The 57,671-nt window shown below is 57.4% G+C and carries 37 protein-coding genes; 24 read left to right on the forward strand and 13 right to left on the reverse strand.

Annotated features, from left to right (window positions below; translation table 11 throughout):
* Positions 1–267: 267 nt before the first annotated feature.
* Positions 268–2,181, reverse strand: coding sequence for a polyprenol phosphomannose-dependent alpha 1,6 mannosyltransferase MptB (gene mptB, locus HMPREF3044_RS00760; RefSeq protein WP_070738938.1), 1,914 nt, complete (start codon positions 2,179–2,181; stop codon positions 268–270).
* A 700-nt stretch (positions 2,182–2,881) separates the two neighbouring features.
* Between mptB and HMPREF3044_RS00765 the strand changes: the two genes are divergently transcribed.
* The 8 genes from HMPREF3044_RS00765 to hutH all read left to right on the forward strand — a co-directional run bounded on the left by HMPREF3044_RS00765 (position 2,882) and on the right by hutH (position 11,846).
* Positions 2,882–3,544, forward strand: a complete 663-nt coding sequence (locus HMPREF3044_RS00765; RefSeq protein WP_081446514.1) for a helix-turn-helix transcriptional regulator — start codon at positions 2,882–2,884, stop codon at positions 3,542–3,544.
* A gap of 20 nt (positions 3,545–3,564) precedes the next feature.
* Positions 3,565–4,974: a Fe-S cluster assembly protein SufB gene (gene sufB / locus HMPREF3044_RS00770; RefSeq protein WP_070738954.1), complete on the forward strand. Its 1,410-nt coding sequence runs from the start codon at positions 3,565–3,567 to the stop codon at positions 4,972–4,974.
* 3 nt (positions 4,975–4,977) lie between these two features.
* Complete coding sequence (sufD, locus tag HMPREF3044_RS00775) at positions 4,978–6,147, forward strand: Fe-S cluster assembly protein SufD (protein WP_005389993.1); 1,170 nt, start codon at positions 4,978–4,980, stop codon at positions 6,145–6,147.
* Positions 6,148–6,371: 224 nt separating this feature from the next.
* On the forward strand, positions 6,372–7,130 hold the full coding sequence (gene sufC / locus HMPREF3044_RS00780) for a Fe-S cluster assembly ATPase SufC (RefSeq protein WP_070738939.1): 759 nt from the start codon (positions 6,372–6,374) through the stop codon (positions 7,128–7,130).
* Positions 7,131–7,242: 112 nt separating this feature from the next.
* Positions 7,243–8,505, forward strand: a complete 1,263-nt coding sequence (locus HMPREF3044_RS00785; protein WP_005389997.1) for a cysteine desulfurase — start codon at positions 7,243–7,245, stop codon at positions 8,503–8,505.
* Positions 8,506–8,509: 4 nt separating this feature from the next.
* Positions 8,510–8,944, forward strand: coding sequence for a Fe-S cluster assembly sulfur transfer protein SufU (sufU, locus tag HMPREF3044_RS00790; protein WP_005389999.1), 435 nt, complete (start codon positions 8,510–8,512; stop codon positions 8,942–8,944).
* A gap of 278 nt (positions 8,945–9,222) precedes the next feature.
* Entirely contained in the window at positions 9,223–9,666 is a 444-nt protein-coding gene (locus HMPREF3044_RS00795; RefSeq protein ID WP_005390000.1) for a metal-sulfur cluster assembly factor, read from the forward strand.
* Between the two features lie 641 nt (positions 9,667–10,307).
* Positions 10,308–11,846 carry a histidine ammonia-lyase gene (hutH, locus tag HMPREF3044_RS00800; RefSeq protein ID WP_005390002.1) on the forward strand — a complete coding sequence of 513 codons (1,539 nt, stop codon included), beginning with the start codon at positions 10,308–10,310 and terminating at the stop codon, positions 11,844–11,846.
* Between the two features lie 361 nt (positions 11,847–12,207).
* Here the strand turns inward: hutH and hutG are convergent, their stop codons facing one another.
* A complete protein-coding gene (gene hutG, locus HMPREF3044_RS00805) occupies positions 12,208–13,170 on the reverse strand; it encodes a formimidoylglutamase (RefSeq protein ID WP_070738940.1) in 963 nt (320 codons plus the stop codon).
* A 19-nt stretch (positions 13,171–13,189) separates the two neighbouring features.
* Between hutG and HMPREF3044_RS00810 the strand changes: the two genes are divergently transcribed.
* From HMPREF3044_RS00810 to HMPREF3044_RS00830, 5 genes are all read left to right on the forward strand, one after another.
* Entirely contained in the window at positions 13,190–13,921 is a 732-nt protein-coding gene (locus tag HMPREF3044_RS00810; protein ID WP_005394004.1) for an IclR family transcriptional regulator, read from the forward strand.
* A 508-nt stretch (positions 13,922–14,429) separates the two neighbouring features.
* A complete protein-coding gene (gene hutU, locus HMPREF3044_RS00815) occupies positions 14,430–16,136 on the forward strand; it encodes a urocanate hydratase (protein WP_210400507.1) in 1,707 nt (568 codons plus the stop codon).
* 54 nt (positions 16,137–16,190) lie between these two features.
* A complete protein-coding gene (hutI, locus tag HMPREF3044_RS00820; RefSeq protein WP_070738942.1) occupies positions 16,191–17,384 on the forward strand; it encodes an imidazolonepropionase in 1,194 nt (397 codons plus the stop codon).
* A gap of 462 nt (positions 17,385–17,846) precedes the next feature.
* A complete protein-coding gene (locus HMPREF3044_RS00825) occupies positions 17,847–19,868 on the forward strand; it encodes a cation:proton antiporter (protein ID WP_070738943.1) in 2,022 nt (673 codons plus the stop codon).
* 430 nt (positions 19,869–20,298) lie between these two features.
* The gene (locus HMPREF3044_RS00830; RefSeq protein WP_070738944.1) at positions 20,299–21,912 is read left to right on the forward strand and encodes a metallophosphoesterase family protein; all 1,614 of its coding nucleotides are present in this window, start codon (positions 20,299–20,301) and stop codon (positions 21,910–21,912) included.
* 926 nt (positions 21,913–22,838) lie between these two features.
* On the opposite strand, the gene pepN is transcribed toward HMPREF3044_RS00830, so the two are convergent.
* Together pepN and HMPREF3044_RS00840 are read right to left on the reverse strand one after the other, a co-directional pair.
* Positions 22,839–25,457, reverse strand: a complete 2,619-nt coding sequence (gene pepN, locus HMPREF3044_RS00835; RefSeq protein ID WP_070738945.1) for an aminopeptidase N — start codon at positions 25,455–25,457, stop codon at positions 22,839–22,841.
* Between the two features lie 68 nt (positions 25,458–25,525).
* Complete coding sequence (locus HMPREF3044_RS00840) at positions 25,526–26,662, reverse strand: lycopene cyclase family protein (RefSeq protein WP_070738946.1); 1,137 nt, start codon at positions 26,660–26,662, stop codon at positions 25,526–25,528.
* A 380-nt stretch (positions 26,663–27,042) separates the two neighbouring features.
* On the opposite strand from HMPREF3044_RS00840, the gene HMPREF3044_RS00845 reads away from it, so the two are divergent.
* Positions 27,043–28,674: an ABC-F family ATP-binding cassette domain-containing protein gene (locus tag HMPREF3044_RS00845; protein ID WP_005390019.1), complete on the forward strand. Its 1,632-nt coding sequence runs from the start codon at positions 27,043–27,045 to the stop codon at positions 28,672–28,674.
* Between the two features lie 153 nt (positions 28,675–28,827).
* Here the strand turns inward: HMPREF3044_RS00845 and HMPREF3044_RS00850 are convergent, their stop codons facing one another.
* Positions 28,828–30,213 (reverse strand): PFL family protein, encoded by a 1,386-nt coding sequence (locus HMPREF3044_RS00850; protein WP_005390020.1) that lies wholly within the window; start codon positions 30,211–30,213, stop codon positions 28,828–28,830.
* 10 nt (positions 30,214–30,223) lie between these two features.
* Positions 30,224–30,490 (reverse strand): ACT domain-containing protein, encoded by a 267-nt coding sequence (locus tag HMPREF3044_RS00855; protein WP_005390022.1) that lies wholly within the window; start codon positions 30,488–30,490, stop codon positions 30,224–30,226.
* Positions 30,491–30,713: 223 nt separating this feature from the next.
* Between HMPREF3044_RS00855 and HMPREF3044_RS00860 the strand changes: the two genes are divergently transcribed.
* Positions 30,714–31,229: a DUF4112 domain-containing protein gene (locus tag HMPREF3044_RS00860; RefSeq protein ID WP_141759612.1), complete on the forward strand. Its 516-nt coding sequence runs from the start codon at positions 30,714–30,716 to the stop codon at positions 31,227–31,229.
* A 144-nt stretch (positions 31,230–31,373) separates the two neighbouring features.
* Here HMPREF3044_RS00860 and HMPREF3044_RS00865 read toward each other — a convergent pair whose 3' ends face one another.
* From HMPREF3044_RS00865 to can, 4 genes are all read right to left on the reverse strand, one after another.
* Positions 31,374–32,825 carry an amino acid permease gene (locus HMPREF3044_RS00865; protein WP_005390025.1) on the reverse strand — a complete coding sequence of 484 codons (1,452 nt, stop codon included), beginning with the start codon at positions 32,823–32,825 and terminating at the stop codon, positions 31,374–31,376.
* A 129-nt stretch (positions 32,826–32,954) separates the two neighbouring features.
* Positions 32,955–33,665 carry a glutamine amidotransferase gene (locus HMPREF3044_RS00870; RefSeq protein ID WP_005390026.1) on the reverse strand — a complete coding sequence of 237 codons (711 nt, stop codon included), beginning with the start codon at positions 33,663–33,665 and terminating at the stop codon, positions 32,955–32,957.
* Between the two features lie 47 nt (positions 33,666–33,712).
* Positions 33,713–34,273, reverse strand: a complete 561-nt coding sequence (locus HMPREF3044_RS00875; RefSeq protein ID WP_081446516.1) for a TetR/AcrR family transcriptional regulator — start codon at positions 34,271–34,273, stop codon at positions 33,713–33,715.
* A gap of 368 nt (positions 34,274–34,641) precedes the next feature.
* On the reverse strand, positions 34,642–37,458 hold the full coding sequence (gene can, locus HMPREF3044_RS00880; protein ID WP_005393986.1) for an aconitate hydratase: 2,817 nt from the start codon (positions 37,456–37,458) through the stop codon (positions 34,642–34,644).
* Between the two features lie 905 nt (positions 37,459–38,363).
* Between can and HMPREF3044_RS00885 the strand changes: the two genes are divergently transcribed.
* The 3 genes from HMPREF3044_RS00885 to HMPREF3044_RS00895 all read left to right on the forward strand — a co-directional run bounded on the left by HMPREF3044_RS00885 (position 38,364) and on the right by HMPREF3044_RS00895 (position 44,021).
* Positions 38,364–38,849, forward strand: a complete 486-nt coding sequence (locus HMPREF3044_RS00885) for an Rv1476 family membrane protein (RefSeq protein ID WP_232621843.1) — start codon at positions 38,364–38,366, stop codon at positions 38,847–38,849.
* A 1,460-nt stretch (positions 38,850–40,309) separates the two neighbouring features.
* On the forward strand, positions 40,310–42,136 hold the full coding sequence (locus HMPREF3044_RS00890; RefSeq protein WP_070738947.1) for a DIP1281 family NlpC/P60 protein: 1,827 nt from the start codon (positions 40,310–40,312) through the stop codon (positions 42,134–42,136).
* Between the two features lie 682 nt (positions 42,137–42,818).
* The gene (locus HMPREF3044_RS00895; RefSeq protein ID WP_070738948.1) at positions 42,819–44,021 is read left to right on the forward strand and encodes a ferrochelatase; all 1,203 of its coding nucleotides are present in this window, start codon (positions 42,819–42,821) and stop codon (positions 44,019–44,021) included.
* A 226-nt stretch (positions 44,022–44,247) separates the two neighbouring features.
* Here HMPREF3044_RS00895 and HMPREF3044_RS00900 read toward each other — a convergent pair whose 3' ends face one another.
* Positions 44,248–44,979 carry a hypothetical protein gene (locus tag HMPREF3044_RS00900; RefSeq protein WP_070738949.1) on the reverse strand — a complete coding sequence of 244 codons (732 nt, stop codon included), beginning with the start codon at positions 44,977–44,979 and terminating at the stop codon, positions 44,248–44,250.
* A gap of 230 nt (positions 44,980–45,209) precedes the next feature.
* On the opposite strand from HMPREF3044_RS00900, the gene HMPREF3044_RS00905 reads away from it, so the two are divergent.
* The 3 genes from HMPREF3044_RS00905 to HMPREF3044_RS00915 all read left to right on the forward strand — a co-directional run bounded on the left by HMPREF3044_RS00905 (position 45,210) and on the right by HMPREF3044_RS00915 (position 48,233).
* Positions 45,210–46,043 carry a DUF3097 domain-containing protein gene (locus tag HMPREF3044_RS00905; RefSeq protein ID WP_005390036.1) on the forward strand — a complete coding sequence of 278 codons (834 nt, stop codon included), beginning with the start codon at positions 45,210–45,212 and terminating at the stop codon, positions 46,041–46,043.
* A gap of 253 nt (positions 46,044–46,296) precedes the next feature.
* Complete coding sequence (locus HMPREF3044_RS00910) at positions 46,297–46,731, forward strand: NfeD family protein (protein ID WP_005390039.1); 435 nt, start codon at positions 46,297–46,299, stop codon at positions 46,729–46,731.
* A gap of 182 nt (positions 46,732–46,913) precedes the next feature.
* Positions 46,914–48,233 (forward strand): SPFH domain-containing protein, encoded by a 1,320-nt coding sequence (locus tag HMPREF3044_RS00915; RefSeq protein ID WP_005393971.1) that lies wholly within the window; start codon positions 46,914–46,916, stop codon positions 48,231–48,233.
* A 407-nt stretch (positions 48,234–48,640) separates the two neighbouring features.
* Here the strand turns inward: HMPREF3044_RS00915 and HMPREF3044_RS00920 are convergent, their stop codons facing one another.
* On the reverse strand, positions 48,641–49,201 hold the full coding sequence (locus HMPREF3044_RS00920) for a hypothetical protein (RefSeq protein WP_034989047.1): 561 nt from the start codon (positions 49,199–49,201) through the stop codon (positions 48,641–48,643).
* A 351-nt stretch (positions 49,202–49,552) separates the two neighbouring features.
* A complete protein-coding gene (locus HMPREF3044_RS00925; RefSeq protein WP_040428831.1) occupies positions 49,553–50,326 on the reverse strand; it encodes a TVP38/TMEM64 family protein in 774 nt (257 codons plus the stop codon).
* Positions 50,327–51,026: 700 nt separating this feature from the next.
* Here HMPREF3044_RS00925 and HMPREF3044_RS00930 point away from each other — a divergent pair.
* The 3 genes from HMPREF3044_RS00930 (at position 51,027) to meaB (ending at position 56,841) form a co-directional block, all read left to right on the forward strand.
* A complete protein-coding gene (locus HMPREF3044_RS00930) occupies positions 51,027–52,886 on the forward strand; it encodes a methylmalonyl-CoA mutase family protein (protein ID WP_005393966.1) in 1,860 nt (619 codons plus the stop codon).
* Between the two features lie 17 nt (positions 52,887–52,903).
* Entirely contained in the window at positions 52,904–55,132 is a 2,229-nt protein-coding gene (gene scpA / locus HMPREF3044_RS00935) for a methylmalonyl-CoA mutase (RefSeq protein WP_005390050.1), read from the forward strand.
* A 602-nt stretch (positions 55,133–55,734) separates the two neighbouring features.
* A complete protein-coding gene (gene meaB / locus HMPREF3044_RS00940) occupies positions 55,735–56,841 on the forward strand; it encodes a methylmalonyl Co-A mutase-associated GTPase MeaB (RefSeq protein ID WP_005390052.1) in 1,107 nt (368 codons plus the stop codon).
* The last annotated feature ends 830 nt before the right edge of the window (positions 56,842–57,671 follow it).

A 57,671-nucleotide genomic window follows, 5' to 3' on the forward strand; every position in this document is an offset into this window, starting at 1 on the left:
GAAAACGGGGGTAGGAGCATCTGCAGACCGATTCGTAACGACAGTCCGCGCGGGGAGTCGTCGACAAGCCTGTGGAAACCAAACGGTGCACTCTGGCAACATCTCGAGGGTTCCTTCGGCCCACCTTTAAATTTCGCGCTGGCGACAGGAAGCATGGGGCCGCGCTGGTGGCTGGAAGCGTAGGGCCGCGCTGGTGGCTGGAAACGTAGGGCCGCGCTGGCGACAGCGAGAGGAAACATTCCTCCCTCGAGCAATGCCCAGTGAGTGCTACATGTGTGGACCGTAGAGCTTGTTGCGGGCAAAGAGAAGCACCCCGATGACAGTGATGAACGCGATGAGCGATGCCACATAGATGCTAAAGATAGTTCCGGGTGGCAGCGCGAGCCCGCGGGGAAGCACGAAGAAGCACATGATCGCGGAATAGCCGATAGCCGCGTAGCGGAAGATGTTCTGGTTGGCCCAGGCTGCCAGGGGCAAGATCGCCCAGAGCATGTACCAGGGGTGAACAACGGGGAAGAGGACAACGAGGAGGAAAGTGCTCACCCCAAAACCACCCACCGGGCTAATTGTGCCGCGGAAAGTAGCGATGAGCATGCGGACCATAAACGCCAGCGAGATTGCTATACCGATGCCACGGGTGATGACGAGGATCATCTCTGTATGATCCCCCAGTCCGAGGAGCATGCCCGCCCATCCGCTAATCACCCCCAGGTCCGTTGTGATAGACATCCACGAACGAATGGTCGCAGCACCACCTTGGCCGGTGACCCATCCAAAGCCGATGCCCGTCACCGCACCCACGAGAATTGCCGTGAGAACGAGGACCGTCGCCTGCACCGCGATGGCACGGGCAATATGGAACCAGTGACTCAGGCTCCACTTGTTATTGGGACGGGAGCGTTCAGCCTGGCTTAACCCCTCTGGATTGACAGCATCGGAAGATAGGTGGCGGGTGTCGAGGCGGAGCCGATCCGCTTCCGTGCGGTACGTCATCCGGGCGAGCGCCATACCCACAAAGCCCAACGCAATAAAGCCTGTCACCTTGACCATGCCCGACATGGAAATGAGGACACCAGAAGCGACGATGAGGCCCCAGCCGTGACGGGCAATCGACGGATGTGTGACTCGTGTCGGAACACTCGGTTGCCGCGGTCCTTTTAGCTGGGCAGTGGGCTGCGCAGTGGCATCCGTGCCTTCCCTGCTATCTGTCACTGTGGTGCTTAGCGAGGGTAATCCTTGCTGCATCGCTGACGCGGATGCTCTCCCGATACGCACTTCGCGGATGGCATCAACACCACGCAGGCCGAGCTCCATTCCCACCAAAGAAAGACCGAGCATGATGGACTCGTTATGGATGCCTCCGATAAGGTGAAGGAGTGCCAGGGGGTTGAGGATCCCGAGCCACACCGCTGTCTGAGAGCGCACGTCACATCGTCGAGCAAGCTTGGTAATTGCCCAGCCTGCAGCCATCAGTCCGATGACAGCGACGAGTCGGTGAGCAAGCACACCGAAGAAAATGGATTCCCGGGTAACGACGTTGATGGCAGCCGCGATCCCCAAGGCAATTGGCCCATATGGTGAAGGGGAGTTAGCCCAGATAAAGGGAACAGATCGCGCGAGGTGGTGTTCCGGACCCAAGATCTGTACGGGACCGGCTGCATAGGGATCGAGTCCGTAACTTACGATCGCCCCCTGAGCCAAGTAAGAGTAGATATCTTGGGTAAAAAGCGGTGCAGTCAACACAATCGGAAGTACCCAGGCAACCCACGTCCTCCGAAGCGTCGAAAGCGTGATGAGAGGCGCGCCAGTGATGTTTTTGTCCTTAGACGCTCCTACATAGGGAGCCATGAGCACCCAGGCAAGAACGAGCAAGCCGACGCCAACGAGGACGATGACGGATGACGTCTGAAGCATCCGGCTCATGAGGCGTCCGAATGGGAGGTGCGCGTAGGGATTATGGATCACGGGCAGCGCGCCCGCTCCAAGCCCGCCCAAAGAGATCAGCAACGTTCCCAGGGTGCCGAGCCAGCGCAGCTGGCCGAAGCGCGTGAGGTCGAGGTACGACAGTCGTGGGCGGTCGGGAATGCGGGTGTTTCCCGTCCCGTGGAGGAGCGTTGAGCGGCTACCCGGCTCGCCCATGCGGGGCATCAGGCCGGAAAAAACGCCGGGCCTCTTCGCCATCGACTCCTCCGTTTCCGATTGTTCTGGTTCGGTACCGCTGTGGATTTGTTCTTCTCCCGTACCGGTGTGGATCCTATTTTTGGAGATCCTTCTTCTGTTTGTTACGCCCGCTACGTCACCTACATCGCGGGTGCGATGCTCCACAGTGGGTAGTGATCCCTTTCAGTCTAGTGTTCCGCTTCCGATGACCGGCCGTGCCACCTGGTGTGCCCACGTGGCGTGCACATGGGGTGCCCACCCGACTCGCCACCGGCTATGCCAATCAGGATGGCGTTGTGCAACCGCTGGACCTGGGGTCCGCACGTTTCGACATACGTCAACATCTTTCGACATACGTCAACATCTTTCGACCTACATCAACACATGTCGGCATGTTTACACCTGCTTCGGCATAGTCTGCTTCGGAATAGTGCCGGACGAGCCTTTAAAAGAGCCTCAAGAACAACCCGTGAGGTGCCGGAGAAATATCGCGGTGTCTCGGTTAGCAGCCCGCCATGGCTTGGCATCTGGTGCGTGGGGGAGAGGGTCTTACCGACGTGTTATAGAGCCAAACCTGGAAACGGTGAAGATTGAAAGGCTTTTCGAGTTTCTTGTTGGAAACACGAGAGGAAGAATGTACATTGGTACGTGCCAAGAATTTAGAAAACACAACTGTTGCTAAATTGTATGTTGGCCGCCGATTCGGTTGGAAGGAGGAACTGTGGACACAAGGGAAACAATCCTAAACATGTTGTTGAAGGACGGTCCACTTGCCGCCACGGATCTTGCCACCCGACTTTCGATGTCCGCCGCCGGTGTTCGGAGACAGCTCGACCTCCTAGAAGAGGAAGGGCTCGTTACGACAGCTCCGGAACGGATTAAGAAAGCGCGTGGTAGGGGTCGTCCTGCAAAGAAGTTTATCCTCACCGCAAAAGGGCGGGAACAGTTCGGTCACGGATACGACGAACTTGCAGTTCATGCCCTGCGGGCGTTGCGTCAGACGGGTGGTGAGGATGCGATCATGATGTTCGCGCGGCAACGAATTGAAGATATCCTCCAGTCCGTTGAGGAACAGACATCCCCAAAGAGTGGGCTTTCTGCTGCTGAGGTGGAAGAACTGGCTCGCCGTTTGGCGGATCAGCTCACAGAACACGGCTACGCCGCCGAAGTGCAAGAAAATGGGGCGGGGGTACAGCTGTGTACCCATCACTGCCCGATTTCGGAAGTAGCCTCAGAGTTTCCCGAACTGTGCGCCGCCGAGAGGGAGATCGTCTCCCGCATTCTCGGGCAACATGTGCAGCCTTTAGCTACGATTGCCGACGGCAACGGGATCTGTACGACCAACATACCGATAACACCGATTGATAGAAGGAGCAACGCGTGACGGCACCAACCGATAAAAAGATGTCGGATGACGAAATCATCCAGTCCATGTCGTCGAAGTACAGCTACGGCTGGCACGACTCAGATGACGCTGGACAGGCCGCCAAGAAGGGCCTTGACGAGGAGGTTGTCCGCACCATCTCGGCCACGAAGAATGAGCCGGAATGGATGCTCGAGCAGCGCCTCAAGGCGCTCGAGATCTTTGAAAAGAAGCCCATTCCCAAGTGGGGACCGGATCTATCCTTTATCGATTTCGATGAATTTAAGTACTTCGTTCGTTCGACTGAGAAGCCGGCTGCAAGCTGGGAAGATCTCCCGGATGACATCCGCAATACCTACGACAAACTCGGCATTCCCGAGGCGGAGAAACAGCGCCTGGTAGCGGGTGTCGCCGCCCAGTACGAGTCTGAGGTTGTGTACCACCAGATCCGCGAGGACCTGGAAGAAAAGGGCGTTATCTTCCTCGATATGGATTCTGGTCTGCGCGAGCACCCGGATCTGTTTAAGGAATACTTCGGCACCGTAGTCCCCGTCGGCGACAACAAGTTCTCCGCTCTCAATGCGGCTGTGTGGTCGGGCGGGTCCTTCATTTACGTCCCGAAGGGTGTCCATGTGGAGATCCCACTGCAGGCATACTTCCGCATTAATACGGAATCGATGGGTCAGTTCGAGCGCACCCTCATTATCGTCGACGAAGGTGCTTACGTGCACTACGTTGAGGGCTGCACGGCTCCGATTTACAAGGCCGATGCTCTTCACGCAGCAGTCGTGGAGATCATTGTGAAGGAAAACGCGCGGTGCCGCTACACGACGATTCAGAACTGGTCCAACAACGTCCTCAACCTGGTCACCCAGCGCTCCCGTTGTGAGGCAGGAGGAACGATGGAGTGGGTCGACGGCAACATCGGCTCCAAGATTTGCATGAAGTACCCCGCCGTGTGGCTTGCCGGCGAATACGCCAGCGGCTCCGTTCTGTCTGCGGCTTTCGCAGGTGAAGGACAGATCCAGGACACGGGTGCCAAGATGGTTCACCTCGCTCCGCACACGTCTTCCAACATCGTGAGCAAATCCGTAGCCCGCTCCGGCGGCCGGGCAGCTTACCGCGGACTGGTACAGATTAACGCTAACGCCCACCACTCGACGTCGAACGTGGAGTGTGACGCGCTGCTTGTTGACGAAATTTCCCGTTCAGACACCTACCCGTACAACGACATTCGAAACGACCACGTCTCGTTGGGGCACGAGGCCACTGTGTCGCAGGTCAGCGAGGATCAGTTGTTCTACCTCATGGCCCGAGGCCTCGCTGAAGACGAGGCAATGGCGATGATCGTGCGTGGCTTCGTCGAGCCCATTGCAAAGGAGCTCCCGATGGAATATGCACTGGAGCTGAACCGTCTCATCGAACTGCAAATGGAAGGATCTGTGGGTTAACCAATGGCTGAACTAGCATCAACAGTGCACGACAACAAGGGTGATCTCTTCGCATCCTTCAACGTCGATGATTTCCCGGTGCCCCACGTTAAGGACGAGGTGTGGCGTTATGTTCCGCTGCGCCGCCTCCGCGGGCTGCACGACGGCACGTTCAGCACTGCCGTTCCCGCCCAGGTGAGTGTGGAGATTCCGGCGGGCGCCGATGGCGTGACCTACGAAAAGGTTGCCCGTGATGACGCGCGCATCGGTCGCACCGGTGGCGGCGTGGACCGTGTCGCCGCGCAGGCGTGGACCTCCTCAACCGAGGGGCACATCGTTACCTTCGCCAAGAATTCGACGACGACCGAGCCGGTCATCATCACTATTACGGGTTCTGGACCGGATGTCACCGCCTTTGGCAACCTCGTCGTCGAGGTCGAGGACGGCGCTACAGCATCCGTCCAGATCCACACGGTGGGAACAGGAACGCTTGCTGATAACCACGAGTATCTCGTTGGCGACAACGCCCGCCTTTCGGTTGTTGTCCATGAAGACTGGGATGACGATGCCGTCCACTTGGGCGCAGAGGTTGCTGAACTCGGACGCGATGCCGTCCTTCGCCATAACGTGGCGTTGTTCGGTGGTTCGGTCGTCCGCCTACAGCCACGGGTCAAATATCTCGCTCCAGGCGGCGATGCAGAGCTGCTCGGTGTCTACTTTGCCGATGATGGCCAGTTCTTCGAGCAGCGCATGCTCGTCGATCACAGCCAGCCCAACTGCCGTTCCAACGTGCTCTACAAGGGAGCGCTGCAGGGGGACAAGACCACCCGCACACCTGATGCGCGCACGGCGTGGATCGGCGATGTGCTCATTCGAGCCAACGCGCAGGGGACGGACACGTACGAAGCTAACCGCAACCTTGTGCTGACGGAAGGTGCACGTGCAGATGCCGTGCCGAACCTTGAGATCGAGACCGGCAGCATCGTCGGTGCAGGTCACGCCGCCACCGTCGGCCGTTTCGATGATGAACAGCTGTTTTATCTTCTGTCCCGCGGTATCCCCGAGGCAGAGGCAAGAAAGCTCATTGTCCACGGCTTCTTCTCCGAAGTGATTGCTCGAATCCCCGTCGAGGGTTTGCGCGAGACGCTGGAGGCGAAGATCACCGAGGAGCTGGAAGGCCTCAGCTTTAACTGAACGTTCCGCGCACTGTTCCGCAACTCGGATTAATCCGCTATTCGGACTGAGTCGCCATCGCACTGATTTTGCCCCTCGGGCTCACGCGCCCAATCAGGCGCAGGTGGTTGGAGAGGGGCTAGGCATGACGGCTTTTCAGGAACAAACGAAGAGTTCCAGCGGTTTAGGCTGAAACGATAAAACCGAAAACGCACAATACTAGCTAAAACGAAAAGGTAGATGTAATGAGCACGTTGGAAATCAAGGATCTCCACGCCGTTGTTAACTCCACGGACGGCAAAACCGAGCCCAAAGAGATTCTTAAGGGTGTCAACCTCACGCTGTCCTCCGGCGAAACCCACGCCATCATGGGGCCGAACGGATCGGGTAAATCCACTCTGGCTTACACGCTGGCTGGCCACCCCCGCTACGAGGTAACCAGCGGTGAGGTGCTTCTCGACGGGCGCGATGTCCTCGAGATGACGGTAGACGAGCGCGCCCGCGCCGGTCTGTTCCTCGCCATGCAGTACCCGGTGGAGGTTCCGGGTGTCTCGACCTCCAACTTCCTCCGCTCCTCCGTGTCCGCCGTTCGCGGCGAGGCACCGAAGCTGCGCGATTGGATGAAGGAAGTCAGGACAGCGCAGGAAGAGCTGAAGATTGACAAGTCCTTTAACGAGCGCTCGATTAATGAGGGCTTCTCCGGTGGTGAGAAGAAGCGTCACGAGATCCTCCAGCTGGGGCTTTTGGCTCCAAAGTTCGCGATCTTGGATGAGACGGACTCTGGCCTGGATGTGGATGCACTGCGTATCGTGAGTGAAGGCATTAACCGCTACCAGGAGCGCACCGGTGGCGGAATCCTCATGATCACCCACTACAAGCGCATCCTGGACTACGTCAAGCCGCAGCACATTCACGTATTCGCGGATGGCCAGATCGTTCACTCCGGTGGACCCGAGCTCGCCGATGAACTCGAGGCCGAGGGCTACGAGAAGTACGTCAAGTAATCCACACGTCACCGGCGCTGCGCTGGTATCCACACCGATGAAACTGCGCACGCGGTGGTGCACGCCGTGTTTTTGGCTCAAAGATTGACAGACTAGAAAGAATGCGAAACTAATGAGCGAATTCCTAACCCCGGACGGGAAGCTGGACGTAGAAAAGGTACGCAAGGAGTTTCCCATCCTGTCCCGCACGGTTCGCGACGGTAAACCGCTTGTGTACCTCGATTCCGGTGCTACGTCACAGCGCCCCGAGCGCGTGTGGCGGGCGGAAGAGGAATTCGTCCTGCACAACTTCGCCCCGGTCCACCGTGGTGCCTATGCGCTGGGCGAAGATGCCACCGACACCTACGAGACAGCCCGCAACAACATCGCTGCGTTCGTGGGAGCCGACGGTGAAGAGATTGCGTTCACAAAGAACGCTACTGAGGCGCTCAACGAAATTGCCTTTATTCTTTCAGACAAGCGCGCAGGCGATCTGTACGTGGGGGAAGGCGACACCGTCGTCGTCACGGAACTGGAACACCATGCGAACCTCGTTCCGTGGCAGGAGCTGTGCCTGCGTACCGGCGCGACCCTGAAGTGGTACACATCCACTCCGGATGGGCGCATTGACCTGAATTCTCTGGAACTGGATGACTCGGTCAAGGTCGTTGCCTTTACCCATCAGTCAAATGTGACGGGAGCTGTGGCGGACGTGGCAGAGATCGTTCGGCGTGCGAAGGACGTCGGAGCCATGACTGTCCTCGACGCGTGCCAGTCCGTGCCTCACATGCCGGTTAACTTCCATGAGCTCGATGTTGACTTCGCCGGCTTCTCCGGGCATAAGATGTGTGGCCCCTCGGGCGTGGGCGTCATGTATGGCCGCAAGAAATTGCTGGAAAAGCTTCCACCATTCCTCACCGGAGGGTCGATGATCGAGGTGGTGACGATGGAAAAGACCACCTTCACCGATATCCCCACGCGCTTTGAGGCGGGCACGCAGATGACGAGCCAGGTTGTTGGTCTCGGCGCTGCCATTGAGTTCTTGCAAGAAATCGGGATGGATGCGATCCACGCCCACGAGCAGGAATTGACGGCCTACGCCCTTAAGAAGCTGCAGGAAATCGACGGGCTGACGATTCTTGGGCCGACGACACCTGCAAACCGCGGTGGGGCCATCAGCTTCGCCCTTGAAGGGGTGCATCCGCACGACATGGGGCAAGTTCTCGATGACTCGGGAATTTCTATCAGAGTCGGTCACCACTGCGCCTGGCCCATCCACCGCCAGGCCGGTGTCAACTCGACCGGGCGCGCTTCCTTCTACCTGTACAACACATTCGATGAAGTCGACCAGTTGGTAGCTGGGCTTCACCGGGTCAAGAATTTCTTCGGAGTGTAAGAGTATGCAACTTGAGCAGATGTACCAGGAAGTTATCCTGGACCACTACAAGCATCCGCAGCACGCCGGGCTTCGTGAGCCCTTCGATGCGGAAGTCCACCATGTCAACACCTCCTGTGGCGATGAGCTGACGCTGCGCGTGAAGCTCAGTGAGGATAAGAAGACGGTTGAGGATGTCTCCTACGATGCCGAGGGATGTTCTATTTCGCAGGCAGCTGTCGACGTGCTCACCGAGGAGGTGATCGGGCAACCACTGGATACAGCGTTGGCCAAGCTTGCGGAATTTGAGAAGATGGTGACCTCCCGCGGGGAGCACGAGGGTGACGAGGACCTTATCGGCGACGGTGTTGCTTTCGCCGGTGTCTCCCGCTACCCAGCTCGTGTCAAGTGTGCGCTCCTAGGATGGAAGGCTTTTGAGGCAGCTGTAGGGGAGGTATAGAGCATCCTGGGCCGTGAGCGGGGAGACAACCGCCCCGCTTTCTGCCACCGCGTCCCCACCTTGTGTGAGGGCTGGGGTGCTCTCCCCGGAACGGTTTTCTCACGGTGCTTTTCGACGATCACCAGCAGCGAAACTACGAGCATTGACGATCACCCGACGATCAGCAAAGGAAACTTCTAACTGTGACCACTGACAACAATGAAACAACGGCAACGAACGACGTTGTCGATTCGCCGTCCCACACTGCGACTTCACCTGCACCGGAACCAGCACAGGATGTGCAGCAACCGGACGACAGGTCGTCGGAAAGCGAAAGCCAGGACACCGCAGCTGCCCCTGCTCCGGCAAACGGCAGCTCCGATTCGCTCAGCGGGCCGGCCCAGAAGCCCCCGCAAAGCGAGGAGGATTTTGAGCTTGCGTCCGATGTAGAGGAGTACCTTCGCGATGTCATCGACCCGGAGCTCGGCATCAACGTTGTTGACCTCGGACTCGTCTATGACATTTGGATCGAAAACGGCAACACTGCCGTCGTGAACATGACGCTGACCTCACCTGCGTGCCCTCTTACTGACATGATCGAGGAGCAGGCTGCCGCCGCAGTGATGACCCACGATCTTGTGGAAAAACTGACTATCAACTGGGTGTGGATGCCGCCGTGGGGGCCGCAGATGATCACGGAGGAGGGGCGCGAGCAGCTTCGCGCTCTTGGCTTCTCCGTGTAGTCCGTGTGCTTGCAGTAGTCGGTGTAGTGGGCTCGGATGTGTCCTCCTGACGGTAGATAGCCTCGTGCAAAAACCCGATCACGAAACGCACCTGCGAAAGCCCTCTTCCAGGACCACACTCAGTCCGGATCGCCCTCAACCGGGATTGTCCTCAGCCCGGATCACCTTCATCCAGAATCCACCCGCCCCTGATCAGAAACAGCAGTGGCCTGCGGAGGACTGGGGAGCAGACAAGTAGGTGGATCGACTGAAAGCCGAGCTGGAATCTAGGAATCTGGTGAGGGAAGGAGATTGGGAGTTTCCAGAAAACAGTAAACGCAAGCATTAGGGATAAGGCGTCATAAAAGGCCACACGAAAAGGCGTCATAAAAAGGTCGCATAAAAGGACGGCAAAGGTGGACTCGCTACAAGCGGATCCACCTTAGTTTTTGATTTTTCGCTTGGGGCGTGGGGGATCGAAATGCGACAGGTGAGACAGAGGGGGGGGAGTACTACCTTCAGTGTCCAACCCCCGTCGGGGGTGAGAACAAAAAGTCTTGAATATGAGAATGTGGAGCGATGAGGGGAGAAGGTGGCACAGACAGAGTTCACGAGTGGCTAATATCGGACAAAGAATAGTCAACCTACCAGGAAGGTGAACCATGGATTGCGTTTCTGTCGGAGTAGGTGCCCTGAGCATCGACGATGTCGTTAATGTAGCCCGCTATGATGCCCCCATCGAGATTTCCGAGGACGCCATGAAGACTATGGCATCCACGCGAAGTCGCGTTGAAGACCTTGCCAAGGATCCCACCCCCGTCTACGGCATTTCTACAGGCTTTGGTGCACTCGCGAAACGCCACATCCCGGAAGACATGCGTGCGCAACTGCAGAAGTCGCTTGTGCGATCTCACGCTGCGGGGTCTGGCCCTGAAGTAGAGCGGGAAGTCATCCGCGCTCTCAATCTTCTTCGTATCAGTACGCTGTGCACTGGACGTACAGGCGTCCGTCCGGAGGTCGCTCAGTGCTACGCCAAGCTCCTCAACGCAGGCATCACACCGATCGTCCACGAATTCGGTTCCCTAGGCTGCTCAGGTGACCTGGCACCCTTGGCACACAGCGCGTTAGTTCTTCTTGGTGAGGGGCGAGCCCGCACGAAGGACGGAAAGGAAATTACCGGTGCCGAGGCTTGCTCCCTTGCGGGGTTTGAGCCGATCGAGCTCAAGGAAAAGGAGGGACTCGCCCTCATCAACGGCACTGATGGCATGCTCGGCCAACTGTGCCTGGCGATCGATGACATCCGACGCCTTGTCACCACGGTGGACATCGCGACCGCCATGTCACTCGAAGGACTCAACGGAACTGCGACGGTCTTCGCAGCAGATTTGCAGGAGCTTCGACCCCATCCAGGCCAAGCCGTCGCAGCAGCCAATGTTCTCAAGGTCGTGGAGGGCTCGGGCATTCTTGAGGCTGCAGCAGAGGACTTCGCCATTAACCAGGTTCAGGATGCGTACTCAGTGCGGTGCAGTCCGCAAGTAGCCGGAGGCGTGCGAGACACTCTTAGCCACGCGATTTTCGTTGCCAACAACGAGCTTGCTGCTGCTGTTGATAACCCCGTGGTGGCAAAGGACGGACGGGTCACCTCGAACGGAAACTTCCATGGCGCACCGTTGGCGTATGTCCTCGATTTCCTGGCTATCGTGACCGCGGATCTCGCATCCATTTCGGAACGGCGAACGGATCGGTTCCTCGACCCTGCCCGTAATAGAGGGCTGAACGCTTTCCTCGCTGATGATCCGGGTGTGGATTCAGGTCACATGATCGCTCAGTACACGCAGGCTGCGATTGTCAGTGAGATGAAACGAAACGCTGTCCCTGCCAGCGTCGACTCCATTCCCTCCTCTGCTATGCAAGAGGATCACGTATCGATGGGGTGGTCGGCAGCCCGGAAGCTGCGTCGCAACGTGGATGGCCTGACACGAGTTCTCGCAGTGGAGATTTTGACCGCAGCACGCGCCATCGACATGCGTGGCGGCGAGCCTGGTGTTGGAACCAAGGCCGTTATTGACGTGCTTCGGCGCACCGTCGATGGCCCGGGGCCCGACCGCTTCCTCGCTCCCGATATTCAGCACACCGTCGATCTTGTTGCCTCTGGTGACATCGTCAGGGCCGCAGCCGACGCTGCAGGTGAGCTGGGCTAGTAGCTAATCTAAAACCAGTAGGTGTGGCAATCCGGTAGGAATGCCCAGCCGATGGATGCACAGTCGAGGATTCGGCAATATGAGGCAGCCGGGTAGATACCCGGCTGCCTTTCGCGTCGTGCAAAGAATCCACTGCAGTCCCTCGTCCTCCTTCTGCAGTCCCGCTTACCAGACACAGAAGGAATGGAGAGTTTGCCTGGAACGTTCGCCAGGTACGTTTGCCTGGAACGTTCGCCTGCGAACCTTAGCTTGCCAACGTTTTTCTGTGAACGTTCGTGTGCGGATGTTCGTGTGCGGGAGTAATCTTGTGGACCATCCGCTTCATCGGTTGTAGGACCTGGAAGGGAAGCGCGCGGGAGTGCTACATGAGCGCCGTTGCGTCGCTGATCAGTCGAGCTGCCACCTTCGCGGTGCGATTGTCGATGTCATAGGTTGGGTTCAGCTCGACTATATCGATGAGCCGAACCTTTCCAGTCTGCATGCACGCTGCTAGGCCATCCCTGATCGTGTTCAGATCCACACCTACGGCGGCAGGTGCGCTTACTCCGGGCGCCACTCCCGCTGGAAGAACATCAAGGTCAATGGATACGTGGAGGATATCAACATCGCGAGCGGCCGTGGAGATAATTTCGGCGATATCTGCATGCCGTAGCTCGTCCTCAGTGACGTACGTGACACCAAGGGCATCCGCCTCGTCGAAAAGCACTTTCGTGTTGTTGGGGCGAGAGATACCAATCACCGTGTAGTGAAATGGGTCTACTTCCTGGGAAATCTGTTTGAAGGGAGTACCTGATGTCGGCCTGTCCGCAGTGCGTAGGTCGAAGTGGGCATCAAAGTTAATGATTCCGATAGAGGCCGAATCGCTACTGCGAACGAGGCCCATGTGGGTGCCGTAGGCCGTCTCGTGCCCACCACCGACGACAATGCAGGTCGTGTCTGTGCTGGTGATAGCGGCGACTGCCGTGGACAGTGCTTTATGCCCTCCTTCAAGATCTGCGTCGGTCACGGAAATGATGCCGGCATCATAGGCGCGGGTTTCTGCGGGGGCTGCGAGACTGCCCAGTGCCGTGAACGCGGAATTCGGCCCCTCCGCGGCTCCGACTCGACCGTGGTTGCGGCGCACTCCTTCATCCGAGGCGAAACCGAGGATTGTCACGGAGTGGGAGAGTTCCTTTGCGGTGGCTTCATCTAACGAGGAGTTTTCCTCGAGGGGGTTGAAGGGAAGTGGCTTGATCGTGTTGAACCAGCGGGCATGCTCGGGGCCTTCGCCGTCGTTGCGGCCTGTCCATGAAAATGTGGGGGAATAGCTCATAGTGTCAAGCATATTAGGTAATCTAACTATTATGTCCCACGTACCCGCCGCAGCAAATACTCTTCGTATTTTGACGTTGCTTTCCACCCTGGATTCCCCAGTGAGCGCAGCTCGAATTCAACAAGAGCTCGGTCTTCCTCGGTCGACCACGTATCACCTGCTCAACGTCATGATCGAGTACGGTTACGTGATGTACGTCCCTGAACGGCGTGCTTACGGTTTAGGGATTGCCGCTTATGGCATGTCCGGTGCCTACGCCACACAGCAACCGCTCGTTCGAGCAGCCACTAGGCCGGCTAAACACTTAGCTGAACTAGTCTCCGGCACCTGTCACGTTTCTCGCATCGTCGGTGACGAGGTGGTCTACATTCTAGAGCTGCCCTCGCCTGGTGCGCCCAGACTCGTAACAGGCGTGGGAGTGAGACTGCCCGCGATGCATACTGCGTCGGGGAAAGCAATGCTTTCGATGATGGACACAACCCGTATCAACGCTGTTTTGGGAAGTGTCCCGGAGGAATTGTTGGAAATCCGGGTCCAGGGGTATGCGGAGGAGATCGAAGTTGTCGCCCCGGGGCAGGAATCGATTGCGGTGCCGATTCTCAATCATCTGCAAGAGCCTGCTGCCGCACTTGCCGTCACTTTTGCGACCGGTTCCATCGGTGATACTGCCCGCATGTCTGTGATAGAGGATTTGCAAATGAAGGCTGCAGGACTGGAGAAACGCGTGTTCGGGTCGGCTTCTAAACGCCACCTGCTCGAGTAAGCATGTCCCGGCAGTAGAGCGCGGGGAGGAAAGGTTTTCACGCCACTTTTCTGCTTCTCGCACTGTTCGCTGTTCAGCAATCCGGATCTGCTTAGGCAATCGTCTTGTGATGCGTGGTGGTGAGCCATCGGCTCGGGTTAGGGATGCACCCTGCCGAACGATAAGCCTGTGGCTTGGAGGAGGGGGAAAGGAAGGGAGGTAGACGGGGGTGAAGATGAAAGTATCGGAGGCGGTGGGGAGGTCTGGGGGAGTTTAGCGAATCCTCGTCCGGATCCAGTTTCTTCCTGCGTGTGGGGCGAAACAGTAGGGTGTGCTGCTATTTAGCGCGGAGAGCACACTCTTTTGTCTGATACTAAAGACATTCCATCGTTCGTAAACTACTCCGAAATTGGCCAACGCTACCTAAAGTGGGTGGAGAAATACAGATATAGTTCATTTGTGATGTTGGGTTCTATCTCGGCGCTCCCGCTGGGATCGGAATCCCAACGAATGTAGGAAAGGTTGCGCCTTGAATCCGAACCTGTCAACCCCCGGTCATGGTCCTCGCGAAGTTCACGCCCCCCGCGGCACGAAGCTCAACGCCAAGAGCTGGCAAACAGAAGCTCCTTTGCGGATGCTTATGAATAACCTCGATCCAGAAGTCGCTGAAAAACCGGATGAACTCGTTATCTACGGTGGTACGGGGCGCGCTGCTCGATCGTGGGAAGCATTTGACATGATCGTCGAAACGCTCAAGGAACTCGAAGATGACGAGACCCTCCTCGTCCAGTCCGGGAAACCCGTTGGCGTGTTGAAAACGAACGAGTGGGCTCCGCGCGTGCTCATCGCCAACTCCAACCTGGTCGGCGACTGGGCCACATGGGAGGAATTCCGTCGCCTCGAGGATGAGGGCCTCATCATGTACGGCCAGATGACTGCAGGTTCCTGGATTTACATCGCTACGCAGGGCATTCTGCAGGGAACCTTCGAGACGTTCGCGGCCATTGCGCGAAAGCGTTTCAATGGCACCCTAGCAGGAACTATCTCCCTCACCGGTGGGTGCGGTGGCATGGGTGGTGCCCAGCCTCTTGCCGTCACACTGAACGGTGGCGTGGTCATCATCGCAGATGTTGACCGCGGTAGGCTCGAGCGTCGCATGTCCAAGCGGTACCTCGATACCATCGCTGACAGCATCGATGACGCGGTGGCACAGGCAAATCAGGCCAAGGAAGAAAAGCGAGCGCTGTCGATCGGTTTGGAAATCAACGCCTCCGAGCTGTTCCCCGAGATGCTCAAACGTCACCGGACGGGCGAAATCCACATCGATATCGTGACTGACCAAACTTCAGCACACGATCCCCTCAGCTACCTTCCGCAGGAAATCCCCTTCGATAGGTGGCACACCGAGGCAGCAGACGACCCGCAGACGTTCACGAAGAAGGCACGCGAGTCGATGGCCGCTCAGGTACAGGCAATGGTGGAGTTCCAGGATGAGGGTGCCGAGGTATTTGACTACGGCAACTCGATCCGCGACGAAGCTCGTAAGGCGGGATACAACAGGGCCTTCGAGTTCCCAGGCTTCGTTCCGGCTTATATCCGCCCGCTGTTCTGCGAAGGTAACGGACCCTTCCGGTGGGCTGCGCTATCTGGCGACCCCAACGACATCAAGGTAACCGACGATGCTCTGCGCGAACTCTTCCCCGAGAACGAGCATCTCATCCGCTGGCTCGATGCAGCAGAAGAGTACGTAGAGTTCGAGGGTCTTCCCGCACGTATCTGTTGGTTGAGCTACGGTGAGCGCCACAAGGCCGGGTTGAAGTTTAACGAGCTAGTTAAGGAGGGTAAGATCAGCGCCCCGATTGTCATCGGACGTGACCATCTCGATTCCGGCTCCGTCGCCAGCCCGTACCGCGAGACAGAAGGCATGATTGATGGTTCCGATGCGATCGCTGATTGGCCAATCCTCAACGCGCTTGTGAACACTGCCTCCGGCGCGACGTGGGTGTCCTTCCACCACGGTGGTGGTGTCGGCATCGGCCGCTCCCTGCACGCAGGACAGGTAACCGTCGCAGACGGTACAGACCTGGCAGCTAAGAGGCTGGAGCGAGTGCTGACGAATGATCCTGCGATGGGTGTCATCCGGCACTTTGATGCAGGGTACAATCGCGCACATGAGGTCGCAGAGGAACGGGGCGTGCGGATCCCCATGGAATTCCACAGCCGTGAGGAGCAGTAAGCACTGCTACCTCTGAAACATTCGTTTGCCCATCCTAGCCGGAAGGAGCCACTCGTGGCAGCCAACTCAGTACTATTTACCGGAATCTCCGAACTCCGCACCGTGTCCAACGGAACCCTCGAGAATGCCGCTCTTGCAGCAGAAAACGGGCAGATCACGTGGGTCGGTGAGGCTGCGGAGGCACCGGAGGCCGCCGAAGTCATTGACCTCGGAGGACGGGCGGTGATTCCTGGCTGGGTGGACTCGCATACGCACATGGTCTTCGATGGCGACAGGTCAGCCGAGTTTGAAGCGCGGATGGCTGGTCAATCCTACGAAGCCGGTGGCATCCGCACGACGATGGAGGCTACCCGACAAGCGTCCGAGGAGCGTCTCCGCAAGTTGGTGTGTGGGCGGCTGGCCGCCTGTCATGCTGGAGGTACGACCACCGTCGAGACGAAGACCGGCTATGGGCTGACGATTCCGACGGAGGTCTTGGCGGCAGAAATTGGCGCAGAACTCTGCGACGAGGTGACCTTCCTCGGTGCGCATGTGTGCCCTCCCGAAATGGACCAGTCAGACTATGTCGAATTGGTAGCAGGGGAGATGCTGGAAGCTGTCGCCCCTCACGTGGGCTGGATTGACGTCTTTTGTGAGGAGGGAGCCTTCACTTACGAGGAGTGCAAAAAGATTCTTGAAGCCGGCAGGAAGAAGGGCCTCGTGCCCCGTGTGCACGGTAATCAGCTCGGTGAGGGCCCCGGCATCGCGCTCGCTGTCGAGGTAGGGGCTGCATCGGTCGACCATGTGACATTCCCCTCAGATCAGGATGTGGAGCTGCTTGCCGGATCGGATACCGTAGCAACGATTCTCCCTGGTGCGGATATCTGCACTCGTCATCCACTGGCCCCTGCGAGGAAGCTTCTCGACGCCGGCGTAACCCTGGCTATCGCTTCAGACCTCAACCCGGGAACATCCAACACCAGCTCTATGAACTGGTGTGTGGGCACCGCCGTTTTGCAGGGCTACCTCTCGTTTGATGAGGCCCTTGCTGCTGGAACCCTCGGCGGTGCGAAAGCTCTGCACCGCAACGAGGTCGCTGGTGGCCTGGATGCATCCGGGCGGCCAGCGGTAGGCACCCTCTCTGTCGGTTGCGCGGCTAACCTTCACATCCTCAACACGTCTCACGCGGTTGATCTGGCGTACAGGCCAGGTATGCACTTGGATTACGCAACGTACATCGGTGGTATGTGCGTGTATTCCGCCGAGTAGGGATCGTTCTTAGGAGCCACGCTTCAGGCTCGCTCCTCGGGATCGCTCTTACAAACCGCGCTCGTTTCCTCGGAACATGCAGCGAGCGCGGATGCTGTGTGCACCCATGATCTGCGGCTCATCGTGCTTCTGATCTGCGGCACCACCGTGCATCCACTTCCTGTTGATCGCTGTAGCCGCTGTCAATCATGGTGCACAGACCCGACGGCTGTGCTGCGAGATCCAAAACAAATGCTGCAGCATGTTTGGTGGGTGGCTGCGGCATGCCGCCTGCACGCAGTCGCTGTGGCAGCATAATCCACGCAGCTATGGGAAAAGACGAGTAGTTTTGGGGGCCGGAGGCAGGAGTGCAGGTCTCCTGGCCCCGGAAAGAGACAGAAAAACCATGCGTGGCTGCTGGGCAGCTGTAATCGGGAGTAGTACTCTAGACTAGGTACACGTGCCGAACGTAAGGCGGAATTCATGCAAGCTCTCGAACTGATCCTCGCCCTGTTCACAATCATTCTGGTCTCGTCAGTTCTTGATCAGGTAATGACGCGGTTATCCCTGCCTCTTGTACAGATTGCCATGGGCATTGTCGGCGCGCTCATCATTGGGGAACCCTTTAAGTTGACCTTTGATTCCGAGCTCTTCCTCGTCCTTTTCATCGGTCCATTGCTTTACGACGAGTCGCAGCACGTGGTTAAGCGGGCGCTCATGAAAAACGCGGGAGCCATTCTCTCCCTCGCCATCGGACTCGTCGTAGCTAGCGTTTTCGTCGTCGGCTTCACCCTCCAATGGATTGTCCCGACGATCCCCTTAGCAGCAGGTCTCGCGCTCGGAGCCGCGCTCGGCCCGACGGATGGTGTGGCTGTATCTGCGTTGTCGAAATCAACGAAACTCAGTGGTCGTCAGCAGGCTCTCCTTTCTGGAGAATCCCTCATTAACGATGCTTCTGGTATCGTGAGTTTCCAGTTCGCAGTCGGCCTCGCCGTGACAGGCATCTTTTCCATCAAAGATGCGGCCACCACCTTTGCAGTTTCCTTCGGTGGAGGACTGCTCTTCGGCATCGCCATGGGCATCGTGGTGGTTCTCATCCAAAGGGCGGTACGCGGAATTGGTATGGAATCCACGGTGTTCCACGTCACCTTCGAGATCCTTACTCCGCTGTTTATCAACTTGCTGGCGGAGAAGCTTGGCTTCAGCGGAATCCTTGCAGTTGTGGCTGCTGGCCTCTTTATCGCCCTCATTCCCACGCGGAGTACGGTCTACGCGGCTCGTGTATCCCTCGTCTCCCAAGGAGTGTGGGAGGTCATGTCGTTTGTCCTCAACGGCATCGTGTTCGTGTTTCTGGGGTCACGCCTACCAAGCATTTTCACCCACTCGTGGGAGGCGACCACGAAGCCGTTGTCGCTGCTTACGGCAGTGTTCGTACTCACGGCAATGATTACGCTGCTGCGATTCGTGTGGATCGTGGTCCTTGACCTTAACGCCCGGCGCCGAACCCCTGGCTCCGTGCCTGCCTCGCTGACAGACCTCATTGTCGCCTCGCTAGCCACAACGTTGGGCGGTCCCAAGGGAGCAGTCACGTTGTCCATCGCGTTGACGCTTCCACACTCACTTGTCGGCATCGATGGATTGCACATCAGGGATGAACTACTCTTTCTGGCATCCGGAATCATTCTTTGCACGCTGCTGCTCGCGAACTTTGTTCTCCCAGTCCTTGCTCCCGCCGAAGGGACAGGAGATAACGAGCGGGACACTGAGGTTCGGGTGAAGGTGAAGGAACGCCTCATTTCCGCGATAAGCGAAGAACTTGGTCCCAAGCATCCTCACGCCGTCTCCTTCCTCATAGCGCGTTATAACCGGGAGATCGCCGAGTTGACGATGGGTGAGGAACTTGAGGAAGCTGTCGGCGAGCAGCGTGCAGATCTCCTCGTGCAACAACTTGATTATCTCGATAATCTCTTTGCGGAGGGTGAGCTTACTGAGGCCATTTACACTCCCATGAAGCAGGCAAATGAGCGCATGCTCCGGGCTCTCAAGGAGCGTCAAAAGCGCCATGGACGGCGTAAGAGGGTTCTCCTTAGGCTTGCTCGTGGCTTCAGGGATCGTTTTGGCAAGCGAGGTGTGGAGAAGCGCCAGGCTGTGCCGACGGATATTCGTGCAGCCCGCCAGGAACTGGCACGCTTTTCCCTCGCTTACTTGTCTCACCTCGACCCGAAGACGGACGCGGCGCAAAACGCCATTCACTATCTCATTGCTGAGAACCAACGTTTCCTTCTGCTTGCAGACCAGCTTCAGGCCCGTAGAGAAGAAGGAAGCTCTCGCGTGATGTCTTTGGCTGAAGAACAGGATTTGCTCGAGGTCGAGGCACTTCGGTTGGAGCTCGGATGTATCCAGGAGCTTCGTGAGGCCGGCGAAATTACTACCGCTGAGGCTGCGACACTTCGTGACGAGGTTTACCTTTTGCAGATGAACCTCTCCGACTACGGCGCGCATTAGTGCTTCGACAACATGGTATCAACAAAGACCTGCAGATACTGCAAGGTCTGCAGGGCCTGCAAGGTTCGAGTTTTTGAGCAGGTCCTGCAAGGGTTGAGTTTTTGAGCAGGCCACAACACTAGGACAGCTTGTTCTCGCTGTTTGTCCTGGCGGCCGGATTATCCAGCAGTAGCATGTCTTCGGCTTCTGGAGGAGTTCGGCGCTACCCGCGTGGCCAGCGGGCAGTGAAAAGCGTGCTCCGTGGCCGGACAGAGAGTGCATATTGGTTTCTGCGGGGGGATCCCAAATGAGCCCAGTGCCAAGAAGTGCGGTCTTTTGGTTTCACCTCAATGCCATGCGGCGTTTTTCTTCCTGTAACCGGCTGGTCACCTCGGCAGATTAGGCTATCAACGTTTTGATCCAATAGCTTTGTCGGAAAAGAAAGAATCGCATGCGCACATCCTTCCTTTCAGCTGTCGTAGCCCTCTGCCTGCTCGCATCTCCCGTGTCGGCACAAAATCTCTCCTCGGGCCGGGTGGACGGGCTTTTGAGCTCACTGTCCTGGGAAAACTCCTCATCTGCTCCCAGCCAATCCAACGGTTCGTCGGGTGCGGCTGGCTCTGCCGATGCCGCAGCAAACCCCGACGCATCGACACCAATCACCGATCCTGTTACCGGCGGCACTTGGATGGAAGACTTCGAAGATCGCACGGGTTGGACTGTCCATACCAATGTTCTTCACTCCGGGGAAAAACGCTGGGAAGGGTGGAACTTCGCCACGATCCGTGACTGGACGTGGGCCGTGGGCACAGACAAGCGTCACTACTTCACGCGCGGTGACGGAAAGGTGGCAATAGCTGAGAGTAAGCACCACCGTTTGAAAGCGGGGGAACAGATGACGACGGAACTGACCTCCCCATCAGTCCCTGTCACTCCTGGTGTGGCCTACCAGCTTGAGTTCGATTCGCATTACCGTCAGGGATCGAGCGACAACACAGCAAAGGTAGTTCTGACGTTTGATACGGGCGAATCCAAGACGGTTCGGGAGTTTACGAAGGATTCCTTCTCCACCCACGAACAAGTCGGGTTTACTGCTCCCAGCGGTGCACAATCTGTTAGCGCGACGTTCGTTTACGGGAATGCGCAGGACGATTGGTTCTGGGCGATCGATAACGTCACCGTCACCACACCACTACCTGCGGATCCGGGTACGCCTACCGCAGTCGTCGATATTATCTCCGACACGCATAACGAGAAGAAGTACGGCGATGTGATTGACTTCCTCAACCGGCAGCCAGACCCTGCTGGCGCGATGGTAGTCAATGGGGACTATGTCGATATGGGCTACGCGGAAAACTATGCCAACTTTGCTGCTGATAGAGCTGCGCATCCGCATGCTTCAGGCAGGGAATACTTTACGATCGGTAACCATGAGATGCTTGGCACGGACGGATCGGATACGTTCCTCCACCGTTACTTGGATATGACCAAGCAGGATCACGTATGGCGTGAAGAAGTTGTCGATGGTCAACCGCTGCTCATGATCTCGACCGAGTTTTACGATGATGTCGCCCGCGACGGAAAAGAGCCCTATGTGGTGCTGTCCGATGCGCAGCTAAATTGGCTCAAGCAGCGTCTCGATTATTGGGAAGGGAAAGGAAAGACGGTCTTTCTCTTCAGTCACCTCGTCCTTCCATACACGGTGACGAGCACGCATTCGCCTTGGTACGGAAATGATTTCGCGGAATTGGGCAAGCTGAATAAAGTCCTCCAAGGGCACGACAACATTGTTATGTTCACTAGCCATACGCATGCTTCACTGACTGCAGGGGATTGGTGGGGTGTCTACCGTGGAGCGGACAAGCACGGTTTCCCGGTTGTAAATACTGGCGCCGTAAAAAACGCAAATCTTCCGGATGGTGACTATGATGAGGAGGTCGATCCCGCACTACCGCAGACAACGGGGCTCCGCGTCAAAACCTATCCTGACCGTGTCCGTGTTGAGGCATGGGACTTTGAAAAGCAGGAAATGATTCGGTTCCATGATTTCCCGATCCACTCGTAGACTCTTGCTGGAGGGATCATTTTCCAACGTGTAGTTTTCGCCCGCTGCACGGTTAGAAAAGGTGATTAGTGAAGGTTGAGAATCTGGTTCGGTTTTTCGCTTTACTTACGTCTGTGCAGTAGCCAGTTTCTACTAGCGTGTATTTGTTGAGGCTTCACATTTTGAGATGTCACAATCTGGCTAGCAGATCGGAGCTGGTAAATCTGAGCTGGTAGCGGACACCCGGGCGGGGCCCGGGCGGGTACGCATGGGATCTCACATCCCTTTCTAGTCCACTTTGTATGCTTGAAAGTAGCTTGTCGACGCCCTGTGGTCTCCGTTTCTTCAACAGTTTCAGGGCTCATTAGCACCTCGAAAGCTGCTGCTGTTCGCGCCTCGTGCGGACTCTAAGAAGTGAAGAAGCACCGATCACTAGTGGCGAGGGGCGCGTGCCACAGACAGCAGCCACTTTTTGGCCGCTTGAAGCAGTGACTAAAGTGTCCGCAATAGAATACTGGTAGCCGGAGACGAAGCGCATGGAAGTTCACCGCTACCAAGGCGTGCACAGAGGAGAATCTCTGCACGAAGGTCTTTTTATGCTGCCGAGAAGTTGGGGTGTCTTCGGACGAGCCAGGTGCGGATCCTGGGCGGGGGAAAGGGAAGTCGATGGAAAGGGAGAGTGAAAGTAAACGGCAGGGAGGTAGACGAAGGAGGAAAAATTACGGAAAAGGCGTACCCAGACTATCTGAGTACGCCTTTGATGACCGGATTCGTGCAGTGGCCGAAAGCAAGGAACGTTGTCGCTTTTAACCCGTGCGAAAACGGCGTGCGCTTAGGTTAAGAATCCACGATGTTCCTGCTATGCCCGCCGGAACCAACAAATAGCGCTGGGACGACCATCGCTGGCAACATGACTGGGCCAGCAGGAACTCTCGTTTTCAGCGCTGCTATTTATCAGCTTCGCGGTTGCGCAGCGCGCGCTGGAGCCGATCCTGGCCTTCGGCGATAACGCGGTGGAGTGCTGCAGGGTGCTCGGAATCGAGGACAACCTGTGCCGTGTCGACTGTCTCCTGTGACGTGGCGTAGTAGGGGAAGAGGCCTTCGACCATTTGCAGCGCGGTCTCCGAGCTGAAGTTCTTCCACATGCGTGGAGCCAGTGCGAAGTAGTCCTTGGCAAACGGTTCGAGGAGCGGAGCAGATCCTGCAAAGGTGAGGCCCTCCAGCTTGTGCCTGCGCTCCAGGTTGCTCATGGAGCGTGACGTATCGGTCAGCTCCTTCCACACAGCGGTCTTCACGTCCTTCGTGGGGATAGCAGCCCCGGCGCGCCACGCAGAGTTCTGCCCGGAGGCAAGCTTGTCCTCTTCTCGCATCGCCCGGATCTTTTCCTCTGGGGCGTTGATGTCGCCGGCGGCGATGAGGGCAGTAAGGGCCTTCCACTTGAGTTCAGCATCGACCTCAACACCGTCGATGGAGGGCGTTCCCTCGAGGATTGAGCGGAAGAATTCCTTCGCCTCCTCGGTGGGGGTGACAGAGAGGAGCTGGTTGACGAAGGCGACCTGGCGGAAGTCGCGGGTAACCTTTGCTCCTTCGAGCAGGGTCGTTGCCAGGAGGGCGTTGCCCTCTGCTTCGACCCACTCGGGGTCGGAGTAGCGGGTGACGGCCGTCGTCGCCTGCGCCAGGATTTGGCCGAGGACGGCGGTTTCCTTCTCTACCGGGGCGCCACGGCGAACAAGCTCGACGAAGTCGCGGCCACGCATCTTTGTGTTGCGGACCATCTGCCAGGCCGCAGACCAGCACAGTGCGCGGGCCATCGGGTCCTCGATGTCCCCAATGTGTTCCTGGACAAAGGAGAGGGATGCCGGGTCGAGCTCCATGATGGCGTAGGTCAGATCGTCATCGTTGACCAAGACGAGGTCGGCTGCATCCTTACCGATGAACTCGCTGACTTCCTTCGATGCCGAGTCGATGTCTACCTCAACCCGGTCGGTGCGGGTGACCTTCCCGTCGATAAGCGAATACAGACCCACACCGATACGGTGCGTGCGGAACTCACCGTTACCCGGCTGGGCCCCATCCTGCTCAACGGCGAAGGACGTGTACTTTCCGTCCTCTACGGTAAAGGCCGGGCGCAGCGCGTTAACACCGGTGGTCTTCAGCCACTGGTGAGCCCAGTCAGACAGGTCGCGGCCAGAAGATTCCGACAGCGACTGGAGAAGGTCATCGAAGGTGGCGTTGCCGAATGCATGGCGGGCGAAGTGCAGGCGGACGCCGGCGAGGAAGGCATCCTGGCCAACGTATGCCGCCAGCTGCTTCAGCACGCTCATGCCCTTGGCGTAGGTAATGCCGTCGAAGTTCTGCTCCACGGCCTCAATATCGGAGGCATCGGTGGAAATTGGGTGAGTAGTGGGAAGAGTGTCCTGAGCGTAGGCCCAAGCCTTCTCTACCGAGCAGTAGGTAACCCACGCCGTCTTGTACTTGGTGTTGGCGACCATCGCGGTGGCGGCAGACCAGGTGGCAAAGGACTCGTTGAGCCACAGGTCATCCCACCACTGCATGGTGACCAAGTCGCCGAACCACATGTGGGCCATTTCGTGCAAAATAGTGTCGCAGCGGCGCTCGTAGCGGTACTCCGTCGGCTTGGATGTGAAAACGTACTCATCGCGGAAGGTCACGCAGCCGGCGTTTTCCATCGCGCCCATGTTGTATTCAGGGCAGAACACCTGATCATATTTGTGGAACGGGTACATGACACCGAAGACCTGATGGTAGAAGTCGAATCCCTGCTTCGTCTGATCGAAGAGAACGTCGGCATCCAGTGCCTCGGCGATCGACTGCCGGCAGTAAATGGATAGTGGAATGGTCAGTTCGTCTGCCTGGCCGACGTGCGGGCCGTATTGGCCTTCGGGTGTCTCGGGATGCTTGGTCAGGGGTCCCGTCCAGGAATCCTTGACCTCGAAGTACGGGCCAGCGATGAGGGCGACAAGGTAGGTGGACAGGCGGTAATCAATAGTTGAGGTGTGGGTGGCCTTGCCGTCCCTCACGTGTGTCTCAACAGGTGCGTTGGTGACAATGACGAAGTCATCAGGGGTGACGACGGTCAGATCGTATGTTGCCTTTAGATCCGGCTGGTCGAAGCAGGCAAACATGCGCTTGGCGTCGGCGGCCTCGAACTGTGTATACATGTACACGCGGTTATCGGCGGGGTCGACAAAGCGGTGAAGTCCCTGACCGGAGTGGGAGTACACAGCATCAGCGGTGATCTGCAGGGTGTGCTCGCCTTCAGTCAGACCGGTTAGGACAATGCCGTGCTCCTCGTCGTAGCCGGCATCGTTGAGAGTCAGTGCTTTGGCGGTGATGTCCTCACCGTCGAGGAGCACCTCGGTGACGTTTTTTGCACGCAAGTCAATGAACGTGTCGCCGGACTTTTTCACCTTGAAGCGGGCTGTGGTGATGGAGCTGAAGGTTTCCTCGCCGGTGGTGAGGTCGAGGTGAATGGTGTAGTGCTCGACGTCGAGCATGTCACTGCGGTGTTGTGCCTCTTTCTTTGTGAGGTTAACCGAGGTCATGGGTATCCTTTCGTGTCCAGTGAGTGCGTGCTGCGGCAGCATAAAAAGCCTGCCTCTTGTTCTGTGGCCTAACTGGTGGCAAAAGCGCGTACAAGCTTCGCTTTGTCAGTGCTATCGCGTAAACCAATCCAGATGCGAGCCATCCCCTTAAGGGTAGCGCTTGGATGTCCCAAAATGAGGAAGTTTCGGGCCAGATCTGGGGAGAGCGTGAACACAGATTCAATCACGTTTCGGCGGGTTTCCAACGGAAGCGCGAGAAGACAGGTGAGACAGCGCTGAGACAATGCTTCATCTGCGCGGAATCTCCTTGTCTGCCAGGGAAATAGGGGAGACGGAGAAACAGCTTCCTGGTCACCTCGCACGGAACAAGCAGTGGTTTTCCCCAGTCTGGCAAAGCGGTCTAGAATGCGTGTCTCGGAACGTTGCTGATGGTGGCTGCGAGCCTCCAGTGCGTCGAGGGTGGGATCCGTAAAGCGAAACGACGTGGCGATGGAGTAGCCAGTAAACGGATTGATAAAACCAGCGCGGGAGCCATAGGGGACATGCGGCCCTGTGTACGCTCGAGGGGCCAGAGGAATGAACACGTTGGTGCCAGTGTGGCCGTTGCTGCAAGCGCCGTCATTGTTACCGCTACTGCTACAGTTGTTGCCCCTGCGCCCTTTACTGGGAGTTCGCGTGGCAAGGATGGTGTCCTGCTGGAGGTAATCGCCGTTTGCCAGCGGCACCGTGTAGAGAAAATGATCCGGTTCATCTGTGCGGAAGTCCATGAACACTGTCTCGTGATGACCCCGCTGGTAACTATCAGTCGCAACCTGGACTGGCGTTCCGCTGGAAAAGAGGTCCCGCGTACCGCGTGCGTCGATGACAATGTCTGCTCCTAAGTCCTCGGCGGTGACGCTATCGGCATCGACGGCTTCGCGGTGAACGGGAAAAGTCGTAAGCGCCTTCCATACACGGGGATTGTCAAGGACGAGATAGTCGCGGTTGAGACAGATCCGCTGCCTGTCGTGTGTGTAGACGACAGGTGAAGAAACGGATTGCTCTGGCAGGGATGCCGCCCAGTGGGGGAGCTCATCGGCAAAAACGCTGAGGACATGCGTCGGTGGTGGTTGCGGATCCCACCCGGCCACCTGCCACCCGCGTACCGACGCGCGGTGTGCGATGGCGAGACCAGCGGGGCCTAGTCCGATAACGGCGAGTTTCATGGCTTGATTGTAGGTGCCACATGCGGGGACGTGGCAAAATACTGCTTCTACACATGCCTCTGCACGCCGAAGTGGAGATACTCCAGGGACAACGCTTCTGGGCAGCGAGTTCCTATGCACGGTGGTCTTCGGTGCGGGGTGTGCGCACTGAAGTCAGATGTCGATGCCACAATCCGATGTCACAATCCACAGTGCATCCAAATGGTCCGCCATCTGTTTCGCCCCTCCCAGGTCCATGCGCCCGTCGGGAAACATCAACGAGGCGACAGAGTGCGCTGTTTAGGTGCAGTATCGATATTGCGTAGCGATGGCGCCTTCGCCCTCAGGCACCTGCCGTCGTGGCTAGGGGTTGCTTTGGCGGTGTTGTACACTGTATCGCCGTGATTGTTACGCAGGATTTAGAGGTACGTGTCGGTGCCCGGACACTTCTGACGGCTCCGGGGCAGCATCTTCGTGTGCAGCCCGGCGACAGAATCGGGCTGGTGGGCCGCAACGGTGCGGGAAAGACCACCACCATGCGTATTCTCTCCGGAGAGACGGAACCCTGGCGGGGTTCTGTCATGCGTTCCGGAGATATCGGCTACCTGCCACAGGATTCCCGCGAAGGAAATATTGAGCAGACGGCACGTGACCGCGTCCTTTCCGCCCGTGGCCTGGGGGAGATTAAGACCTCAATGGAGCGCCAGCAGGAGATCATGGAGACAACCATGGACCCCAACAAGCAGGCCAATGCCATTAAGAAGTATTCCCGGTTGGAGGAACGCTACCACTCCCTCGGCGGTTACGAAGCAGCAGCAGAAGCTGCACGGATCTGCGACTCCTTGGGGCTTCCGGCCCGTGTACTCGACCAGCCCCTGAAGACGCTGTCCGGTGGTCAGCGCCGACGCGTGGAGCTGGCGCAGATCCTCTTCGGATCCACGGCTGGTTCCGGGAAGTCGACGATGACTCTGCTTCTCGACGAGCCGACCAACCACCTGGATAGTGACTCAATTTCCTGGCTACGTGAATTTCTCCGCAAGCACGAGGGCGGACTCCTCATGATTTCCCACGACGTGGAGCTTCTCAAAGCCGTGTGCAACAAGATCTGGTTCCTCGACGCTGTGCGTGCTGAGGCAGACGTGTACAACATGGGGTGGGACAAGTACGTTGATGCCCGGGCAACGGACGAAGCGCGCCGCAGGCGGGAGCGCGCCAACGCGGAAAAGAAAGCTGCTGCGCTGCTCAAGCAGGCGGATAAATTGGGCGCGAAGGCGACGAAGGCCGCCGCAGCCAAGCAGATGCGGGCGCGCGCAGAAAAGATGGTTGCCCGGACCGATGAGGTACGTCAGCACGACAAAGTCGCCCATATTTCCTTCCCGGATCCGGCTCCGTGCGGCAAAACCCCGCTTAATGCCACAGGCTTGACCAAGATGTACGGCTCGCTTGAGGTGTTTGCGGGCGTGGATCTCGCCGTGGATAAGGGCTCCCGTGTGGTGATCCTCGGCTTCAACGGCGCAGGTAAAACGACGCTGCTGAAACTTCTCGCCGGTGTTGAGCGCACCGACGGCGAAGGCGGTATCGTCCGCGGTCATGGCCTGAAGATTGGCTACTTTGCCCAGGAACACGACACCATCGATCAAAATGCGACGGTGTGGGAAAACACGATAGCCGCCTGTCCCGATGCCGACGAGCAGCAGCTGCGCAGTCTGCTCGGTGCCTTCATGTTCTCTGGCGACCAGCTGGAGCAACGCGCGGGAACTCTCTCGGGCGGTGAGCAGACCCGTCTCGCGCTGGCCACGCTTGTTTCCTCCCGTGCCAATGTTTTGCTTCTCGACGAGCCGACGAACAACTTGGATCCTGTCTCGCGCGAGCAGGTGCTCGATGCGCTGCGCACGTACAAGGGCGCCGTCGTCCTCGTGACGCACGACCCAGGTGCTGTGAGGGCGCTTGATCCTGAGCGTGTCATCATCCTGCCTGATGGCACCGAGGATCTGTGGAACGATGAGTACATGGAAATCGTCGAGCTGACTTAGCTCTTTGCCGCCGTGTCCAGGAACTTATGTGGCTCCGAAAGATGAAGCGATGAGGAAGTGCGTTGTTTATAAAAAGGCTGCAGCCGAACGAAAAAATTCGGTTGCAGCCTTTTTCTTTGTGGCCGTCGCCGCGCTATATAAGGGCTCTACAAACTAATTGCGGAACCCGTGGACAGGCGCGGGGATGAACCCGCCACGGGAGACGAAGGCTTCTGCCGATTTCTGGCCCACCTCGATGACCGGTGCGTAGCCCAGGAGACCGCCGAAGTCCACGTCGTCGCCCACGGTGGCACCTGGAACGGGGATAACGCGGACTGCGGTTGTTTTATGGTTCATCACGCCGATGGCTGCCTCATCGGCAATCATCGCGGAAATCGTGGAGGCCGTCGTGTCGCCCGGAATCGCGATCATGTCGAGCCCGACAGAGCAAATGCACGTCATAGCCTCGAGTTTCTCGATCCGGAGAGTACCTGCCCGGACGGCATCGATCATGCCCTTATCTTCAGACACAGGGATGAATGACCCCGAGAGACCACCAATGCGCGAGCAGGCCATGAGACCACCCTTCTTTACGGCATCGTTAAGCAGCGCCAATGCTGCCGTCGTGCCGTGGGTACCGACCTGTTCCAGGCCCATGTGCTCAAGGATGTGGGCGACGGAGTCGCCCTGTTCAGCCGTAGGCGCAAGCGAGAGGTCGACGATGCCAAACGGCACGCCAAGTCGCTCCGAAGCCATCGTGCCGACGAGCTGGCCAGCACGGGTGATCTTAAAGGCAGCGCGCTTAATTTCCGCCGCCACCTGATCGAGTGTGGCACCCTCCAGCGTGCCGATGGCACGATCGACGACACCGGGGCCGGACACCCCGACATTGATCACCACATCGGCTTCTTCCACGCCGTGGAAAGCTCCTGCCATGAACGGGTTGTCGCTGACTGCATTGGCAAAAACAACGAGCTTCGCGCAGGCGATAGCAGAGGCATCCTTCGTGGCTTCGGCGGCATCCTTGATCACGGTGCCAAGCAGCTTCACAACATCAATGTTGATACCGGCGCGGGATGAACCGACGTTGACTGAGCCACACACGATATTTGTTTGTGACAGTGCTCGTGGCATGGATTCTATGAGGCGCTTTTCGCCTGCTGTCAACCCCTTGTCGCACAGTGCGGTGTAGCCGCCGATGAAGTCGACTCCGACTTCAGCAGCAGCCTTATCCAGCGCCTCTGCGATGAGAACGGGATCACCGTCAACGGCGGTCGCGAGGATGCCGACTGGGGTGACAGAAATGCGCTTGTTGACAATCGGAATGCCGAGCTCGTCCTCAATTCCCTCACACACGGGAACCAGGTCGTGGGCGGTGCTGACGATGTGCTCGTAGACCGCGTCGGCGGTCTCCTGCATCGTCGTGCGAATGCAGCCAAGGAGGTTAATGCCCATGGTGACAGTACGGATATCGAGTCGCATCCGCTCAACCATGTTGATCGTCTCGAGGATGTCCGAGGAATTGGTTACTAGGGGAGAGGCATGTAGCGGTGTATTCATAACAGGTCCCCTATACACGGTGCATAGCGGTGAAGATGGCCTCGGACTGGACGCGGATCACGACCTTTTGGCTATCTCCCACTCCGGACATGTGTTCTTTAAGGTCAGCGATGTTAGTACCGTCGTCACATTCCCCATGCAAAATCATGGTGAAGTAGCCATCCATGATCGTCTGGCTGATGTTCAAAATATTCACATTCTTTTCTGCAAGTGCCGTGGTTACGGCGGAGACGATGCCAGTATGATCTGGGCCCGTCACGGTGATAATCGCGATCATGAAAAATGAGTATAACCCCCTGACGTGAGAATTATGCATTGGGGGATTCTTCGCTCAAGCGACCATCCTGTTCGTGCGCACACCATACGAGGGTAGTAAAGGCGTGCACAACAAACGAGGGTAGGACGTGCGCACAACAAACGAGGGTAGGAAAGGCGTGCACAGGGCGGACCCAATTCGCTCCGATTAGCTTCTCGCGCCCGTGTGCTTTACATTGGCCACCGTGAAGGAATTTGATGACCTACCCGTTCAAAAGGATGAGCCCGTCACGCGAGCACGGCAGCGCCACGGCGGAACCTCACGTACACTCGCCTGGCTTCTCGACGATCTCATCACCATCCCGGGCACGAACCGTCGCGTCGGACTTGATCCACTCGTGGGGCTCGTCCCCGGCGCCGGCGATATTCTCACCATGGTTGCAACTGGTTCGACGCTTATCGACGGCCTCCGGTACCGGGTCCCATTACTGGTTCTGCTCAGGATGATTGTCAACATGGGGCTGGACTCACTCATCGGAAGCATCCCCCTTGTCGGTGACGCGTTCGACTTTTTGTTTAAGGCAAATCGGCGCAATGTGGCGCTTTTGGAAAATGCGATCGCCGATGGAAACCAGGCCAAGATGAGTGCGAAGAGGTACTTCATTGTGGTGGGAGTCCTTGTTGTCCTCGCATTCGTAGCCGTCCTCGCTCTCATCATTTGGCTCATCGCCTTCATAGTTGGACAGATCGGCTGGTTCTAGAGGAGGTGGCGAGCAGATCCATTTTCTTTTGGTCTCGCTTCGCATCGTCTCGCTAGGGGTAGACACACGGAAGGGGCCTCGTTACAACAGGTAACGGGGCCCCTTCTGCGACGGTGGATGGAGACGTCGAAAAGCGGAGATAACCTACCAGTTCTTGTTCCGTTCAAGATCAGCCTCAGTCGGCTTCACAGCTGGAAGACCAGTGACGAGCTTGTGGATGCCCCACAGAGCAAGGAACACAGGAATTCCGAGGTAGGGGGTGAGTATTGCCAGGAAGTCCTCTCCTGCAGCGACAGGACCGATCGCCTGCCCGATGACGACACCGAAGCACAGCACGAGCGCCACGATTGCACCGAGCGGGAAGAAGGGACTCTTGTAGGGGAGAGATTCCAGCGGAACGTTCTGAGCACGGAGAGCCAAACGGAATTTATAGTGCGACCAGGAGATGCCGATCCACGTGATAAAGCCCGCGAGAGCGGAGAGGGTGAGCAGGAAGGTGTAGGCTGTGCCGTCTCCAACAATGGAGGTAATAAAACCGGTCATACCGACAACCGTCGTTGCACACAGTGCGCGAAGGGGCACTCCGTGGGATGTCAGCTTGGCAAAGAATTGTGGAGCCTGCCCCTCGGTGGCCAAAGCGTACAGCATGCGCGTGGAAGCGAACAGCCCTGAGTTACCGGCGGAAAGTACCGACGTTAGGATCACAGCGTTCATGAGAGCAGCGGCGAAGGCAACGCCAACGCGGTCAAAAACAAGCGTGAACGGGGAGATCGCGATGTTCGATTCCGAAGCGTTGAGCAGGTTCGGATCTGTGTACGGAATGAGGAAGCCGATGACTGCGATGGCTCCAATATAGAAGATCATGATGCGCCAAAAGATCGTGCGGATTGCCTTCGGGATTGTTTCCTCAGGATTCTCCGCCTCCCCCGCAGCCACACCCACGAGCTCTGTCCCCTGGAAGGAATAACCTGCGGCGATGAACACCATGAGGATACCGAAGCCGCCGTTAACAAAGGGAGCCTCGCCTGTGGTCCAATTTTCTAGCGCAGACTCCGCGCTGAAGAAAATTCGGATGATCATGAAGGTTCCCAAGGCCAGGAACACTAACACGGTGACGACCTTGATAAGTGCGAACCAGAATTCACTTTCACCGTAGGCCCGTGAGGAAAGCGCATTGATAAGGAATATCGCAGCTAGGAAGACTACCGACCAAATAATCGATGGCACCTCCGGGAACCAGTACTTCATCACAAGTGCGGCAGCGACAAGCTCTGCAGCAACGGTGATCGCCCAGTTGAACCAGTAGTTCCACCCCATGGCGAAGCCGAAGCTGGGGGAGACGAACCGGCGTGCATACTCCTGAAACGAACCGGCTACCGGGAGGTAGGCAGCCATCTCACCAAGGGACTGCATGATGAGGTACACCATAATGCCGATCAGTGCATACGCCACGAGCGCGCCACCAGGACCAGCCTGAGAAATAGTCGTGCCCGAGGCGACGAAAAGGCCGGTACCGATTGCGCCACCGATAGCGATCATATTGAGGTGCCGGGCTTTCAACCCCCTCTTAAGCTGGCTTTCCGCCTGTTCAGTCATAGTTAAGTCACTTTCCGCGTGAGGGTAGATAATCTATTGATTGTCGGTGTGTTTGTGCCGAATGTCAAAGAGCACCACCCGCCACCCTTGGGAGAAACGATTCGAGTGGGTGCATGAAGGAACGGCAAGCTACTGACAGTAACGGACAAACGAGGCTAACAGCCCATTTGAGTACGTGGTATCCACCGTGGGAAGGGTGGCCACGATTGCGTCGTAGTCCTCCTTGTGGAAGTACCCGTAATCCATGTAGAAGTTCATTCGAATCTGCATGGATGCAGGATCCATCTCGGCGTGGAATTGGGCTGCCCACGTGTGTTCCCCGTACCGGAAAATCTGCACGGGGCAGGTTGGCCCCTCGGCGAGGAGAACACACGACGAGTCGAGCAAAGTGATGTTCTCGGTGTGCCCCGTCAGTGCCTGGAACGTATCAGGGAAAGAGGAAAGCAGGGGATCCCTCTTCCCATCTTCTGTCAGGTGGACGACTGTACCCCCCGATTCCTCGGGGTGGGTGCGCCCGACGCTTCCACCAAGTTCGGACGCGACGAAACCAGCACCGAAACAGATAAAGATTGAAGGGAGCTCGCAATCAATGAGTGTACGGAGCTGCCCCATAATGTGAATCTGTTTGGGGGTATGCAGCTTGTCGGTGATATTGAAGGGGCTGCCACCGACGATGACGCCGTCGTAACCGTCGAGGGGTGGAAGGACATCCTCTGTGCTATCCAGTTGCACCTGGGTGAGTTCGTCGCGGCTCAGCCCTGTGGCCTGGAGGAAATCCTTATACTCCTGCGCGACAACACCGTCACCGGTGCGCGGCGACACTAAAAGGAATGAAGACATGCAGGATATCCTACTTGTCCCTCATTTCGGCTTTGCTGTGGGGTGAACTAGTTCTCACGCACAGCACGCTCAGCCAGCCCCAGAACGTCCCGGAGGAGATCCGGATCTTCTCCCATCGACAGTCGCGAGATAAGCCCGTCCAGGATCGTCTCAAGGAATGCGCGATGGACCTCTACACCATGCGCATCCCGATGAGACTCTGAGGGGGTGGATGCGAGACGTTGACGCAGAGCCGAATCGACGATTTCCTGTTGGTCCTGCCAACGCTCCCGGAACCCGGGATCCGTGCGGACAAGGCGAACGACTTCCAACCGAGTAGCAAGCCAATCGTGTCGTTCGGGGTGGTCGAGAATCTCATGCATGACTTGTACTAATCCGGCGGAGGAAATGACGTCGGCCTGTCGCTGTGCATCCTCTCGGGCGAGGGCGAAGAAAAGCCCCTCCTTATCGTCGAAATGGTGGAAGATTGCACCGCGGGACTTTCCCGTTGCCCCTTCCAAACGGCGAACGGTGGCTCCTTCGTAGCCATATTGGCCAAAACAACGGCGTGCTCCGTCGAGTATTTCTGCTCGGCGATTATGCAGATCTTCTTCGGAAACGCGTGGCACGATGTGTAAAACCACCTTCTAATTCGGGTAACAGTATTGATTAACTTAGTGAAGTGTCAGTTTGGCGTGGCGCAACACCCGCCGCTTGACGCGTTGATCAGCAAGTTGTCGGGATAATCCGGTGCTGGGAGCGAGCGACATCCGTGGGGGACCTGAAAGTCTCAGATGTGGCAGTCGCACGATTCGGCACTGATCAAAACGAAAGAATACAAAATGCTCCACGTGCGTCGGTTTGTGGGGAGTGGATGGAGAGAAAATGAACAGGAAAGGGGGAGACGGGGCTTTCCGTCTCCCCCTTTCCTGCTGTATAGAAGCGTGCGGATGTCAGCCGTGAGCTGGTATCACACACTCCGGACTAGCTGCAGAGATTACTGCTCGCCCTTAGCCATGGAACGCAGGACGTACTGCAGGATGCCACCATGTCGGAAGTAATCGGCCTCACCGGGTGTATCGATGCGGACAACAGCGTCGAATTCGACCTTCTCACCGGACTCCTTCGTTGCAGTCACGTGGACGGTGGAAGGAATCTCGCCGTCGTTAAAGGCCGTGACACCGGTGATGTCGAACGTTTCCGTTCCGTCGAGGCCGAGGGACTCGTGGGACTCACCAGCTGGGAACTGCAGCGGGATGACACCCATACCGATGAGGTTCGAGCGGTGGATGCGCTCGAAGGACTCAACGATAACGGCCTTTACACCGAGGAGGTTAGTGCCCTTAGCGGCCCAGTCACGGGAGGAACCGGAACCGTATTCCTTGCCACCGAGGACAACGAGCGGGGTGCCGGCCTTCTTGTAGTTGACAGACGCATCGTAGATGAATGCCTGCGGGCCACCCTCCTGGGTGAAGTCGCGGGTGTAGCCACCAGCAACGTCGACAAGCTGGTTGCGAAGGCGGATGTTTGCGAACGTACCACGGACCATGACCTCGTGGTTACCGCGACGGGAGCCGAAGGAGTTGTAGTCTTTACGCGCAACGCCCTTGGAATCGAGGTACTGGGCGGCCGGAGTGCCGGGCTTGATGGCCGAGGCGGGGGAGATGTGGTCGGTGGTGACCGAATCGCCGAGCTTCACCAGGACACGAGCGCCGGAGATATCCTGAACAGGCTCCGGATCCTTCGGCATACCGTCGAAGTACGGTGCCTTGCGCACGTAGGTGGAGTCCTCGTCCCATGCGAAGGTGTCGCCTTCCGGGGTATCGAGGTTCTGCCACTGCTCGTCACCCTTGAATACGTCGGCGTAGTCAGCCTCGTACATTTCGCGGGAGATAGCGGACTGGATGGTGGATTCGATTTCCTCCGTCGTCGGCCAGATGTCCTTGAGGTAGACGTCGTTGCCTTCCTTGTCCTGGCCCAGGGGCTGGGACTCGAAGTCAAAGTCCATCGTGCCCGCGATGGCGTACGCGATGACGAGCATCGGGGAAGCAAGGTAGTTCATCTTCACATCGGGGGAGATGCGACCCTCGAAGTTGCGGTTACCGGAAAGAACTGCGGTAGCAGCGAGATCGTTCTCGTTGATGGCCTGCGAAACCTCAAGAGGCAGCGGGCCGGAGTTGCCGATGCAGGTGGTGCAACCGAAGCCAGACAGGTAGAAACCGAGCGCTTCAAGGTCCTTCCACAGGTCCGCACGCTGGTAGTAGCCGTCGACGACCTGGGAGCCGGGAGCACAGATGGTCTTAACCCACGGCTTAGAGGTGAGCCCCTTCTCCACGGCCTTACGTGCAACGAGGCCAGCGCCGATCATCACGGACGGGTTGGACGTGTTCGTGCAGGAGGTGATGGAAGCGATGGCGACCATACCGTGGTCGAGGGTGTACTCGCCGCCGTTCTGGGAGGTGACGGTGATCGGGTTCGACGGGCGGCCCTTCGCACCCACAGCGAGGGTTTCGCCGTGTCCCTCACCAGACTTGTTCAGATCCGTGACCTGGACGTTGTCCTCGATGTTGCCACCCTCGTCGGCCATCCGCTTGGCGGGCTTGGAATCGTCCATGCACACCTCATCCTCGGTGTAGTTGGCGAGGTCCTTGCGGAACTGCTCCTTGGCCTCGCTCAGCAAGATACGATCCTGCGGTCGCTTCGGGCCAGCGATGGACGGGACAACGGTAGAAAGGTCGAGCTCGAGGTACTCGGAGTACTCGGCTTCTTCCGTATCGTCATCGAGCCACATGCCCTGGGCCTTTGCGTATTCCTCCACGAGAGCGCACTGCTCATCGGAGCGTCCGGTCAGCCGCAGGTAGTCGATCGTAACCTCGTCGATGGGGAAGATCGCACACGTGGAGCCGTACTCAGGGCTCATGTTGCCGATCGTGGCACGGTTAGCAAGCGGAACCTGCTTCACGCCACTGCCGTAGAATTCAACGAACTTCTGCACGACTCCGTGCTGACGCAGCATGTCCGTGACGGTGAGCACGACATCCGTTGCGGTCACACCTGCGGGGATCTCGCCCGTCAGCTTGAAGCCGACGACCCGCGGGATAAGCATCGAAACGGGCTGGCCAAGCATTGCGGCCTCGGCCTCGATTCCGCCGACTCCCCAGCCGAGGATGCCCAGGCCGTTTTCCATCGTGGTGTGGGAGTCCGTACCGATACACGTATCTGGGTACGCGAGTCCCTCGTTGTCGAAAACGAGGCGTGACAGGTACTCGATGTTCACCTGGTGAACGATGCCCGTTCCCGGAGGAACAACGCGGAAGTTAGAGAAGCTCTTGGAGCCCCAGCGCAGGAACTGGTAGCGCTCCTCGTTGCGCTCGTACTCAATCTTTACGTTCTCGGCGAGGGCGTTCTGGTCACCGAATGCCTCCACGATAACGGAGTGGTCGATGACCATTTCTGCCGGGTTGAGCGGGTTAACCTGATCCGGATTGCCACCCAGATCCTTCACAGCCTCGCGCATCGTGGCAAGATCCACTACACAGGGGACACCCGTGAAGTCCTGCATAAGAACGCGGGCCGGGGTGAACTGAATCTCCGTGGAAGGTTCAGCCTTGGGGTCCCAATTGGCGATTGCCTTGATGTGTTCTTCGGTGGTGTTCTTGCCGTCTTCATTGCGCAGCAGGTTCTCACCAAGAACCTTAAGCGAATACGGGAGTTTCTCCATCCCCGGGACAGCGGAAAGCGCGAAGTAATCGTAGGTTTTGTCACCTACGGTTAGCTGCGTTTTTGCCCCAAACGAGTTCTTTGAGGTAGCCATAAGCGTTTAACAGACTCCTTATGTCGATCTTCACCAGTGCACTATTTTCACATGAGGCCAGTAAACCGGCGGTTTGGGCCATTGAAGGCTGCATCCGGTCTCGGTTCTGGGCTACTCCACCGGCAGGCTGTTCGGCGAGACACCGCAGTAGTCGAACTGGCTCACTACAAACAATAATAACAGTACGGGCGTTCTGGTTCTGGATGTGGGGCTAAACGTGGCTAAATTCACGGATTTCCCCCTTTGTCTAGCCCCGTGTGGGGTGGATTTCCCACGTTTTGAAGCCTCCGCTCTCAGAATTGCTGGTGATCACACCCCCACAGCGTTCAATGTTGCGGGGAATGAGACGGCCCAGCAGCGGGTACTGCAACCGCACGGGCGCGGTAACCGATTGCCGGCCCATAAAGTTAGCTGAAAAGCTAGCCCGCAAAGCCGCTCATATTTATCCCATCCCGAAGCACACCAGAAGATGGAGCCACCAATACCAAAAAGACAGTGGACTAAAGGGAGGACTAATAGAAAGTGGCCTGAGAGAATAAGACCTTAAAGTATTAAAGGGACAGCGGGGGAAAGAATAAAGGAGGAAAGAATAAAGGAGGAAATAGGAGAAGGAATAAACGGGAGAATAGCTATGTGGTGATCTGTGGACCCACGGGAGACCAGTGATAAGCGACATCAGCGACATGTCTAGGCCGGTCTGCGATGTCGGCATGCGATGTCGGCTGGCGACCCGCTAGAATAGGGCAACCAGGGGCACCTGAAAGGCTGTCCCGAAAGACCGCCATGCATGATGGATCCGCTGCGGTGGAATGACTGCAGGTCTGTGTACTGTGGTCTTGCTGACGTTGACCGGCAGCGCTACAAGTAATCGACAGCATGTGAACAAGACGGAAAGAGAGCTGGTAGTGATTCCAGAGGACGTGGATATCAATGAACTGGTTCATGAGCTCGATGCTGATGGCGTATACATTGGTTCACTTGCGGATCAATACCCAAGCATGGAAGAGCAGCTCATCGCTGTCACACAGAAGGCTGAAGAGCAAGGGATCGGCGATATGAAAATCGCCTTCATTGACCAAACGCCCGCTCATACTGCTGATTTACGAGATATTGCGCAGGAGTTACTCAACAACACGGGGGCAGATCTGGTCCTTGTTCGTAATCCGATGTCTGGTGCCGTCGTCTCCACTGATGTCTCCCGTGCGACTCTTGAGGCTGCTCAGTATCATTTCCTTGCCGATCCCGATTACGTACGCGCCTCTAACTTCTTCGTCGATTATGTGTCATCCAGTAGTATCCCGTGGGCGCTCGTTGGAATCGTCGTTCTCATTGGGCTAGTGCTGGTTGCTGCCGGTACCTGGTTCTTCGCCCGCCGTTCGCGGCCTGCCTAACAAGATCTCCTCGCCGGAGAAATATTCCGTTAGCAGATAAAACAGCCACCTCGTGCATGCAACTCATGCATGCGGGAGCGATGAGCCAGAGCGGTACCGAGTGGATTTGCTCGATTCGATTTCTTCGCTGACTATTACGTGCTTGATTTACTCGTTACGACCAGGCCCCTTCGGGCAAATGATGAAAGTGTGCGTGTTGCTGGAGCAGGAAAGGCACGTGAGGCTGGGGGACAAAGGGCGTTCAGATAAGGGGATAGGAGTGCAGCTAGTGAGCAGCGACGGCATTCACGGTTGAGCACGCTCAACGCCCACAAAAAGAAGACCATGTATCACCAACATGGATCATCAGTGTGGAAACTCGCCCCACGAGTAATGCACATCACAGCCCCGCTGGAGGGCTTAAGAAACACTCGTCGCTAAAAGCAACGTTCGCGGTTCGCGTAATGGTGCGGGCGCGGTCGCGTTGTGGTGTGCCGCAGTGTGCCACAGCCAAAAGTTCGTCAAGCCTGAAACCTTTACAATTGCAGCGAGAGAGTGACGGCCAGTGCTCGCTATACCTCTCGCACCAGTGGGAGCTGGAAAAAATATAGCCGGAAAAACGGCCACAAACCGAGCTCCGCATGGCCTGCTGACGCGGAAGCAAGAACACACCCTTTACCAAAAACTCTCAAGTTTAAGTTCAAGGTTTAACGGCGCGTCGCCATTATAGTGACCAAAATCACATAACGACTTGATAACGGAAAGGTGCCAGGTAGAACGGGTGTTGGTCATGTTTCGGAGTTTGCCTTATGTGAAAATCGTGGTTGACGTTCCCAAATTTGACCAAAGTGAATTAACCTAAGCGTAGTCGGCTCACGAGGCGACGAATAACTCAACAAAATCAACCATCACTTGCGATACATAGTCAGGTTCATGTACTTGACTTGAGTGATTTGGGAGTAGCACTTTCGGCCAGTGGGGAAGCTTGCATGAAAGGCACAACCATTTCTCGCATGGCGGTTGCAACACTGAAGCAGGTTTTTCACCGGGATTCACGAAGCGTACATACTCTCGCTGAGTGAGCGAACGTGGAAGAACGGGCGAGTTCCGTGTAGCGAGGCCGTCATATTTTCTTACCCAGTAGCGCACGTGGGGTGGGCTTGTGAGCTACGCGTCTAATCGGGGAACCGGCGATTCCTGCACACGCGTGTACGGCCTGTGCTTCGCAGTTTCTGGTCTGCGATCCCGCACAGTACAGCGCGCACAATAACTGAAGCCTTGTCAAGATTGGACGATGTCGGGTCTTTTCACCGTGAGTACGCGTCTTACGCGCAACTGCGGGCTGTACTCCAGTGGTGGTGGGTGTTCTTGCACACCACATGCTGCTGGTACAGCCGGGGTATGCTCACGGCGCGGTCGAACGCGCGCTGTGAAAGGTCGGTCTCCATCTCAACGAGGTTTCGAAAGTAAGAGGAGACCTCGTGGTTTGCTTTTCTCCAGTCCGTCGACTGAAAAAACGCGCCGTTTCAATCGGTGCGGTGAGCATCATAACGATGATGGCTGCTACCAACGTACCTGTTGCATCGGCCCAAGATATCGATGCCAGTCAGCTGACACAGTTGGCGACTCAGCTATCAAGCGCCGTTTCAGACATTTCCGCGCTTGAGGCTCAGATGGGTGGCCTGCAAGAAGCCGTTAATCAAGCCCTCGTGGATCTGAAGGATGCACAGATCATTGCCGAGGCGGCCCGGCAAAATGCTGCAGCGGCAAATCAGGAGCTTGATGAGGCAACGTTGGAGGTCTCCAACGCCCAAGATCGGCTCGACGAACTAGCTCGCACCGCCTATCGACACGGCTCAACAAGTGCACACTCATCGATGCTCTCATCCAGTAGCGATGCCAAGCGTGAGCTTGACAGGTTCACATTCCTACGACGCCAGACGGCAGAACAGCGCGGTGTCGTTGATGCGCTGGATGCAGAACGGACAAAGAAGGCCAACAAGGAGTCCGCTCTTCGCGCAGCTCAACAAGAGGCTGAGCAGCGAGAACGGGATGCGCTCGCGGCGGAACAATCTGCCAAGGATGCAATTGCGCAGCATACGCTCGAGTTGTCTGCAAAGCAGAACGAGCGGCAGCAGCTACTCGATCAGGCCCGCGAGGTAAAACAGGAGATCGATCGGCTCAAGGGGCTACGCGCGGGTGAGACGAATGAGATCGGCGCGCAGGTTCTTCCCAGCAATCAAGGCGTGACCGATCCAGGTGCTGATACTGCTGCTCCGGCTCCGATCCGCGAGGCAGACCAGGCGGCGAGTTCTGCAGCGCCCCAACCTGAGACAGGCTCGGATGCACCAGGGTCTTCCGCAGCTCCTCAGGCCGACAATTCCAACGGTGGAGCCACGGCAACCGCAAATGGGAACGTGGATGCACAACTGGTAGGTGGAGCAGCCGATGGGGAACAGGGTTCGTCCGCCTCAGGGTCTAGTGTTCCGGAGGTTGCAGATCGCGTAGGCGGCGGGGCACCGGCTCCTCGTGAGATTGATTACTTGCAGCTGGCCAACACCGCAGTTAACACCGCTCAAGCTGTTGTTGATTCTGGTCTCCTGGATCCGGGAACACTGGATGACCCCTTTAAGACAGTCGATGCCCTCGGCAACGTACTCCCTGCTCTCTCCGGTTCCTCCTCATTGAGTTCCACGACGGCTGATGTCGCCTCGGGCAACGGTGGTACCTCTGGCAACGCCACGACGGAGTCGGACCTGCTCGATGCCCTGACTAATTTGGGCAATTCCGGTCTCTCGGATGAGCCGAATGGAGCCGGAAAGTACTTGGATCTCGGCACCATGGAGGATCTCTCCGACAAGGCGTCGTCGGCTATCACCGGCTCAAAGAATCAACGCATCGAGACGGTTATTGCCCGTGCGAAGAGCCAGCTTGGTACTCCCTACGCGTGGGGTGGCGGTAATGCATTCGGCCCAACAAAGGGAATTCGTGACGGTGGAGTCGCGGACACGTATGGCGACTACAACAAGGTTGGTTTCGACTGCTCCGGGCTTGTGCTTTATGCCTTTGCCGGTGCTGGCATTGCCCTTCCGCACTACACTGGCTACCAATACCAGCGCGGAACCAAGGTAGATATCAGCCAGATTCAGCGCGGCGACCTGCTCTTCTGGGGGCCATCAGGAAATCAGCACGTGGCGATTTACCTTGGTGACGGCCAGATGATCGAGGCACCACAATCAGGTGGAGTTGTGCAGATTAGCCCTGTTCGTTACGGTGGCATGGCCCCCAACGCCGTACGCCTCATCTAGAAAGGCACCTCAGAAAGCGCGACGGGCGGGGCCCGACGAGCCGGAGGAACCGACTTCCGGAGGGGCGTCGAGAAGCTAGATAGTAGGGAAACGATGGTCTCAGTGACCATCCGCCAACAAACAAATGAGAAATAGACCAGCCGTGAGAGTGCGTGTGCAGGACACACTCCCACGGCTTTTTCACGCTCCCGCAGCCTATGCACAACCGGCCGTGTGCTTCCTGAAGCAGGGACTCTCGGGGGAGAGGAATGGCCGACCTGGACTCGGTATGACGACGGCCGCGCACCTTCTGTGCAGTAGCCTCAGGAGAACCGTAAGGTGAGCAGCTGCTGGCAGCTGTGAGCAGCCGCGAGTAGCTGCGGGCAACGGTGAGCGCCGGTAAGTAGCGTTTATATTCCGCTCCGGTCAACCGTCCGTGGGTGACTGTTGTTGCTCCACCACGTTTCATCGTCGCTGTTTCACTGTCGCTTCCATTTTCCCAGCATGAACTGCTGAGTATCTCAGGTGGATCACCTGATTTCAGCGCTGAGGGGAGTCCCCCTCAGCCACGATCGGCAGAGATGCCTGAAGCACACTCCCACACTGCCTTTGCGCACAGCCTCCAGTTGAATCGGCCACCAAGTCCAACCAAAGTTGGATGCCCGGAGGTCGAAGGAAAAAGTGGGCACGGTACTATGCCACCATGGCTTCCTTAGGTTTCACCGACGAAAATTCCTTGTCAGCATCATCCGCACGGCGGGGCACAAACACAGAAAGTTCCGGCGATAAGAAATGCGCCCTCATGATTCTCTCGTTTGGCGGGCCGGAGCACCATGATCACGTCCGGCAATTCTTGGAAAACGTCACCCGTGGTCGCGGGATTCCGCCGGAGCGCCTGGACGAAGTGGAAGTCCACTACCACCACCTGGGTGGTGTCAGCCCTCTGAACGCACTGAACCGAGAGATCATCAACAATGTAGAAGAAGAGCTCAGCGCGCGAGGTAGGGATCTTCCGGTTTATTTTGGCAACAGAAACTGGCATCCGTTCATCGAAGAAACCGTCGAAGAGATGGTGGGAGACGGAATCACGCATGTCTACGTCTTCGCAACGTCTGCGTGGGGAGGTAGCAGCGGTTGTAGGCAATACGACGAGGACATCGAGCGTGCGCTCAACCACTTGAAACGCAAAGGCCTCCCGCGTCTAACAATGGTGAAGCTTCGCCAATTCTTCGATCATCCCGGGTTTATCAACCCCTCAGTGGAGTCTGTGAAACGAGCTTTTTCACAGTTCAGCAGCGAGGATACACCCCGCCTAGTCTTCACCGGCCACTCGATTCCCACTGCTGCCGATGAACACTCCGGTGTACCCGCTGACGGGACCCTGTATTCTAACCAGATTCGTGCAACGTGCGCCATCATCGCCGAGCGTCTCGGGATTCCAGATTATGACCTTGTGTGGCAGTCGCGCTCTGGTTCCCCCCACACCCCGTGGCTCGAGCCAGACATAGTCGACCATGCGCGAGACCTCCACGAACGTGGCATCAATGACCTTGTTGTCTATCCGGTTGGATTCATCTCCGACCACACCGAGGTGGTCTGGGATCTTGATAACGAACTGAAGGTTGCAGCAAACGAATGGGGAATGACCATCGTTCGTGCCGCGACCGTTGGTCCTACACCTGACTTCACGGCGATGATCGTCGACCTCATTGAGGAATATGAAACCGGCGAAGCACCACTACGTATAAAAGGCCCCATCACAGTTGCGCTACGCGGTTGCTCCCTTAATGGTGCACCTTGCGCAGAGGGGTGTTGTGTCTCTGCGCGTCCAATGCACGGCAATGGGCATGGGAGCTCGAAGCATGGTCATACCGCTCACGCTCATGAGGCTGAAGGGCATAGGTAAGCCTCACGCTCGCACCGGATATCCTCCACGAGATGGCCAAGACCTTCTGGCCGTTTCGTGGATAAACCGTATGGGGCTCCCCGCTCGCCGGAAATGGATGGTCTGGAGCCACCTCATGGGGTGCAGGTCAAAGGACTAGTACGCACCCCTTTATTCGCACTCCTATATACCTATATAAAAGTATAAAGGTGTATATGTGTATAAACGTGGTATCGGAGGTAGGGAGCTACATCCCGGATCCGCGCTGATACTCACGGTCGGCAGCCGCAACAGCAGCGACGCGCGCTTCAGCGATTTTCGCCAGCAAGGGAAATAGCTGTGCATCGAAAGCATGGTCGCGTGCGCGGTCCTGTACCGTCTCAATAATCGCAGCCACGCGGTTAGCACGAGCAATGAGCTTCTCCGCGCGGGGTGAGACTCCCGGTGGTAACCCCGGAGCCTCGTAAAAGTCTGTGAGTGTGCCCACAATGAGGCGTGGCTGGGTGAGCTTCGACGAGCGGGACGAGGTCGGCTGGAGGGCATCGATTAATTCCGAAGCGCGGCGCGTTGCTTCAGCGAGCATAAAGTCGGCTTCGCCGGGCATTGATGGTTCGCGAAATAGAACTGTATCGTGTGTGGCATACGACCACATCGTCATACCTTCATCATCGCTCGTCGAGGACCAGGCATGAACGACCGGGCCGTCAACAATGCCGAAACCGTCATAGACGCGTCTCGGCAGAGGGCGCCCGTATCCCCCAAGCAGGAGGCGAACGATTCCCGTTCCCTCGTCAGCGTAGGTATTTCTTGCCTCCTCCATCTGTGCCCGCAGAGCACGCAACACGTCATCATCCATCGCGAGGTCGAGCTCCCATAGCGCATCTTGAGCATCATCGAGGGATACTGCACCATGGACCCACGCAGATAGCCAAAGAGCACAGTTTTGCTCTGGCGAATAGACAAGATCGCGTGGGTTCATTGCGCTCCTTCATGTTGATGAAAAACCTGTGGCGGACAAAACCAGAAACGAGCAGCGTCCCGAAAACTAACGGGCTTCTGGGAAACGTAACGTTACCGCACTGGCATGCCTCATTCTGTTACCGCCCCCGCTGCTCGTACCTCGCCGTTCCATTTTTCGATAGTTTCCTCCGACGCATTGTCGTTGGCCTGTTGGCTACTATGTGCCTCCGGTTCACTACTATTTCACCCATGAACCGGTACTCAGGCAATATTTTTGACGGACATGCGCGGAACCGACCCCGCCAATATAAAGAGGTGGTGGCGAAACTTGGAACTGTTTTCGAGGTTGTCGCAGATGGTTACGTAGGCGCGGTTGTCGGCTGGGAGAAGACACCTCAAGGTGACATGCTCCGCTTGGAGGATCGGTACGGAAAGACGCGGATATTTCCTGTACGAGCGGGGGCTTTCATGGTCGACGGCGTGCGTGTCACCCCCACGCGCTATATTCCGCCGCAGCAACCGCGCCATTCCAACTCTGGATCGCGGTTTGTTGAGAACCACCAGGCTCGAACCGCGCTCCCGTCCCGCATTTGGGTCGAGGGGATTCACGATGCCGCCATCGTCGAGCGAATCTGGGGTCATGACCTGCGCGTAGAGGGTGTGGCAGTGGAATACTTGGAGGGACTCGATAACTTGCCGGATAAACTGCGAGAATTCCAACCGCGCGAGGGACGACGCGTAGGAGTTCTGGCTGATCATCTCGTCCGAGGATCAAAAGAAACCCGCCTGACGGACTCCGTCGGTCCGCACGTCCTCGTCACAGGCCACCCTTTCATCGATATTTGGGCAGCTGTGAAGCCGGCGGCAGTAGGAATCCGTGCCTGGCCAGATGTACCACGAGGGGAGGACTGGAAACAGGGAGTATGCGATCGTTTGGGGTGGCACGAGCCGAAGGAAGGGTGGAACCGTGTGTACAACGCCGTCCATTCGTACAAGGATGTCGATTCCACGCTCATCAACGCCGTGGAGAGACTCGTAGATTTCGTCACTAACCCGCAACTTGCAAAGGAAGATCTGCAGTAAGAGTCTCCCAGCCGGGCACAATTCGCTGCCGAATTGTGCACTATTGCTGGTGATTGAGTACATTGGGCGCGTGGACGCACCGCCTTCGTTCCGCGTACTCTGACAGCGTCATCATTCCGCCAACGTCATCATTCCGCCACGGTCAACATTCCGGCAACGCAAAGCACTCCAGCAATGCAAGCACTCCGGCAAGGTCATCTGACGGGCGGAGAAGAGCTACGCATAGAGCAATCGCTCATGTACCCTAAAAGCTGTGGGTTCTTTAGTCTGGTTAATTGCAGCACTGGCGCTCGGCGCAGCCGAGTTAGCTGTCGGTGACTTCACACTCTTGATGCTTGCGCTTGCCGCCCTGGGCACCGCCGGTGTTTCCCTCGCGGGCGTTCCGCTCGCAGCGGAGATCATCGCTTTCGCTATCTTTGCCATCGGACTTCTTTTTCTCCTTCGCCCCTGGCTTAGGCGCCGCATGATGAAGAGCCCCATCCTCGACACCTCGCAGAAAGCACTTGAAGGGAAAACCGGCCACGTGCTCGAAACAGTGAGCGCTCACTCCGGACAGATCCGGCTGGACGGATCCATCTGGTCCGCGCAGAGTCTTGACCCTTCACGCGAATTCCTGCCTGGAGAAGTCGTGCGTGTCGTGAGTATTGAGGGAAATACCGCAGTGGTTTGGGAAGACGTCCAGGCGTAGCGGTTTTGTGCCCCTGCGAGCTAACTCGCAGGGTTTTTCGCTTTTCGACGCTCCGGCCCCATCTCTATCAGAAGGTTTGTTCCATCCCGGCTTGCAGGAAAAGCCGTCCAGCAGCGGTGGTCTAAAACACGTAGGCTGGGGAGGAAAGATGTCCCATAACCAACCGAAAGGCGATTCCGAGCATGTCTTTTATATTATTCGGGCTTATTCTTCTCCTGGTTGTCGTTGTTGTGGCACGCTCCATTGCTCTGGTCCCGCAAGGAACAGCGGCAGTCATCGAGCGTCTCGGTCGCTACACGCGCACAGTGGAGGGCGGAATAACGCTCCTAGTTCCGTTCGTCGACCGCATCCGCGCCAAGATTGATACTCGTGAGCGGGTCGTCAGCTTTCCTCCTCAGGCAGTCATCACTGAGGATAACCTCACCGTGGCGATTGATATCGTCGTCACTTTTCAAATCAACGATCCGAAGCTGGCCATCTACGGTGTGGACAACTACATCGTTGGTGTTGAGCAGATTTCTGTTGCCACACTCCGCGATGTTGTCGGTGGTATGACTTTGGAGGAGACGCTTACCTCCCGTGACGTCATTAACCGGAGGCTGCGTGGTGAGCTTGACTCCGCCACCACCAAATGGGGGCTGAGGATTTCTCGCGTAGAGCTGAAAGCAATTGATCCGCCACCGTCGATCCAACAGTCTATGGAGAAGCAGATGAAGGCGGACCGCGAGAAGCGTGCAATGATCCTCACAGCAGAAGGCCAACGCGAGGCTGATATCCGCACAGCCGAGGGCGAAAAGCAGGCTCGCATTCTGATGGCTGAGGGTGAAAAGTCAGCCGCCATTTTGAGTGCTGAGGCAGAACGTCAAGCGATGATTCTCCGCGCGGAAGGCGAGCGAGCAGCCCGCTACTTAGAGGCGCAGGGTGAAGCTAAGGCCATCCAGAAGATCAATGCTTCCATTAAGGCTGCGAAAGTCACGCCTGAAGTGCTGGCCTACCAGTACTTGGAGAAGCTGCCGAAGATCGCAGAGGGACAGTCGTCCAAGGTGTGGATGATCCCGAGTGAATTCGGTGATTCTCTTGAACGTTTTGCCAAATCGTTCGCCAGGAAAGACGATGACGACGTCTTCCGTTACGAGCCGGCCCCCGTGGACTCAGAGGGCTTGGATATCGTTGAAGATAAGGAGACAGATTCCTGGTTCTCGACTGAATCAGACCCAGAGATTGCCGCTGCCGTGGCAAAGGCAAATAGGGAAGCCACAAGGCCCGTTGATCCTGCACCGCACGAGGCTGCAAAGGCAAAGCGAGACGAGAAGCTAGCCGCCGAGCGCGCGGAAAGCCCAGTTAACACAAACCCTGCTGCACTGGAGGCTCCTCAGACTCAGTTCTCCCAAAGGTGGACGGGAGAGGACGAAACGCCAGTCACTCCACCGGCTCCCACCGGGGGTGCGCACCAGGCCACGCCTGAAACTGAAGCACGTCAACTTCCACACTTCGGCGAATAGGAAGCTGTCTTTCGCTCAGTGGCCTCTTGTGGTAACACCTGTTTGTGACTGATTGTGGTAGCACTTGTTTGCGGCTGAGCCGACACGTTACGGGCAGCTGTTCTCTTTTGCTATCGTCGCTAGTCTCGCTTGCGTCACTAGCGCCGTTAAATGGGAGAAGAACCTCGCTGAAGTGCCAACCCGCGTGCGTTAGCGTGGCGTTACGGAGACACACGCTGCGTGAGCTTGGTTCCAATAGGAGGTTTTCTAAGACCGTCACGGTCACATGAACCGGCCGGAGTATACCTTTCGGCCGGTTTTTCTCATGCCCCCAGAACAGTTCCGTCACAGACGGGCACCTGGTGGCCTCGCCAAAGGGCGTGGCCTGCATAGGTTAAGAGCGTCGCTAGTGAGCTGCGGTCATTGGCTCACAGTGCCTGTGATACCTGGACCAAAAGCCTCGTCGCTAGTTCCCATCCAGCATTTTCCGCATCCCAACCGGCGGCTTTGAGCCTTTGGCTCATGGCTTGCTTGGTGATCCCCAGCTCCTCTGCAGCCTCGACCTGACTAAGCCCCGTTCGCATCAGCCCAGTAGCTTCCCGGCCCTGATCGGACCTTTTGGCAAGAACGAAGGCAATGAGGACGAAGGCATCAACAATCGCTTGCTCGTAAATTTCCTCGTGGTCAGGTGTAGCTACTGTGACTGGTAGCGAGCGGGGACCCCGCTTTGCAGCAACAGCTGCATACTCGCACGCCTCTTCGGCAGTCGAACCACAACCGAGACTGATAAGCCATTGCTCTGAGGATAAAAGAGCCATGATAACGGCCACGGTGGACTCAGAAGATGTGATTGGGGCAACGATGGTCTCCACGTTGTGCACGCTAAAAGCTGGACCATCAGTGATCGTGGAAAGAGCCTCGGCTGAACGACGAACGATTTCGGCACGTCGCTTATCTTTTCCCTTGTAGGTAGCCTGTACAGCAAACATCGTGCGCCTTCCTTCCTTGTCAGGAGACCTCACCAATGAGCACAGACGTGTTGACTCACGCATGAGCACCGGCGTCATTACCTTTGCTCGGTTCACCTGCCACCGAGTGCCCCAGAGGCACTGTGCACTGGCCGTCTGCCCGCGAAATATCGGGCTACTGACATAGTCTACCCTGTAGCCTTTACTCTCGTCGCCACTTTCCATACGCAGCGGAGACATCGCTCTTCACAGTGTGGGGCAACGCGGAGGTACAGACCACGCTCACCTCTATGTGGACAACGTGTCAGTGGATTAGCGGCGGTCCAATCGCCATGCCGCGAAGCGATTAGTACCTGGCGCATTCCAGTTTGTCTAACCCCGCTCCGGCGCAGACAATTGGGTCGAGGTGGAGTGTCGATTTTCCCGGACGGGGAGTTTGGCATCGAGGATGAGGCCGGACACGCCGAGGACAAGCAGCACAGCGGATACCAAGAGGAGAGCGGGGTTCACGTGCCCAGTGAGCGTGTCGCCGAGAAGAACAATCGCGATCGTATTCGGAGCCGAGCCGATAAAAGTTGCGACGATGTAGGGTAGGAAACGAATAGAGCTGACAGCCGTGGAGTAGTTAAGGACGAAGAACGGGATCCCTGCGATCATTCGCAAACACGTCACCGAGAGCCAACCGCGCTGGCGAAGGCGCTCATCGATACCGGCGACAGCGGGGTGGCTGAGCTTCGGTGCCATCCAATCCCGCAAGAAATGACGAACGATAACGAAAGATATGATTGCCGAGACTGTTGTCGCAGTGAGTGCAAGAAGGCAGCCACGTACCGGGCCAAAGAAGATCCCCGACATCAAAGTGAAGAACGTACGAGGAATGGGGAACTGAGTGAAAAAGACGTAAATGAGGAAATAGAGGAGGAAGAACCAATCCCCAGCCTTATCCGCCCACTGGCGAAGCAACTCGACACTCGGCACGTCGACGAAGATGAGAAGTGCAACAGCTGTTACTGCGGCCACAATGAGAGCAAGCTTTTTCCAGCGTGGGAAGGCCATGAAGGTGGCAATGGCATCGGTTACGACGGTGCGACAAAAGTCGGCGAATTGGCTAATCCAGTTCACCGCCGTGCGGAAAATAGCTGTCATGGTGGCCACATTTTAAACCAGTCGAGTGGACATCGTTAACCGCGCCCACAATCACCACGTCACGAGTATCGGCGCCAACCACCATCCGTACGCGATATAGTTCGCTGCACGCGCGCGTCGACACGCCGGGAAAACCTGATGTAAGGGGAGCAGTGACAAATAGGCGTCACGGGGTAGGTGGTGTCAAGGGGTAGGTGTCATGGGGCGAGGAAGTTCGCCGGAGAGCCCCTGAGTGCGCATGATTTGCCGACACCGACGATCCTCACATTGTTAAACAATGGGGAAAATATGTCCTTTTCGGCTCGTTTTGGTGATTATTCGGAATAAATCGGGTGAGATCGGGCACACTTTTTTGAGCAACGTCAGACCAATTTTCCTAAACCACCAGTTAACAACCTATTTCCCATAGTGAGAGCGAGGTCTCCGGAAGTTTCGTGCCTCAAGCAATATGGCGACGAACTGGTTAAACTAAGTAGACGAATGTGTTTAGTCGGTTTTCTGCGCCGGGAAAAGCCGGAGAAGGAGGTTGTTTTGCATCGGTCAACTCTTGTGACTGGTCAGATTTCCACCCGGACGCTAGGCGTAGAGCGCAAGAAACGGGGAGAAACGAAGGAGATAGCGTTTCTACCCAGTTTTTGTCGAACTGCACACTCGTGTTCATTAAATAATTAACCAGTAATAGGGAAGAAGGTTCATCCCCGTGACTGATGCACACAACGGCACTCCGTTGCCGGCTGATTTCGAAGAAACTCAGCAAGAATGGTGCAAGGCAGCTGCGAAGGTCTTCGCTCGTGTCCACAAGAAGGACGTCGCTGACGTTCCGCTGGACATCTGGAAGCGCCTCATCCGCACCACTTACGATGACATTAAAATTAAACCGCTCTTTACCCGTGCCGACGAGCTAGCGGAAGCACCGGAACCCGGTAAGTTCCCGTACCTCCGCGGTGCCAAGGGGCCAAGCGAAAAGGCTGAGGGTTGGGGCATCACCGAGCGCTTCGGTGCTGAGGGCGATGCAAAGACGACCAACGAAAAGGTCCTGCACGCTCTTAACTACGGCACGAACTCCATCGTCGTCGACCTGCGAGGCGATGACCATATTGCGCCCGCAGATCTGAAGCAGGCGCTGGACAAGGTGCTCTTCGCTTACGCTCCGGTCCGCTTGGAAGCCGGCAAGGATGCCGTTGAGGCCGCCAAGGTTCTCCTTGAGCTCGCCTCCGGTCAGGAGAAGGAAGAGGAGATCCACATCGAGTTCGGTGCTTCTCCGCTTACCGCTTCTTACGATGACTCCGAGTCCGTGTCTATCGACGATGCAGTCGAGCTAGCCAAGCTCGGCAATGAGGCAAAGGCTGATGCTCGCGCCATCCTCGTCGATGGCGTCAGCTTCTCCAACCAGGGTGCCTCTGACGGCGAGGAAATCGGTTTCGTACTCGCCGCTGCTGTCGAGTACCTCCGTAAGCTTGTCGACGCAGGCCTGAGTGCGGAGGATGCATTCAACCAGCTGTCCTTCCGCTTCGCAGCAACTGACGAGCAGTTCAACGAGATCACCAAGTTCCGCGCCGCCCGCATCCTCTGGGCGCGTGTGGCAGAGGTTCTCGGTGTACCCGAGCTCGCCGCGCACACGCCGCAGCACGCCATCACCGCCCCGGTGATGTTCACCCAGCGTGATCCGTGGGTCAACATGCTCCGCAGCACGGTGGCAGCATTCTCCGCCGGTGTTGGCGGATCGACCGATATGGAAGTTCTGCCCTTCGACTTCGCTATCAAGGGTGGCCTTCCGAACACGTCCCGCGACTTCGTCCACCGCATTGCGCGCAACACGAACCTCCTCCTCATCGAGGAGTCGCACCTTGGCTACGTCATCGACCCCGCCGGTGGTGCTTACTACGCGGAGAAGCTGACCCAAGAGGTCGCAGAAACTGCGTGGAAGCTGTTCACCGAGGTCGAGTCCAAGGGCGGCTTCACCGCAGCAGCAGACTTCATCCGCGAGACCCTCGATGCCACCTCCAAGGCTCGCTACGAGGATATTTCTCGCCGCAAGAAGTCCGTTACGGCCATCAACGAGTTCCCAAACTTGGCGGAGAAGCCACTGTCCAAGGAATCTCGCACGGAGCCCAAGGGTGTTCGCCGTTGGGCAGCCGAGTTCGAGGCAATGCGCAACCGCTCCGACGACTACCTCGAGGAGCACGGTGTTCGTCCGACTGTCGGCCTCATCCCGCTCGGCCCGCTGGCCAAGCACAACATCCGTACTGGCTGGATCACCAACCTCGTGGGTACCGGCGGCATTGCCGTCAATAACCCCGGTCAGGTTGTCCCCGGCGAGGACGGATTCAAAGAAGCAGCCGATGCCGCCGACATCCTCATCATCTGCGGTAACGACAAGGAGTACGAGGCCAGCGGCCTCGAGGCTCTCAAGGCACTGCGTGAGACCGGAAAGACGATCCTGCTTGCCGGCTCTGAGAAGAGCTTCGAAGGCAAGGAAGACGCTCCCGATGGTTACCTCAACGTGAAGATCAACGCAGGCGAAACCCTGTCCGACATGCTCACCAAGCTTGGTGCCTAGGAGGATTGAGAAAGAAAATGGCAACCATTCCAAATTTTGCAGACGTCACTCGCGTTCCCGATGAGCCGTCCGCACCCGCCGCTGGTGGGGCACAGGTAAAGGATGAGCACATCTGGGAGACGCCGGAAGGTATCGAGGTTAAGCGCGTATTTAACCGCGCCGACCGCGACGCTCTTCTCACTGGAGAGAACCCTCACCCGCTGGATTCCTTCCCCGGTCTCCGCCCGTTCATGCGTGGGCCGTACGCCACCATGTACACGAACCGCCCGTGGACGATTCGCCAGTACGCTGGCTTCTCCACTGCTGCGGAGTCCAACGCCTTCTACCGCCGTAACCTGGCAGCCGGCCAGAAGGGCCTGTCTGTGGCCTTCGACCTGGCTACCCACCGCGGTTACGATTCCGACAACGAGCGTGTGCTCGGCGACGTGGGCATGGCCGGTGTGGCCATCGACTCCATCCTCGACATGCGTGAACTGTTCCAGGGCATCGACCTCTCCAACGTGTCTGTGTCGATGACCATGAACGGCGCCGTGCTCCCGATTCTCGCCCTCTACATCGTTGTGGCCGAGGAGCAGGGTGTCGAGCCGGAACAGCTGGCAGGTACGATCCAGAACGACATCCTCAAGGAGTTCATGGTTCGTAACACCTACATCTACCCGCCTAAGCCCTCCATGCGCATCATCTCCAACATCTTCGAGTACACCTCGCTGAAGATGCCGCGCTGGAACTCCATTTCCATTTCCGGCTACCACATCCAGGAAGCCGGTGCTACAGCGGACCTCGAGCTGGCCTACACGCTGGCCGACGGCATCGAGTACATTCGCGCCGGTGAGGATGTGGGCCTCGAGGTGGATAAGTTCGCACCGCGTCTGTCCTTCTTCTGGGGCATTTCCATGAACACCTTCATGGAGATTGCAAAGCTCCGCGCTGGCCGCCTCCTCTGGAGCGAGCTCGTGGGCAAGTTCAACCCGAAGAACCCGAAGTCGCAGTCCCTGCGTACGCACTCCCAGACCTCTGGCTGGTCGCTTACCGCCCAGGACGTGTACAACAACGTTGCACGCACCTGCATTGAGGCCATGGCTGCAACTCAGGGCCAGACCCAGTCGCTGCACACCAACGCCCTTGATGAGGCGCTGGCTCTGCCGAGTGACTTCTCCGCTCGTATTGCCCGTAACACCCAGCTGCTCCTGCAGCAGGAGTCCGGCACCACCGCTCCGGTGGATGTGTGGGCAGGTTCGTACTACGTGGAGAAGCTCACTGCTGAACTTGCCTCCCGTGCCCGCAAGCACATTCAGGAGGTTGAGGAAGCCGGCGGTATGGCGCAGGCCACGATCGAAGGCATCCCGAAGCTCCGTATTGAGGAATCCGCTGCACGTACCCAGGCACGCATCGACTCCGGCCGCCAGGCCCTCATCGGTGTGAACAAGTACAACGCGCTGGAGGACGAGGAGATCGAGGTTCTCAAGGTGGAGAACTCCCGCGTCCGCCACGAGCAGCTGGAGAAGCTCAAGAAGCTGCGCGAGGAGCGCGACGAGGCTGAAGTACAGAAGACCCTCGACGCCCTCACCTACGCTGCCGCTCACGAGGACGAGAAGAAGCCGGGCGATCTGTCGCTCAACCTCCTCAAGCTCTCTGTCGATGCAGCTCGCGCAAAGGCCACCGTGGGAGAAATCTCCATGGCTCTGGAAAAGGTCTTCGGCCGCCACGAGGCTGAGGTTAAGACCCTGTCCGGCGTGTACAAGGACGAGGTAGGAAAGGAGGGCAAGGTGGATAACGTTCAGCGTGCTATCGCCCTGTCCGACGCTTTTGAGAAGGAAGAGGGCCGTCGTCCGCGTATCTTCATCGCGAAGATGGGCCAGGACGGTCACGACCGTGGTCAGAAGGTTGTCGCTTCCGCCTATGCCGATATGGGCATGGATGTCGACGTGGGACCGCTGTTCCAGACCCCGGCCGAAGCTGCCCGTGCAGCCGTGGATGCCGACGTCCACGTTGTCGGTGTGTCCTCGCTCGCTGCTGGCCACCTCACACTGGTGCCGGCACTGAAGGAAGAGCTGAAGAAGCTCGGACGTGAGGACATCCTCATTTGCGTCGGCGGTGTCATCCCTCCGGGTGACTACCAGGAGCTCTACGATATGGGCGTCATCGCGATCTACGGTCCTGGCTCGGTTATTGCCGATTCCGCCATCGACCTGATCGAGAAGGTCGCTTCCAACATCGGTATCGAGCTCAACGTTCCTGAAAAGTAAATCAGTGGAGCGTTAACGCATGCGGTTCGGCCGTGCTTCTCTCACGAGGAGTGCGGCCGTTGCCGTATCCCCGCATTGAACGCTGACGTTTTACGTTGACGGAAATAGGAAATCCGCGCCGCAACAGCCCGCCTACGGGAAGGTTTGCCCACCACGAGGAGACCGGGTCGCAAAGCGCCCCAAGGTGCCCCAATGTGCTTCAAGTGGAAAGGCTTTCAAAGGCATCCGCAAACGTGCCAGCAAAGGCCTAGGCAAACGCGTTCATAGAAGAGCCGCATACGAGTTGAAGGCGAAGATGCGCTGCCCCGAGTCGCAGGACAATAAAGCCTCCCATACCCAGTGAATGAGCGGTTGACCGACTGCAAAGTACGCCCATAGCGCATAGGACCCGTCTGAGGGCAGAGTCACTTAGGCAGAAAGGCGTCTAGTAGGAGAGGGCAAGGGCGAGGGAGGAGGGGAGAGCAAGGGGGAAGCGCTCATCGAGGAGAGCCACGGGCACCCGGATCCAGTATTCGGCCATTTTCGGGGATATTTACGTAGACTTAAGTAAAAGGAAATCGAATGTTTCGCTGCGGAAGGCGCAGCGTGTGAGGACTGTAGTTGTGAACGAAGATCTCGAGTTTTTGGAGCACCACCTTGGTAGCTTGACCACGACCGCCGGTACCGATCTGGGTGATGTCACTGCAGTGGCACCAGAGGTGGTGAAACGGGCTCGCAAACGCATCAACGTGGATGAATTGGTCGAGGGAGTTGAGGCCAACGACCGGCGCTTCATCGCCCAAGCAATCACGCTCCTGGAATCGACGGCGGTGGCCCACCACGTGCTCGCACAGGAGCTCCTGGTTCGGCTGCTTCCCAAAGCCGGCCATGCCCTGCGCGTTGGTATCACCGGTGTTCCAGGCGTTGGTAAATCGACGTTCATTGAGGCTCTCGGGCAGAAACTCATTGCTGACGGCCACAAGGTCGCCGTCCTAGCCATCGATCCGTCCTCCACGCGCACCCGTGGCTCCATCCTGGGCGATAAGACCCGTATGGCAAAGCTGGCCGCCGATGACAATGCGTACATTCGCCCTTCGCCGTCTGCGGGCACCCTCGGTGGCGTGGCAAAGGCAACACGAGAGTCGATCGTCGTCCTCGAGGCGGCTGGCTACGACATCATCCTCGTGGAGACCGTCGGTGTTGGCCAGTCTGAGGTCGCCGTCAGTCAGATGGTGGACATCTTCACCTTCCTCGCGTTGGCCGGCGCAGGCGATCAGTTGCAGGGCATCAAGAAGGGTGTTCTGGAGATGGCGGATCTTGTAGCAATCAACAAGGCCGATGGAAAGAACGTCCGCAACGCTAAGCGCGCAGCGCGCGAGCTCGGAGCAGCCATGCGCATGGTGCGCCAGCCGGACGAGGACTGGATGCCGCCTGTGATGACGATGTCTGCTGTGGAGCACACCGGCGTGGATGAGTTCTGGGACCATGTCCTGGAGCATCAGAAGGTCATGCGGGAGAACGGAAAGTTTGAGGAAAATCGTCGGGAGCAGCAGGTCAACTGGACATGGCAGATGGTCCACGAGACGATCCTGCAACGTCTCAACTCCCACCCACTAGTGCAAAAGAAGAAGGAAGAGACCGAGCACGAGCTTCGTGACGGAACGATCACGCCAACTCTTGCTGCGCAGCAGATCGTGCAGGCCTTCGATACCCCGATCCCAGAGAGCTAGCTTTCTCCCACGGCTTGTAAACCTTGTCAGCCAACGATGACCGGCGCGGACTCTACTTTGTGCCCGCGCCGGTTTCGATTGCGGGGACGTCAACGCGTAGGTGCGGAGCGCCACCAGGCAGACGATGAAGAGAGTTGCTTTTACGACAAGCCGGAAAGGCGACGGGGAGATTACTCAGACAGCGACTCTGCCGTACGGGGTCATGATTACTGAATCACCGCCCCACGTCCAATGCAAGCTCATAACGAGACTCATAAGCTGGTTCCCAGCCACAGCGTCTGCCAAGTAGCGGATAAAACGCTCCTGGATAGTGCCCGCGCCGTTACAACTTAACCAACCAAGTGGCCCAACCAACCAAGCGGACGAAAAGACAGGAGCGACCGAATCAACCATGCATCTGCGGTTGTGCGCACCAACATGCACTCGGCGATGGTTTATTCGCGAAGGGACTATCCGCACAGTTAAATTCACTGTAGCCGCATTCAGACCATGTACACGTAGTGTCATGAGACTCTAGGGCGGGGAGGGAAACGTCGCTAAACAAAACGTCGCTAAACAATTCAAAGCTAGGCCTGAAGGCGCAGTGCGGATAGCCTGGAATCAGGTGAGCAACAGGTAAGGTCAGGCTATCGTTTCGGCTTGTGCTCTCGCGTATGTTCCACGTGCACACATAGACAGCTCGGCGGGGCTACCTGATGTGCTCGGCTAAAAGAACAGATGCTCTCGCGTCTTCTTTAGCCAAACAAACTTAGACTCTTTGGCACCTTCACGCCATTCCCTCGCGGGTGCGTTAGGCAACGAACTTCGTTGGAGGACTACTTACCGTTGCC

It is taken from the genome of Corynebacterium sp. HMSC073D01, assembly GCF_001815555.1.
Classification (GTDB): Bacteria; Actinomycetota; Actinomycetes; order Mycobacteriales; family Mycobacteriaceae; genus Corynebacterium; species Corynebacterium glucuronolyticum.

Excerpts from the sequence above, each read along its gene's own strand:
- mptB (WP_070738938.1), bottom strand. The coding sequence starts at position 2,181 with ATGGCGAAGAGGCCCGGCGTTTTTTCCGGCCTGATGCCCCGCATGGGC.
- sufB (WP_070738954.1), top strand. The coding sequence starts at position 3,565 with ATGTCGGATGACGAAATCATCCAGTCCATGTCGTCGAAGTACAGCTAC.
- sufD (WP_005389993.1), top strand. The coding sequence starts at position 4,978 with ATGGCTGAACTAGCATCAACAGTGCACGACAACAAGGGTGATCTCTTC.
- sufC (WP_070738939.1), top strand. The coding sequence starts at position 6,372 with ATGAGCACGTTGGAAATCAAGGATCTCCACGCCGTTGTTAACTCCACG.
- HMPREF3044_RS00785 (WP_005389997.1), top strand. The coding sequence starts at position 7,243 with ATGAGCGAATTCCTAACCCCGGACGGGAAGCTGGACGTAGAAAAGGTA.
- sufU (WP_005389999.1), top strand. The coding sequence starts at position 8,510 with ATGCAACTTGAGCAGATGTACCAGGAAGTTATCCTGGACCACTACAAG.
- hutH (WP_005390002.1), top strand. The coding sequence starts at position 10,308 with ATGGATTGCGTTTCTGTCGGAGTAGGTGCCCTGAGCATCGACGATGTC.
- hutG (WP_070738940.1), bottom strand. The coding sequence starts at position 13,170 with ATGCTTGACACTATGAGCTATTCCCCCACATTTTCATGGACAGGCCGC.
- HMPREF3044_RS00810 (WP_005394004.1), top strand. The coding sequence starts at position 13,190 with ATGTCCCACGTACCCGCCGCAGCAAATACTCTTCGTATTTTGACGTTG.
- HMPREF3044_RS00825 (WP_070738943.1), top strand. The coding sequence starts at position 17,847 with ATGCAAGCTCTCGAACTGATCCTCGCCCTGTTCACAATCATTCTGGTC.
- HMPREF3044_RS00830 (WP_070738944.1), top strand. The coding sequence starts at position 20,299 with ATGCGCACATCCTTCCTTTCAGCTGTCGTAGCCCTCTGCCTGCTCGCA.
- pepN (WP_070738945.1), bottom strand. The coding sequence starts at position 25,457 with ATGACCTCGGTTAACCTCACAAAGAAAGAGGCACAACACCGCAGTGAC.
- HMPREF3044_RS00840 (WP_070738946.1), bottom strand. The coding sequence starts at position 26,662 with ATGAAACTCGCCGTTATCGGACTAGGCCCCGCTGGTCTCGCCATCGCA.
- HMPREF3044_RS00850 (WP_005390020.1), bottom strand. The coding sequence starts at position 30,213 with ATGAATACACCGCTACATGCCTCTCCCCTAGTAACCAATTCCTCGGAC.
- HMPREF3044_RS00855 (WP_005390022.1), bottom strand. The coding sequence starts at position 30,490 with ATGATCGCGATTATCACCGTGACGGGCCCAGATCATACTGGCATCGTC.
- HMPREF3044_RS00865 (WP_005390025.1), bottom strand. The coding sequence starts at position 32,825 with ATGACTGAACAGGCGGAAAGCCAGCTTAAGAGGGGGTTGAAAGCCCGG.
- HMPREF3044_RS00870 (WP_005390026.1), bottom strand. The coding sequence starts at position 33,665 with ATGTCTTCATTCCTTTTAGTGTCGCCGCGCACCGGTGACGGTGTTGTC.
- can (WP_005393986.1), bottom strand. The coding sequence starts at position 37,458 with ATGGCTACCTCAAAGAACTCGTTTGGGGCAAAAACGCAGCTAACCGTA.
- HMPREF3044_RS00895 (WP_070738948.1), top strand. The coding sequence starts at position 42,819 with ATGGCTTCCTTAGGTTTCACCGACGAAAATTCCTTGTCAGCATCATCC.
- HMPREF3044_RS00900 (WP_070738949.1), bottom strand. The coding sequence starts at position 44,979 with ATGAACCCACGCGATCTTGTCTATTCGCCAGAGCAAAACTGTGCTCTT.
- HMPREF3044_RS00905 (WP_005390036.1), top strand. The coding sequence starts at position 45,210 with ATGAACCGGTACTCAGGCAATATTTTTGACGGACATGCGCGGAACCGA.
- HMPREF3044_RS00915 (WP_005393971.1), top strand. The coding sequence starts at position 46,914 with ATGTCTTTTATATTATTCGGGCTTATTCTTCTCCTGGTTGTCGTTGTT.
- HMPREF3044_RS00920 (WP_034989047.1), bottom strand. The coding sequence starts at position 49,201 with ATGTTTGCTGTACAGGCTACCTACAAGGGAAAAGATAAGCGACGTGCC.
- HMPREF3044_RS00925 (WP_040428831.1), bottom strand. The coding sequence starts at position 50,326 with ATGACAGCTATTTTCCGCACGGCGGTGAACTGGATTAGCCAATTCGCC.
- scpA (WP_005390050.1), top strand. The coding sequence starts at position 52,904 with ATGGCAACCATTCCAAATTTTGCAGACGTCACTCGCGTTCCCGATGAG.